Raw genomic sequence first — 55,039 nt, 5'->3', positions numbered from 1 at the left:
GACGGTGCTCGCGCGCGGTGAACGGGATCACTCTCCCGTCCCGCACGGGCTGCCGTCACGGGCCGCCGGGTGACACCTTCCGACCCGTCATCTTCGTGCCACAGCAACGGCCTTGAGCGGTCGGCCGACATCGCACCACAGTGAGCGCATGACCTCAACCGTTCTCGTTCTCGGCGGCCGGATCCAGACGGTGCGCAAGGCGGTCGACGCGGGGCTGCGCGTGGTGCTCGTGCAGCACCGTGAGCACTTCGTGCCGGAGTCGGCCCAGCTGGCCGAGGCCGTCGTGATCGCCGACTACACCGACTGGGACGTCCTCGCCCCCCTCGTCGACGGCCTGCACCGCGCCTACGCCTTCAGTCGTGTCGTCACGCTCACCGAACCCGGCCTGGTGCCGGCCGGCCGGATCGCGGAACGGCTGGGACTGCCCGGCAACCCGGCCCGCACCTGCGAGCTGCTGACCGACAAGCTCGGCATGCGCGAGCACCTGGCGGCCGGCCCCGCCGCGGACCTGTCGGTGGCGGCCGCCGAGGTGGACGGCGCCGACGACATCCGCGCCTTCGCCGCCGCCCACGGCTACCCCTTCGTGGTGAAGCCGGTGGACGCCACCGCCAGTCTCGGCGTGTGGAAGGTGACGGGGCCCGGCGACGTGCAGACGGCGGCGGACGGCCTGGCCGCCCTGCGCGCCCGCACCGACCTGCAGTGGGGGTCCTTCTTCCGGATCGGCAGGTTCCTGGCCGAACAGTTCATCCCGGGGACGGAGTTCAGCGTCGAGGCGTTCTCCTTCGACGGCCGGCACGTCGTCCTCGCGGTGACGGAGAAGTTCACCGAGGGCGTCCTGGAGATGGGCCACGCCCAGCCGGCGCGGCTCTCCGCGGCGGACGAGGAGGCGATCACCACCGCCACCGTCCGCTTCCTGGACGCGATGGGGCTGACGACGGGGCCCTCGCACACGGAGATCCGGCTCTCCCCGGACGGGGCGAAGGTCATCGAGGGGCACAACCGGATCGGCGGTGACCGCATCGTCGACCTGCTGGAGGCGGCCTACGGCGCCGACCTCGAACAGTGGACGATCGCCTGGCCGTTCGGGCTGATGGAGGCGCTGCCGGGCCGCCCCGAGCCGCTGTGCTCGGCCGCCACCCGCTTCCTCACCGCGGCCCCCGGGACGGTCACGGCCGTGGACGGCGCCGACAAGGCGGCCGCCGTCGAGGGCGCCCTCGACGTCGACCTGCTGGTATCCCCCGGCTCGACCGTCAACCCGCTGACCGGCAACTGGGACCGCGTCGGGCAGGTCATCGCGACCGGGCCCGACACCGACGCCGCCGTCGCCGCCTGCGACCGGATGGCCGAGGCGATCACCGTCACCACCCACCTCACCGCCAAGGAATCGTGATGAGCACCGAAAAGCCGTCCACAGCAGCCGAGTTCACCCCGCTGCAGCCGGTGATCCTGGTCATGCGGAACACCTACGGCTGGAACGCCGAGCACATCGAGGCCATGCAGCGGCTCGGCCTGGAGATCCACCTCGTCACGCAAGTGAAGGCGTCGCTGGACGACACCCGGTTCGCCTCCGTGGTGCTGCTGGAGCCCGGCCTGGACATGGACACCACCGAGAAGATCGTGCTGGACGCGGCCCGCGAACGTGGTACCACCCACGTCCTCACCTTCTACGAGGCCGACATCACCCTGGTGTCCCGGGTCAACACGATCCTCGGCCACAGCTGGGCCAACCACGAGGCCGACGTGATCTCCCGCGACAAGCGGCTGCAGCGCGAGTTCCTCACCGAGCACGGCATCCCCGGCGCGAAGTACGCGGCCGTGACGGGCGTCGATTCCGGGCTGCAGGCGGCCGGCGAATTCGCGTACCCGGTCATCGTCAAGCCGACGAACCTGTCCGCCTCCATCGGTGTGGCCCTCGCCAAGGACCAGGCGGAACTCACCGCCGCGCTGGCCGAGATCGAGGACCTCAGCGGCATCTGGGACGACTACTTCCTCTCCGGCCGGCCCGCGGAGATCGCCCTGCTGGAGGAGTTCCTGCCCGGCACCGAGGTCACCCTCGACGGCGTCGTCCTGCACGGGAAGTTCTACCTGTCCGGCGTCACCGACAAGATGCAGATGCCCGGACCGTACTTCGAGGAGGACTACTACACCCTCCCCTTCCGCACCCCGGAGGAGGAGCCGGAACTCGTCGCGCTGACGGAGCAGATCGTGGCCGGGCTCGGCGTCCGGCACTGCCTGTTCAACGCCGAGTACCGCAAGCACGCCGACGGCACCTACCGCGTCGTCGAGTTCAGCACCCGGTTGTCCGGCGGGCAGAACTACCGCAACCTGCGCGAGGTCTACGGGCTCGACCCGGTCCGGCTGTGGCTGAAGGCCGTCCTGCAGGACCAGACGCTCGAGACGGCCAGCGCGGAGGCGGAGCTGTGGCGCGGCGAGGTGCGCCGCACCGCCCCGCAGGCCGCCACCTGCATCAAGTTCGCCTACCGGGAGGGGCGCCTGCTGCGCAACAACCCGGGCGACGCGTACTTCTCCCCGCACTTCCGCTCCTACCTGCCGGGCAGCAAGGTGGGCAGCCTGCTGCGGCGGGCGCCCGAGGGCTGGTACGAGATCGCCGGCTCCCTCGCCGTCGCCTGCCCCTACGACGGGCCGGAGTCCATCGACCGCGTCGAGCGGATCGCGACGGAGCTCGACGAGCAGCTCGACGTCGTCGTGACCCCCAGGTGAGCGGGTCCACGCCGCGGTACGTGGTGCGGCACGCCCTGCCCGGTGACCTGCCCGTCCTGGAGCAGCTGGCCGCCGAGCACGCCGCCTACGAGAAGGCCGCCCCGCCCCCTCCCGACCTCGCCGGCCGCCTCGGTGCCCTGCTCTTCGGAGCGGGAGGCGGGGCGGTCGCCGGGCCGCGGGCCCTGCGGATCCTCGTGGCCGCGCCGGCCGGTGCGCCCGACGGCGGCCAACTGGCCGGATACGCCTCCTGCACACCGGAGTTCGCCACCTGGCAGGGCGCCGAGTACCTGCACATGGACTGCCTGTACCTGCGGCCCGAGCACCGTGGCGCCGGCGTGGGTCGGCTGCTCATGGCGGCCGTCGCCGAGGAGGCCCGCGCGCTCGGCCTCACCCAGCTCCAGTGGAACACCCCCGCCTGGAACGACGGCGCCATCCGCTTCTACGACCGGACGGGCGCCACCGCCTCTCCCAAGCTCCGCTACTCCCTTCCCGTTCCTTCCTGACCGGGCCCTCGACGCCCGACCCGCCTCCTTGGAGCGCCCCGTGAGCCTCACCGTCCCCGACGCTGTGCCCGGCGCCACCCCCGACGCCGTCATTCCGCAGCCGGCACAGCCGTCTCCTTCCGGTCCCGCGCCCAGCGTCTTCGAGACCCTGGAGTCCGAGGTCCGCGGGTACTGCCGCGGCTGGCCCACCGTCTTCGACCGCGCCCGCGGCAGCACCCTCACCGACGAGGACGGCCACACCTTCCTCGATTTCTTCGCCGGTGCCGGCTCCCTCAACTACGGCCACAACAACCCCGTCCTGAAGCGGGCGCTCCTGGACCACCTGGAGCGCGACGGCATCGTCCACGGTCTCGACATGTCGACCACCGCCAAGCGCCGCTTCCTGGAGACCTTCCGCGACCTGGTGCTGCGCCCCCGCGGCCTCCCCTACAAGGTGATGTTCCCGGGCCCGACCGGCACCAACGCCGTCGAGGCGGCGCTGAAGCTGGCCCGCAAGGTGAAGCAGCGCCCGCAGGTCGTCTCCTTCACCAACGGCTTCCACGGCATGACGCTGGGCTCGCTCGCCGTCACCGGCAACGCCCGCAAGCGGGCCGGTGCGGGCGTCCCCCTCGTCCACACCACGCCGATGCCCTTCGACGGCTACCGCGGCGCCGATGCGGACGAGCCGTTCGCGTACTTCGAGGAGCTGCTGGCGGACCCGGGCTCCGGCCTGGACCGTCCCGCCGCGGTGATCGTGGAGACGGTGCAGGGCGAGGGCGGCATCAACGTCGCCCGCCCCGAGTGGCTGCGCGCCCTCGCCGACCTGTGCAAGCGCCAGGACATGCTGCTGATCGTCGACGACATCCAGATGGGCTGCGGCCGCACCGGCGGCTTCTTCTCCTTCGAGGAAGCCGGCATCGTCCCCGACATCGTCACCGTCTCCAAGTCCATCTCCGGCTACGGACTGCCCATGTCCCTGTGCCTGTTCCGCGAGGAACTCGACATCTGGGAACCCGGCGAGCACAACGGCACCTTCCGCGGCAACAACCCCGCTTTCGTCACCGCCACCGCCACCCTCCATGCCTACTGGGCCGACGGCGACCTGGAGAAGCAGACGCACCTGCGGGGCGAGCAGGTCCGCGCCGGGCTGGCTTCGATCGCCGCCGAACATCCGGAGGACGTCGTCACGGTGCGCGGCCGCGGGCTGGCCTGGGGCATGGAGATGCGGGACAGGGAGGCCGCCGGCCGGATCGCCCGGCGGGCCTTCGACCACGGCCTGCTGATCGAGACCTCCGGCCCGTTCGGCGAGGTCGTGAAGCTGCTGCCGCCGCTCACCGTCTCCGCCGAGGAGCTCGACAAGGGCCTGCGCCTCCTCGCCCGCTCCGTCCGCGAGAGCCTGTAGTCCCGTGTCGTGCCGGCCCCCTCGGCGGAGAGGGGGCCGGCACGCGCCCCGGTTTCTCCTCAGCTCATGAGCATTCCGCCGTCGACGCCGATCGTCTGGCCGGTCGATACCGGGCGCCCTCGCCGGCGAGGAAGAGGAGCGGAACGAGAGGCCCTGGGGGTGGCTCGCCGCCGACCCGGCAGGACCGACGAGACGCCCCCTACCGCTTGGGGACGCCGTACGCCCGGTCGACGTGCAGCCGGACCACCAGACGTCTGTCACGAACCATGGACGCACGGTAGTCGTCCCAGTCGTCGTGCTCGCCCAGTACCTCGCGGTAGAGCCGCACCAGCTCCTCCACCGTCTCGTCGTACGGGTCGGCGGCGACCTGGCTCAGCTCGGCCGTGCCCTCGGCGACGGTGTACGCCCAGCGGTCGGCGCTGGTGACGTAGTACGAGGCGCGGGGGTCGCGGCGCAGGTTCCGGGTCTTGGCGCGGTCGTCGGTGACCGAGATCCGCACGATCCGCTGGTCCGGGTCGTAGGCGTGGACCACGTTGGACATCTGGGGCCGCCCGTCCCGCTTGAGCGTGACGAGCACCCCGCCGTGCTCCTCGGAGAGCAGTGCCAGCAGTGCGTGCTGCGTCGTGTCCTGAATCATGCCGGTGTCAACGGGTTGGGGCTCGGCCGGCATTCCCGGGCCGGCCGTGCCCCGCCTCCGCCGGGGGCGTCCGGGCTGTCCGGTGACGCACGCCCCCGGGCGCGGAGTCGCGTCGCTCACAAGACCGGTTGAGGACGGGATGCTCCACGGTGATCATGCGCCACGATGAGCGCTGGGGCCGGCCCGGCAGCGCAGGGGCCCGGCAGGAGCGGAGGAGAGCCATGGCACAGCTTCGACAGGAAGTCGCCCCGCAGGACGTGGGGCTCGACGCGAAGGCGCTGCACCGCCTCGACCAGTACGCGGCCGGACTCGTGGACGGGGGCCGGCTGCCCGGTTTCCTGGTGTCGGTGGCCCGTGGCGGCAAGGTCGCCCATCTGACCGCCCACGGCCACCGCGACGTCGCGGCCGGGCTCCCGGTGGAGACCGACACCCTGTGGCGGATCTACTCCATGACCAAGCCGGTGACGGCGGTGGCGGTGCTGATGCTGGCCGAGGAGGGCCTGCTCGCCCTGGACGACCCGATCGACCGGTACCTCCCGGAGTTCGCCGGCCCCCGTGTCCACGTGAGCGGATCGGGGGACGGTGTACGCACCCGCCCGGCCGCAGGGCCGATCCGCGTCCGGCATCTGCTCACCCACACGGCGGGCCTGACCTTCGCCTTCTACCACGACCACCCGGTGGACGCCCTGTACCGCGCGGCCGGGCTGGAGTCCTCCGTACCCTCCGGCGCGGACCTCGCCGAGACCATCGCGGTGTACGCCTCCCTGCCCCTCCAGTTCGAGCCGGGCACCCAGTGGAACTACTCGGTCGCCACCAATGTGCTGGGCCGCCTCATCGAGGTCGTCTCGGGACGCCCGCTGGACGCGTTCTTCGCCGAGCGCGTCCTCGGCCCGCTCGGCATGACCGACACCGGCTTCCACCTCACCCCCGGGCAGGAGCCCCGGCTGGCCGAGTTGTACGGCGAGACCGAGGACGGCGGCCTCACCCCGGTACCGGGTCTGCCGGTGCGTGGACGGCCGCGGTTCCTGTCGGCGAGCGGTGGACTGGTCTCCAGCGCGGGCGACTACCACCGTTTCATGGAGCTGCTGCGCCGCGGCGGCGAACTCGACGGCGTCCGGCTGCTCTCCCCGGCCTCGCTCGCCGCCATGACCCGCAACCAGCTCCCCGGCGACGCCGTCCTGCGGGAGTTCGGCGCCCCCGCCCACCAGGAGCGCGCCAACGACGGTCTCGGCTTCGGTTTCAACGTCTCCGTCGTCACCGACCCCGCCCGCACCCTGGCCCCCTCCGCGCCCGGCACCTTCGGCTGGACGGGCGTGGCGACCACCGCCTTCTGGGTGGCCCCGGCACTGGATCTGACCGTGCAGTTCATGACACAGGTACGCCCCCGCGCCCTGAAGATCTTCCCCGACCTGCGCCGTCTGGTGCACGAGGCGGTCACGGACTGAAACCCCACCGGAGAACGGGACGTCCGGCCGGGGATTCCGGCCGGACGTCTCGCGTGGGGGGAGGAGGAGGGGCTCAGGAGCCGTGGGCCACCGCGTCCAGGTGGGGAAGGTGGTGGTCCAGACGTTCGCGCTTGGTGCGCAGATACGTGATGTTGTTCTCGCTCGGCTCGATGAGCAGCGGCACCTGCTCGGCGACCTCGATGCCGTACTTGGTCAACGCCTCCCGCTTGCGCGGGTTGTTGGACATCAGCCGGACCGAGCGCACCTCGAGGTCGTGCAGCATCTCCGCCGCCACCCGGTAGTCACGGGCGTCCACCGGCAGACCGAGCGCGAGGTTGGCCTCGACCGTGTCCAGCCCCTCCGCCTGGAGCGCCATGGCGCGCAGCTTGGCCAGCAGGCCGATGCCCCGGCCCTCGTGGCCTCTCAGGTACAGGACGACACCGGCGCCCTCGGCGACCACCGCGCGCATCGCGGCCGCCAGCTGCTCGCCGCACTCGCAGTGCTGGGAGCCGAAGGCGTCACCGGTCAGGCACTCCGAGTGCAGCCGCACCAGCACGTTCTCGGTCCCGATGTCACCGTGCACCAGGGCGACCTGTTCGTCGCCCCTCTCGTGGTCCAGGTAGCCGACCGCCTGGAACTGCCCGTACGCGGTGGGCAGCGGGGTGTTCACGACGCGTTCCGTGCCCGAACGACGCGGGTTCTTCCCGCCGAAGGCGCCGATGTTTTCTGTCATGATCTGATTCCTAAACAGAGACGAGAGGCCGTGGGAAACATGAGTGGTTCGGGCGCGCGACCGGCGGCCTACGGGGTGATGCCAGCGGACACCACCGAGGACGTACGGGCGCGGGGGGCGGGTGTGTCACGTCAGGTCGCCGTCCTTCCCGTGGGGAGCTTCGAACAGCACGGCCCTCATCTCCCGTTGGCGACCGACACGCTGGTGGCCTGTGCCGTGGCGCGGGAGATCGCCGCCGCGTATCCGGTGCACCTCCTTCCCCCGGTGACCCTCGCGTGCTCGCACGAGCACGCGGCCTGGCCGGGGACGGTCAGTATCTCCTCCGTTACCCTGCATGCGGTCGTACGTGACATCGCGGACTCGTTGCGTCGCTCGGGCGTGGAGTCGCTCGTGGTGCTGAACGGGCACGGCGGGAACTACGTGCTGGGCAACGTCGTGCAGGAGGCGTCGGCGCGGGGCGAGCGGATGGCGCTGTACCCGGCGGCCGAGGACTGGGAGGAGGCGCGGCAGCGGGCGGGTGTGGAGACCTCGCTGCTCACCGACATGCACGCCGGGGAGATCGAGGCGTCCATCCTGCTGCACGCTCATCCCGAATTCCTCCGCCCTGGCCATGAGTCGGCCGATTTCACCGCCGACGACCGTCGTCATCTGCTCACCACGGGAATGTCCGCCTACACCGAATCGGGCGTCATCGGCCGCCCGTCCCTGGCCTCGGCGGAGAAGGGGAAGGGCCTGCTCGCCGGCCTGGTGGAGAACTTCGAGCCGTACTTCCGGCTGCTGACCTCACCGGAGGCGCCCACCGCGCCGCGCGGCTGACCGCGCAGGGCGCCGGCCCAGCGGGCCACGAGGACGACGGCACCGGGCAGCGCGGCGACGAAGCTGAGCACGCCGTACACCACGGCGACGGCGACGCCGCTGCTCGCGCCGAGGCCGGCGGCGGCGAACGCCCAGGCGGTGACGCCCTCGCGGGGGCCGAAGCCGCCCACGTTGAGCGGCAAACCCATGGCGGCCAGGGCGAGCACCGCGAGCGGCAGCAGCACCGCGACGGACGCCCCGCTGCCCGCGATCCGGGCCGCGACGACGAACATGCCGAGGTGTCCGGCGAGGACGGCCACCGAGGACAGGGCGACCCCGGGTCCGCTCTCCCGGGACAGCAGCCCCTGCCGCGCCTCCCGCAGCAGCCCGCTCCCGGGCCGTGAGCCGGTGCGCCGGCCGGGCGCCCGGTTCATGCGGACGGCGGCGACGACCGCGAGCGCGCCCGCCCCGGCGAGCGCCCCCGGCACCGCGACCGTTCGCAGGTCGTCGCGGACCGGGGAGGGCAGGGTGAGCAGCAGCGCGGCACCGCAGACGGCGAGCGCCAGTTGCCCGGCGACCCGCTCCAGCACGACCGCCTTGACGGCGCGCCGGATGTCACCGGCGCTCTGCCCGTGCCGTACCGCCCGGTGCACGTCGCCGAGGACTCCGCCGGGGAGCGCTGCGTTGAGGAACAGCGCCCGGTAGTAGTCGGCGACGGCGGGCCCGAACGGCAGGCGGACACCGAGGCCGTGCGCGGTCAACTGCCAGCGCCAGGCGCTGAGCACGGTGGTGAGGGCGCCGATCCCGAGGGCCGCGAGCACGGTGGCCGTGTCGATCCGGCGCAGCCCGCCGACCAGCGGCCCGGTGCCGAGCCGCCACAGCAGCACACCGAGGATGGCGACGCCGACGGCCGTGCCGGCTTTGGTGCGCAGTGCGCGCCGCGCGGTGGCGGTTGCCCCGGTGGTGCCGGGCGGCCGGGCGGGCTCCGACTCAGGAAGGCCGGTGTCGCGGGCCTCCGCGACCGCCTCGCCCGTCCGCCCGTTCATCACGCCTCCACCGGCCGGGGCAGGGCCAGCAGGTCGCTGTGGTGCACCACGACCTGCAGCTCGCCCGCCTCGCACGCGGCCAGCCGGTCGCGCAGGTACTGCTCGGCGCGCGTACGCAGGGCAGGCCGTTCCTCGACGGCCGCGCCGACCCAGCCCCGCAGCCACTGCGCGGTGAGGGCCGCGCGGTCCGCACCGAGCCGCCACGGGCTCGGGTGCACCCGTACCGACGCGCCGTGTCCGGCGAACGCCTCGCCGGCCGCCGTGACCGCGTCCGGGCCGAGCATGCCGTCCCGGCGCTGGTGGGCGTTGAACGCGTCGGCCAGGTCGGCGTCCAGCGGATCGGGGGACGCGAACTCGACGCGCCCGGCCACCGACAGGGTGAGCAGGGCAGGGCTGCCCGCACCCGCGCAGGCGGCGGCCAGCGTCTCGACCTCGGGCCGGGTGAGCACGTCCAGCAGCGCGGACGCCGTCACCAGCGAGGCCCCCGACAGCGCGTCCGGGGTGAGCCGGGCGACGTCGCCGCGCCGGGTCTCGACGGTGACCCGGCTGCCGTCGGCGGCGACGCGCGGGGACGCGACGGCCGCGAAGTGCAGCAGGTACGGGTCCCGGTCGTGCAGCACCCAGTGCTGGGCGCCCTCCAGCCGGGCGGCGAGCCAGCGCCCCATCGAACCGGTGCCGCAGCCCAGGTCGTGGATGGCCAGGCCGCTCTCCGGCGGCGGGAGTTCCGCGAGCCGCCTGCCGAGCGGCTCCAAAAGGCCCATGGCCCGCGCGTCCGCGTCGGCCGGTTCGCGGAGCTGGAGCCACTCGGGCGCGTACCGGGGCGCCTCGTCGGCCTCCCCCTCGCGCAGCCGTACGGTGGGCCGCTCGCCGGGGCGGCCGACGGGGCCGGCGCCGGCGATGACGCCGGAGGCGCCGGTGGGCTCGGTGCCGTCGTTCACCCGGTGCTCCTCCTGTGCGGTGGCGTCGGTCATGCGGCCCTCCTGGGGGCGCCGGGGAGCCTGCCGAGGACCCCGGCGAGGCTGCGGGCGGTGGCGGCCCAGCCGGCGAGCGCGCTGCGCCGGCCGCGCGCGGCGGCCTTGAGGCGGCGGCGCACGTCGGGCTCGCCGAACCAGCCGCGCAGTTCGGCGGCGATGGCGGCGGGGTCCTCCGGCGGGACGAGGATGCCGGGCACGCCGCCGTCGGGGGCGCGGCCGACCGCCTCGGGCAGACCGCCCACGTCGGTGGCGATGACCGGGATGCCGCGGGCGAGGGCCTCGGTGACCGCCATGCCGTAGGTCTCGGCGTAGGAGGCGAGCACCAGGAGGTCCGCGGCGGCGTAGCTGGCGTCGAGGTCGGCGCCGGTGCGGGGACCGGTCAGGTGCAGCCGGTCGGCGAGGCCGCACCGCTCGATCTGGGCGCGCAGGCCGGTCACGTACTCCGGGTCGGTGCCGAGGCCGCCGACCAGCGAGCAGGTCCAGGGCAGGTCGCGTACGGCCGCGAGGGCCTCGACCAGGCGGTGCTGGCCCTTGCGCGGAGTGACGGCGGCGACGCACACCAGGTGGGAGACTCCGTCGGTGCCGGGCGCGAGCGGCGCGATGTCGGCGCCGGGGGCGGCGAGGTGGACGCGGTCGGGGGCCAGGCCGTGGTGGGCGACGAGACGGCGTACGGCCCAGTCGCTGGTGGCGATGGTGGCGGGCACCGCGCGCAGCACGGCGCGTTCGCGGGCGTCGAGGTCGGCGGCGGCGGCCGGGTCCAGCCCGGTCTCGTCGCCCAGCGGCAGGTGGACGAGGACGGCGATCCGGAGCCGTTCGGCCTCGGGGACGACGATCTCGGGCACTCCGCAGGCGACCAGTCCGTCCAGCAGGACCACGGTGTCGTCGGGCAGGCCGGCGAGGGTGCGGGCGAGCGACTCGCGGGCGCCGGCGTCGGGGTCCGGCCAGGCGCCGGGGGCGGCGTGCCGGACGGTCTGCCAGCCGAAGCCGGGCAGGTCGAGGCAGACCCGGCGGTCGTAGGCGTTGCCGCCACTGGGCGCGGCCGGGTCGTCGACACCCCCCGGCATGACGAAGTGCACGGTGCGCAGCGACATGGGGATGATCCCGAAGTGTGCGGGGGCGAGGGGCTGTGCGGGCACGTGGGCGAGCCGGGCCCGGTCCACGGTCAGGTCGCTCACAGGCCACGCTCGTAACTCGCCCAGGCGATGTGGGACTCGTGCAGGGTCACCGAGAGCGCGGCCAGACCCTTCGCGCCCTCGCCGAGCGCGCCCTTGGCGATGCGCTCGGCGAGCCGGTCGGCGATGACCTTGGCCAGGAACTCGGTGGAGGTGTTGACCCCGGCGAACCCGGGGTCGTCGTCCAGGTTGCGGTAGTTCAACTCGGCTGTGATGGAGCCGAGTTCACGCGTGGCGAGGCCGATGTCGACCACGATGTTGTCCTCGTCCAACTGCTCACGGCGGAAGGTGGCGTCCACCAGGAACGTGGCGCCGTGCAGGCGCTGCGCGGGTCCGAACACGTCGCCGCGGAAGCTGTGGGCGATCATGATGTGATCGCGGACGGTGATGCTGAACAACGGACGACCCTCCAGGTGCGGCGCGTCTGGTCCCCCGGAGGTTCCCGTCCGGGGTTGCCGAGTAGTACGGCTCTCCGGTTCCCCGTGTTCAGCCTTCTCTCACTCTTTTCTCAGGTCAGGCCGGGTCGGGGTAGCGGATGCGGTGGCACAGGGCGGGGAGCTCACCGCTCGTCAGGCGGGGCATCAGCGAGGGGAGTTCGGCGAAGTCGCTCTCTCCGGTGATGAGCGCGTCCAGCGCCGGGTCGGCGAGCAGGTCCAGGGCCAGGGTCATCCGCTCGGCGTAGCCCCGGCCGGGCCGGGCGGCCGGGGAGACGGTGCCGACCTGGCTGGCGCGGAGGGTGAGCCGGCGGGAGTGGAAGGCTTCGCCGAGCGGCAGGGTGACACGCCGGTCGCCGTACCAGCTCAGCTCCACGACGGTGCCCTCGGACGCGAGGAGCTCCAGGGCGCGGGTGAGGCCCTCTTCGGTGGCGCTGGCGTGGATGACGAGGTCGCGCTCGCCGGTGGCCTCGCCGGGAGCGGCGAAGTCGACGCCGAGGGCCCTGGCGGTCTCGGCGCGGGCCGGGTCCGCGTCGACGAGCTGGAGCCGGATGCCGGGGAATCGGGCGAGCAGGGCGGCGACCGAGCAGCCGATCATGCCGCCGCCGACCACGCTAATCCGGTCCCCGATCCGCGGGGCGGCGTCCCACAGGGCGTTCACGGCGGTCTCCACGGTCCCGGCGAGCACGGCCCGCGCGGCGGGCACCCGGTCGGGTACGACGGTCACGGCGCTCACCGGAACGACGTAACGGCTCTGGTGCGGATGAAGGCAGAAGACCGTACGGCCGGTCAGCTCATCGGGCCCCTGCTCGACCACGCCGACGCTCAGGTATCCGTACTTCACCGGGGCGGGGAAGTCACCCTCCTGGAACGGGGCGCGCATCACGTCGTGTTGGCTCTCCGGCACACCGCCGCGGAACACCAGGGTCTCGGTTCCGCGGCTGACCCCGGAGTACAGGGCGCGCACCAGGACCTCGTCCGCGCCGGGCTCCGGGAGGGTGACGTCGCGCAGCTCGCCGTGGCCGGGTGAGCTGAGCCAGAACGCGCGGGCGGCGGGGTTCATCGGCATCCTCCTGAACGATCGGGAACTTGCTCACGTACCGAGAAGGGCACAGGCCGCGCACAGTACGCGGCCTTGATCGACTCTGTCACTCGGCCGGAGGATGCGCGGTGGCCCTGAACAACACGTACGACGCGAGGCTTCAGCAGGAGACGGCCGTGGGAGCGGGCGTCCAGATCCTGCTGCTCGCTCTGCTGGGCACGGCCATCGGCATGGGGGTGGCCGGCTGGCTGTCGGGGCTCGCCTTCGCGTTCGCCACCTGGGCGGTGCTCTCGCGTGCCCTGCACCGCTCAGCGCTGCGTTCCTTCGGCCCCGCGAACCGGGTCACCCTCGGCCGGGCCACCCTGGTCGGAGGGGTCACCGCGCTGGTCGCGGATTCCTTCCAGAGCGCTCCCTCGGTCACCCTCCTGGTCGGCCTCACGGCGGTCGCCCTCCTCCTGGACGGCGTCGACGGCAAGGTGGCCCGCCGCACCGGCACCTGCAGCGCGCTCGGCGCCCGCTTCGACATGGAGGTGGACGCGTTCCTCATCCTGGTCCTCAGCGTGTACGTGTCCACTCGGCTCGGCCCCTGGGTCCTCCTCATCGGCGCCATGCGCTACGCCTTCGCCGCCGCCGCCCGCCTCGCCCCCTGGCTCAACGCCCCGCTCCCCCCGTCCTTCGCCCGCAAGACGGTCGCCGCCTTCCAGGGCATGGCCCTCCTCACAGCCGGCTCGTCCCTGCTTCCCCACGCGGCGGAACTCACGGTGGTCCTGCTGGCGCTGGGATCGCTGGTGTGGTCGTTCGGACGGGATGTGGCCTGGCTGTGGAGGCACGGGCGGATCAGCGCTGTGGAGGTGGCGGTGGACCCGGGTCCGGCCCACGCGGAGACGGGTCGGACGAAGGTGCTGGAGCTGGCGGTCCGCTAGGGGGCTGAATGCCGAGGGCCTCCGTTCTCCGAGCGCCGACGAGCTCGGTCCTCGGCCTCACAGTCCAGCGGAACGCTGGATCCGGTCGATCCGCTCAGGGCAGCGGACGTACCAGCACAGCCGGGACGGTCAAGGCACCTGAAAGGCCGTCAGCCGAGTGCAACCGTCGCGACAGGCAGACATTCGGGGAGAGGTTCAGCCCATGTACTGCCCGGCGGTCCACGTCGGCAAGTACCAGGCTTTGGCCTACAGTCTCGTGCTGCCTGCCACGCGGCGGGGTGAGCCTTCGCGTAGGCGCATCCATGGGAAGCAGTTCATCGGCCGCCTCAAGCGGGCGAAAAGACGTCCGTAGCCGGATCGCCCACTTCGAAGAGAAGCCGCTCCCGAGGCAGATGATCTGAGGGGCTGACCGCCTTCGCCGCGCTCCTGCGGGCGTTCGCCTCCTGATCTCACGGCCCCCAGTAGACCATCCGACTCACGACGAGGGCCGTGATCTCCGCCCACACGGTCTTCGTGTGGGCGTCTCGCGTCCGGCAGCCCCACGTGTCGGCGTACGCGGTGACGAGGAGCAGGTCCCGACCCCCTCGGCCCCAGCGCATCGGGCCGGTGTGCGTGGCCGTCGTCTCGGGGTGTGTTCCGGGCGGCTGTCCGTGACCGGCAGCCTCCGCACCCTGAACGCCCGAAAACCCGGTCAGGCCGGTCGGACCAGTGCCGGGGCCGCTGTGGCGGTCGAGGGTTCACGGGCGATGGAAAACGTCGAGCGGGCCGTAGGCAGTCGGCTTGCTGTCGGCCAGCTCAGGGTGGTCGCCCACGCGGTCCCGGAGGATGCCGACGGTATCGGGCCACACGGTGAAATGCCCTCCGTCGCCGACGAGGATGCGGTTCCAGTCCTGGGAAGCCGAAATGCCGGCTCGGTCGATGACGAATCCGCGGCAGTCGGCCGCATCCTGGTCGAGCGTGCGCACCAGTGCCGCGACCGCCTCCTCGCGGTCGGACACGGGGACGTCGGTGAGGCGCAGCGTGATGCTCTGCGTCGTCTCGTCCGTGCGTCGCACGATGCCGGTCAGGGACTGGTCGTAGCCCTTCCAGCAGGTGAACTCGGCCTTCGAGTATCGATCGTCGGCCAAGGCGGCGGCCAGGGCTGCGCCATCACCCATCAGCGGCTCACGGTTTCCGGCCGGCGTCTCACGGAACCCGAAGAGAGCATGAGTCAGCGGGTGCACGGCGGAGAGCCCGGCGGTCTCCAGATGCGTGAGGAGCTGATTGGCACGCGCGCTGTTCAGTTTCGGCACGTACCAAGTGAAAAAGCCCGCAGCCTTGGACGGAGCCGCGGCGGGGGCGTGGTCCGGGAACTCCTCCTGGAAAATGTGCCTGGCCCGTTCGTCGGGCACGACAGGGACCTTGTAGTTGTTGGCCCGGATGTGGTCCAGGAATTCCTGCGGCAGGACAGCGTGGTGACGACGTACGTAGTGCGTGAGATCGACGGGCCAGAGCCAGGTGCCATCCGTCTTCAGGGATCCGGAGCCCACGATCCACTCTTCGCCAGTGAGGACGTCACGCTCGGCGCCCATCGTGGAGTAGATCTCCAGGGCCGATTCCAGGTAGGCAAGGATACGGTCCTCGTCCCAGGGCCCACTGTCCTGTGCGGCATCTCGCAGCGACGGCGCATCGTCTGCCGTGGTGGCCTGACCGCCGATCTCCCGGTAGAAGCCCGCTCGCTTGATCATTTCCACTCCTGTGAGCCTGCCCTAGTGGGCCATGGGCAGGTAGGTGCGCCAGTAGCCATTGTTGCCGATGGTGGGGGTCTGGTTGAGGCCGAGCTGGGGGGACGTTCCCACCTTGCTCGTGGGCGCCGTCACGGGCACACCGAGCTCGTTGGCGACGGCCTGCGCGAGGGGCAGCTCGGGCGGTCTCGCGTCGGCGCCGGAGTAGCAGGAGATGAGGCGCACCGGTTCACCGTGGTAGTTGGGATTGCTGCGGATCGCGTCCGCGATGTGGTTGGGGTGCACTTCGAAGTCTGTGAGGGTCTTCCCCGCGGCGTTGACACGGCCGGGGACGAAAACCCCTTCGTCCGTGCCGTGGACGACCACGTCGTGTACGCCGGGGACCCGGGCGACCCGTTGCAGGTTATTCAGGGTGCGCTCGTCGTAACCCACCGTGGTGGTGTTCTTCCCGAAGTACACCGGGTCGCCCGAAACCAACTCGTAGTCGCCGGCCCGCGCCGGAGGAGCGGGAATCTTCGAGTCGGGGGACTGGATCAGCTTCCACGTACGGGACTTGCCCATCTCGTCAAGGGCCGCGATGTTCAGCCGGAAGCCGTTGAACAGGCCCACCGTCCCACCGTTCTCGGCGACGATTCGGGCTGTGCTTCCACCTGCTCCGAACGCGCCGCCGAACTCCATGCCGTAGCGGGCGGAGTCGCTCACCTCGTCGAGGCTGAGGCCCTGGCTCTCACCGGTGGCGATAGCGACGGGCTGGGTGACGGCAAGGTCGACGGTGATCGACTCGAGTCCACCGATGGCGGCCGTGGCCAGGGTGGTGCCGGCGATGGTGGCGATCTCGGTGGACACGGTGACGCCGAGCGTGGCGGACAGTTCCAGGATCGAGGCGGTGGCTGCTGCCGCGGCGCCTTCGGAGATGCCGAGCGTGAAGACCGCGAGGGCGGTGCCGGCCACGATGGTAGCGCCGACGATCTCCAGTTCGTGTTCCAGATGCTTGACGGCCTTGTGGACGACGTCGGCGTACTGGTCGAGGGCATTGGCCATGTCGCGGGCGCCATCGATCATGTCCTGGAGCCAGCCGTGGCCGTCGTGGTAGTAGCGGCGCCAGAACGGGTCATCGAAGGCGGATATCGCCTCACCCTTGTTGTGCTCGATGATGCCGCGCGCCGACTTGTTCGCGGCGGCCGTCACGTCTTCCAGGTCGTCGGCGAAGTCCCGCCAGGCTTTGGCCGCGTCCCGCAGACGCCCTTCGTCTGCATCCGGCCACCACATGCCGGTCAGGTCCTGGACGATCTCTTTGGCCTTGCCGGCCCCGCTCACCGCGCGCTCGCGTCGCCGTCGTGCGGGGCGGCTTGGATCTTGCTGAACATCGAGCGGATCAGCAGTTCGTTGTCGATGTGACCGTCGGCCATGTCTGTCATGGCCGCTTCGATGCTGGCCAGGCCGAGCGCGAGAATCCCGGCGGCGGTCTCCACCTTCTCGACGTGCGGGCCGTAGTGCTCGTGGAACTTCTTCCCCTGCTCGTCGTCACCCCACGGCGAACCGGCCGCTGCCAAAGCGGCCTTGAGCTTGGTGAGCGCCTTGGCCAGGTCGGAGCTGTGCGTGTGGAAATGCGGGGCCGTCGCCTTCAGATCGGCCATCCTGATATCGAGTATCTTGCCGTCGCTGTGGTCGCCCATGACGTCTTCTGCTCCCCCTGAGTCGGCTGACCGGCCCGAAGACGGTAGTTCACCGAGCCGGTTTGCTTTCGCAGGCCTGACAAAGGGGCGGCAAAGTTCCGATCAAGGTGGGCAAAGGATGAGAGCGGTGATGCCTCGCCGAGCAAGGTGGACGAGAGCACGGCCGGTGCCGCAGCCGATCTCCAGCACGGAGCGTGGGTCACTAAGCAATTCTGGGCCGGGCCGGTGACCGGCGTACTGGGTCAAGCAGAAGCCCGGCTCCGCGTCGTCCTTGAACGCGGTGGCGGTGAAGGTGTCTGACGGCTGCGAACCCAGGCCCGCACCTCCGTCGAACACGGAAGGCGGGCCCCTTCGGCAGCCAGCAGGCCACTCGGGGGGTCAGGACCCGGGTTCCTCCAGCTTGACGGCAGCGGAGTCCGCGCCGTGCGGTTCAGCCTGTGCCGGGATGAAGGATTCGTGCTCAGCGACGACTTCACCGTCCACGACTTCCCCCTCCGTCACTCGGTGCGAGGGGTCCGCCAGTGGCAGGCCGGCGAGGTGCTTCTTGAGCCTCTTGGCCATCGGAAGGTAGGTCGCGAAGGTGAACCCCCCGGAGACGGCGGCCCCTACGAGAGGGATCGCCTTCGAGACGGCCTTCGCGAACGACTCCTTTGTCATCTTGACGCCGATGTAGGCCGCGACCTTCTTCACTATGGGATAGACGACGCCCTTGGTGAGCGCCTTCTGAGGCAGCTTCTTGGCCACCTGCTCCGACATCATCCCCGCCACCTTCCCCACAGCGGCGTTCGCCGACTGGGTGCCGAACATCACGCCGAAGAACAGCGTGAGCACCCCCATGGTGGCGTCATCGACGTCATCACCCTCGTCGGAGAACAGTTCGGGCCAGCTGTAGAGATAGGCGAGCTTCTGCGCGATACGCAGCATGTGGCCGACGTACTGTGCAACGTCGGCGGGCACTGTGGCGGGAAGGGCGAGGATGCCGGGTATCCCGGCCGCGGCGGAGAGGGCACTGACCTTGGCCGTCTCGTAGCGGATCGAGTCGTTCGCCGCTTTCTCCAGAACGGCGACGGTGATACCCGCCGCGGCGGGCGACTCTTCGATCGCTCTGCGGATCTCATCCTCGGTGCAGTGGCGCCGCAGCGCCGTCCGGAGGTAGGCCTCTCGGTGAATACGCACACCGGGGAGCTTGGCCGCCGCCAGGAGCACCGCGAAGAAGCGCGACTCGGGATTCTCGACCTCTTTACCCTGTTTCATGGCAGGAACTTACAGTCGCTCCGTACCTCAAGGGCCGCATGCATCAGCTTCGTTGAGACCTCGTTATGCAAGTGACGGTGTGGTGCGAGCCGGATTCGCCACCATGCCGATCGCGCTCCTGGGAAGGCGACCGCCGTCGCGAACCGAGCTCGCCCAGGGCGGACGTTGACGGCCGCGCCGGCCTACGCCGACGAGCAAGGCGCCTGCGTCGCTGAAGGTGTTGTGGGAGCGGACACGCGCAGGACTCTCAGCCGACGTCACCGTCCGCCGAGCGGCCGGGGCCGTGCGGCGCGGGGCAGGCGCGGTTGCGGTTGCGGCGTCAACGGCTCCGCGGCCCCGGGGCGGGCATCGCGGAGGGCGGGTGCCCCGCGGGCGGAGGCCATGGCCCACGCCGGGTCACGAGCGGGACGCCGGTCCTTCCACCCCGTACCGGAGGCCGTCGAGGAGGAGGTCGAGGAGGCGGCCGGCCCGTTCGCGCTGGTCGGGAGCGCTGGTGATCAGCGCGACTCCGGCCAGGCTGAAACCGACGTCGAGGGGGTCGATGTCCGAGCGCAGGAGACCGGCGTCCGCGCCGGCGTGCAGCAGGGTGCCGAGCGCGCTGCCGAGTCTGTCGAGGGTCTCGGCGAAGGGGTCCGCACCGGACGCGACCGCGGCACGCAGCGCGTCCGCCATGCCCTGCTTGGCAGCCACGTAGTCGATGAAGTCGTCCATCCAAAGGCGGATCGCCCGGTCCGGCGCATGGCCGGAGAGCAGCTTCGCGGCGCTGTCACAGACGCGGGCCAGTTCGTTGCGGTAAGCCGCCTCGACCAGCGCCTCGCGCGTGGGGAAGTGGCGGTAGAGCGTGGCCGAGCCGACGCCCGCGGCCTTGGCGATCGTGTCGATCGCCACGTCCGCGCCCCTCTCCGCGAAGGCGCGCACGGCCGCTTCCAGGATGCGCTCCCGGTTGCGGCGGGCATCGGCACGCAACACGCTCGGCTTGGTGGTCAAGGCTGCTCCCTTCGTCCGGGCCAGTCTAGCTGGACAACCGGGGAGTTCCCCGATTACGGTTTCCAGATAACCGGGGAACTCCCCGGTTACGGGTGCCGCACCCGTCGTGTTCCCCAGGCAAGGAAGACCCTCATGACCTCCCCGAAGACGGTTCTGATCACCGGTACGTCCTCCGGCATCGGGCTGGCCGCCGCCCTCGGCACCGCCCGGGCGGGCTGGACGACCATCGCCACCATGCGCGACACCGGCAGGGCCGGGGCACTGCTCGAGGCCGCCGCCGAGGCAGGTGTCGCGGACCGCGTCCAGGTCAAGCGCCTCGATGTGACCGACCCGGCCGGCATCACCACCTGCCTGGACGAGGTCGTCGCCGAACACGGCCGTCTGGACGCGCTGATCAACAACGCCGGCGCCGCCCAGGTCGGCACCATCGAGCAGAGCAGCGTCGACGACGTCCGCGCGGCCATGGAGGTCAACTTCTTCGGCGTGGTGGCGGTGACCCGGGCTGCACTGCCGCACCTGCGGGCGTCCAAGGGCCGGGTGATCACGGTCACCAGCGTCGGCGGCGTCGTCGGCCAGCCCTTCAACGAGGCCTACTGCGCGGCCAAGTTCGCCGTGGAGGGCTTCATGCAGTCCCTGGCGCCGGTCGCGTCCACCGTCGGCGTCGACGTCACCGTGGTCGAGCCGGGTGCGGTGGCGAGCGAGTTCGTCGCCAATCTCGGCCTGGACGTCCCGGCCCTGGTCGCCGCCGCCGGCCCCTACGGCCCGGCCCTCGAGGCCTACATCGCCCGCGCCCAGCAGTCGTTCGGCAGTGCCCAGACCCCGGCCGAGGCAGCCGCCCCGATCGTCGATGCCCTGACCTCCGCCCGCCCGCCCTTCCGCGTCCAGACCTCGCAGTGGGCCCGCGACTTCGTCGCCACCACCCTCGCCGACCTCGACGGCTCCGCCGTCCGGACCCTTACCGATGCCTGGGTGCGCTGACCGGCCCGGACCGCCGGAGCCGGGCACGGCAGGCCGCGGATTCCTGTCCGGTGCGATCTCCAGTCCGGACGACTTCGCCGCCGACGACTTCCGCCGCACCGACCCGCGCTTCCAGGGCGAGAACTTCGCCCGCAACCTGGCCGTCGTCGACGAGGTCCGGCGCATCGCCGCCGCCAAGCAGGTCTCGTCCTCCCAGCTGGCTCTCGCCTGGGTGCTGCGCCATGGCGCAGCACCCAGGGACCAAGCGCCGCCGCTACCTGGAGGAGAACGTCGCCGCCACCACCGTGACGATCACCGATGAGGACATGGCCGCCATCGAAGCCGTCGCCCCGCGCGGGGTCGCCTCCGGGGACCGCTACTCCCCCGAGCTGATGCGGAACCTCAACGGCTGACCCGCCCGGCGTGGAAGCCGGCCCTGGCGTGCCTGCCGTCTCGGAGGTGGCGGGGGCGGGCACGCGTGGGCCCCCCGGGTCGGCTCAGACCGCGCGGCGCCCGAGCCTGCGGTGGGTGTCGATGATCTCCGCGTAGCGGCGGCCACTGGCCTTGATCGTGCGGGCCTGGGTCGCGTAGTCCACGTGGAAGAGGCCGAAGCGCTTGTCGTAGCCGTACGCCCACTCGAAGTTGTCCATCAGGGACCAGGCGAAGTAGCCCGCGAGCGGGGCGCCCTTGGCCGCGGCGGAGGCGCAGGCGGCGAGGTGGCTCTCGAGATAGGCCCGGCGTCCGGGATCGTCGACGGTGCCGTCGGGGCCGACCCGGTCGGGGAAGGACGAGCCGTTCTCGGTGACGTAGATCCTGCGGGCGCCGTACTCCTCGGTGAGACGCAGCAGCAGCGTCTCGATGCCGCTCGCGTCGATCTCCCAGTCCATCCCGGTACGCGGCACGCCCTCGCGGCGCACGGAACGGGCGTACGGGGCGGGCCCGCCGGGGTCGTCGGCGACATGGTCCGGCATGTAGTAGTTGAGGCCCAGCCAGTCCAGCGGGGTCGCGATGACCTCCAGGTCGCCCGGCTTCTGCGGGAGTTCCACCCCGTACACCTCGACCATGTCGGCGGGGAAGCCGCGGCCGTGGACCGGGTCGAGCCACCAGCGGTTGATGTGCCCGTCCTGGCGGTGCGCGGCGGCCAGGTCCTCGGGGCTGTCGGTGGCGGCGTGCACGGTGGAGAGGTTGGTGACGATGCCGACCTCGGCGTCGGGCGCGGCGGCGCGGATCGCCTGCGTGGCGAGGCCGTGGCCGAGGAGCAGGTGGTAGGAGGCGCGGACGGCCGCGGTGAGGTCGGTCAAGCCGGGGGCCATCGTGCCTTCGAGGTGGCCGATCCAGGCCGAGCAGAGCGGCTCGTTGAGGGTGGCCCAGTGGGTGACGCGGTCGCCGAGGCGGTCGGCGACGGCCGAGGCGTACGCGGCGAAGTGCTCGGCGGTCTCCCGCTCCGGCCAGCCGCCCCGGTCCTGGAGCACCTGCGGCAGGTCCCAGTGGTAGAGGGTGACGGAGGGGGTGATGCCCGCCTCCAGCAGCGCGTCGGTCAACTCGTCGTAGAAGGACAGCCCCCTGGCGTTGACCGGGCCGTCGCCACCGGGCATCACGCGCGGCCAGGCGACCGACAACCGGTAGGTGTCCACGCCCAGTCGGCGCATCAGACCGAGGTCGTCGCGCCAGCGGTGGTAGTGGTCGCAGGCGGTGTCGCCGTTGTGGCCGCCGTCGATCTTGCCGGGGGTGTGGGAGAAGGTGTCCCAGATCGACGGCGATCGGCCGTCCTCGGCGACGGCGCCCTCGATCTGGTAGGCCGAAGTGGCGGTTCCCCAGCGGAAGTCGTCCGGGAAGGCGGCGAGGTCGATGGGCTCGGACATGGAAGTCCCTTCGAGGTACGGGGAGTCGGTCACTTGACGGCGCCCGCCGTCAGTCCCGTGACCAGATAGCGCTGGAGCAGCAGGAATCCGGCGACCACCGGCACGCTCACCACGAGCGAGGCGGCCATGATCTGGTTCCAGTAGACGTCGTAGAGGGTGGAGTAGCCCTGGAGTCCGACGGCGAGGGTGCGGGTGGTGTCGTTGGTCATCACGGACGCGAAGAGGACTTCCCCCCAGGCCGTCATGAAGGCGTAGACGGCGACGGCGACGATGCCGGGCACGGCGGCCGGCACGACCACCCGGAACAGCGCGCCGAGCGGACCGCATCCGTCCACCAGCGCCGCCTCGTCGAGGTCGCGCGGCACCGAGTCGAAGTACCCGATCAGCATCCATATGGAGAACGGCAGCGAGAACGTCAGGTACGTCAGGATCAGCCCGCCGCGCGAGCCGAACAGGGCGATCCCGGTGGCGTTGCCGATGTTGATGTAGATCAGGAACAGCGGCAGCAGGAAGAGGATGCCGGGGAACATCTGGGTGGACAGCACGGTGACCGTGAAGACGCGCTTGCCCCGGAAGTCGTACCGGCTGACCGCGTAGGCCGCGAAGACGGCGATGACGACCGAGCAGACGGTGGCCGATCCGGCGACGATCAGCGAGTTCACGAAGTACCGGGCGAGCGGCACGGTGGACCAGATGTCGACGTACGGCCGGACGGTCAGCCGGCTGGGCAGCCAGCGGAACTCGTCGGTGACGTCGGCGAGCGGCTTGAGCGAGCTGGAGACCATCACGTAGACGGGCAGCAGCACGAAGCCGGTGAGCAGGGTGAGGAAGATCCGGCGGGACCACAGGAACGAGCGGGGCGGCGCCATGGGCGACGAGTCAGCCATTCCCGGCCCTCCTTCCGCGTGCGGTGAACAGCAGGTATCCGCCGGTCACGGCCAGCAGGAAGAGCAGCAGCAGGACGGACATGGCGGATCCGGTGCCGAAGTCCCAGGTGAGGAAGGTGGTCTGGTAGATGTGCACGGAGATCAGGTCGGCGGCCTCGGGTGCCGCCCGGCCGAACAGGACGTAGGGCGTGTTGAAGTCGTTGAACGTCCAGAGGAACAGCACCAGCACCAGAACCTGGTTGACCGGGCGCAGGGAGGGCAGGGTGATGCGGCGGATCCGCTGCCACGTCCCGGCGCCGTCCAGGGCGGCGGCTTCGTGGAGTTCGCGCGGGATGTTCTGCAGGCCGGCCGTCACGATGAGGAAGGCGAACGGCCAGCCCTTCCACACCGAGACGGTGAGCAGGGCGTAGAAGCTGTTGTCGCCGATGAGCCAGAAGGACGGCTTGCCGGTGAGGTGGAGCTGGTCGTGCAGGACGTGGTTCACCAGGCCGTTGTCGTGCTGGAACATGAACACCCAGGTGATGACGGCCGCGTAGACGGGCAGCGCGTACGGCACCAGGAACAGGGCGCGCAGGACACCGCGGCCCCGGAAGGTGTCCTGCATGAAGATGGCGGCGGCGGTGCCGAGCGCCCAGCACAGGGCGACGGAGAGCAGGGTGAAGCCGACGGTGACGGCGAACGAGCGCAGCAGCGCCTCGCCGGCCGGGGCGTCGAAGTCCACGGCCACGCGGTAGTTGCGCAGGCCGGTCCAGGGGGCGTTGCTCCAGTCGCGCAGGGTGAAGCGGGTGATGGACCGGAAGCTCATCAGGGTGCCGATGACCATCGGGACCAGATGCACGAGGAGTTCGAAGACCAGGGCGGGCAGCAGGAGCAGGTACGGGAGCGCGGCGCGGCGGGACCGCCCGGTGCGGCGCGGCTCGCTCGCCGCACCGGGGGCGTCCTCGCGCACCGGTTCCTTCAGGGCGGTGGAGGTCATGGGCGTCAGGCCGCCGGCATCTGCTGCTGGGCCTTCTCCAGCTCGGCCTTGACGGAGGCGGTGGTGACCGCGCGCCCGGCGGCGGCGTCGGCGAACAGGGTCTTCACCGCGGTGCCGACGGCGGTCTCGAACTGCGATTCGGTGGCGACCTGCGGAAGCGCGGCGGCACTCCTGGCGAGGGTGTCCTTCAGCACGGCGGTGGACGGCCCGTCGAACGCCGGGTCTCCCTGCGCGGCCTTGACCGGCGGGATGGAGCTGTAGGCCTTGTTGAGGATCTTCTGCTCGGCGTCGCTGGTCATGAACTTCACGAACTCGGTGGCGCCGTCGAGGTTGCGGCTGTTCCTGAAGACGGCGATGTTGATGCCGGCGGCCATCGAGTTGACCTGGGCGCCGGGTCCGGGGGTGCCCTTCTGGACGGGTACGGGGGCGACACCGTAGGCGTCGTCCTTCATGCCCTGGGACTTGAGGTTGGCGGCGGCGGACTGCCAGAGCAGCATGGCCTGCTTGCCCTTGGCGAAGTCGCTGACGGACTGGTTCTGCGCGTACTCGGCGTTGCCCGCCGGAATGGCCTTGTCCTTGGCCATCAGGTCGACGTACTGCTTGACGGCGTCGACCACCCCGGGGCTGGTGAAGTCGGGCTTGCCGTCGGCGGAGAAGAAGTCGGCGTCGTGCTGCTTGGCGAAGACGAAGACGTGGTGGATGTTCTCGGAGAGGTTCGATCCCTCGGCACCGAGCACGGACTTGCCCCTGGCCCTGATCCTGGCGCCGTCGGCGACGAGTTCGTCCCAGGTGGCCGGGGGTCCGTCTATCCCGGCGTCGGCGAGGATCTGCTTGTTGTAGTAGAGGGCGTACGCCATCGAGTACAGCGGTACGGCGGCCGGGTCCTTGCCCTCGGCGCCGGTGGAGCCGAGGGCGGGGCCGACGAAGCGGTCCCGTCCGCCGATCCTGGCGAAGTTCTTAGCGTCCCAGGGCAGCAGCGCGCCGGTCGCCTGGAGGGAGGCGCTCCAGGTGTTGCCGATGTTCAGCACGTCCGGGCCCTGGCCGGAGGTGGTGGCGGTGAGGATGCGGTTGAGCAGGTCGGACCAGGGCACGACCTCGACCTTGACCTTGACGCCGGTCTGCTTCTCGAACTTGTCCAGCTCGGGCTGGAGCACCTGCTTGTCCACGGCGACGCCGGCGCCCTGGTTGGAGGCCCAGTAGGTCAGCGTCCCGGACGAGCCGCCGGCTCCTCCCCCACTGTCCGTACCTCCTCCGCACGCCGTTGCCGCGAGGGCGAGAGACATGACGACGGCGCCTGCGGCCGCGGCTCGGATGCTGCGCATGACTCCAGCGGTCCCTTCCCGGGAGAGAGAAACCCCGAAAACCGCATCGGCTCCTCAGGGCTTAATTTAGGACGTGAGTTAATCCTCCGGAGGGGGGTGCGTCAAGGGATGCGGCACGGGTGAGTGAGCGGGTGCCGCGTTCTGAGAAGATCACCCGTCAGCTGTTCGGCACGGGAGCGCACTTCCGGGGCCGGACGAAGCAGGGGGAGAGTGGATGAACACGTCCGGCGAGGCGTTCCGGCCGCTTCAGGCGGACGATCCGGTCGCGGTGGGGGGATACCGGCTGGCCGCGCGGCTCGGCGCGGGCGGGATGGGGCGGGTCTACCTGTCGCACACGCACGGCGGGCGGCCGGTCGCGATCAAGGTCGTACGGTCGGAGCTGGCCGACGACCCCGCCTTCCGGCGCCGGTTCCGCCGGGAGATCGCGGCGGCCCGCCGGGTCCGGGGCGCGTACACCGCGGAGTTGATCGACGCCGATCCGGAGGCCGAACCGCCGTGGCTCGCCACGCTGTATGTTCCGGGCCCCTCCCTGGCGGACGCCGTGGCCGGGCGCGGACCGCTTCAGGTCCCGGCGGTGCTGCGGCTGATGGCGGGCGTGGCCGAGGCGCTGAAGGCGATCCACGAGGCCGGCATCGTGCACCGGGACCTGAAGCCGTCGAACGTACTGCTGGCCGCCGACGGCCCCCGCGTCATCGACTTCGGCATCTCCCTGGCCGCCGACGCCACCTCTTTCACCGCCACGGGTGCCGCCATGGGCACACTCGTGTTCATGGCTCCCGAGCAGGCGTCCGGCGGCGAGATCACCCCGGCGACGGACGTCTTCGCGCTCGGCCAGACGGCGGCCTTCGCGGCCCTAGGTGAACCGCTGTACGGCGAGGGCTCGTTGCCCGCCGTGCTGTACCGGATCGTCCACTCCGCGCCCGACCTGTCGCTGCTGCCCGAGGAGTTGCGCCCGCTGTTCGCCCGCTGCCTGGCGGGCGATCCGGAGGAACGGCCCACACCGGCGGACATCGTCCAGTGGTGCGGTGAGCGCATGGGCCCTGTCCCCGAAGGCGGCGCGGGGACGTCCGTCTGGCGGGAGGCCAGCGGGCCGGAGCTGACGGTTCCGGCACCCCTCGCCCCGTCGACCCGGATGCTTCCACCCCCCTCCGCGCACTGGCCCTACGCGCCCCCGCCGGCCGAGCCGATGTCCCGCAGGGCGCGGGTGGCGCTGATCGCCGGGGCCTTCGTGGCCGTCACCGCCATGGCACTGGTGGGGGGGCTGGCGTGGGCGGCACTCGGCTCGGCGGGGTCGCACGATTCCAGGGTCACCGGTTCGCAGCGGCCGGGCACCGGTTCTCAACGGCCGGGCACCGGTCCGTCGGGCGTCGCGGGGTCCGGGAGCGGTTCCGGCTCCTTGGGCGATGCGGTCGAAGCCTCCTCCCGCCCCTCCCCCACCGCCCCCGCGACGCCACTGCCCGTCGCCGAGCCCCTCCAGACCCTGGACGCGACGAATTCGCTCAACCTGGGCGAGCCGGGCGTACGGAAGGACCGCGCGGGCGACATCCGCTTCACCTGCGGCGCGCAGGAATGCTCACTGGAGAGCCGCAGCAGTGCGCTCCTCCTGCGCTACGCCAAGCCGGGCGCCACCTACGACTCGTGCAAGTTCGAAGTCCAGGGCGCCACCAGCCACCACCTGCCGCTGGCGGCCGTGGCGGCGGGGAGCGAGATCTGCGCCAGGGACCGCGCGGGCAACATCGCCCTCCTGGTGGTGCAGGTCAAGTCGACAGCGCTCCCCGAACTGGGCTTCCTGATGATGGACGTGACGGTCTGGCCGCACACCTGATCAGGCCCGGCTCAGCCGAGGGGGTCCGCCAGGTGCCAGCCGCCGGACAGGAGGCGGTCCACCGCCGTGAGGGCGGCGGTGAGGCGGGTCGGCCGGTCGCCGTGGAGTTCCCGCCAGGGGACGCCCGAGGCGGTGAGGGTCTCGCGGAAGCGGTCGGTCATCCAGCCGCGCAGGTGCTCGCCGTCGCGCAGGCCGTCGTCGTCGAAGGGGACGTCCTTGTCGGAGGTGAGCAGGTACAGCGCGCGTGGCGGCATCGCCCGCGCGAGATCCCGGACCGGGGTGGTCGTGCGGCCGCGGTAACGCTCCTGCCAGACGGTGGTGGCCAGGGCGTCGGTGTCACACACCAGCACCGGTCCCCCGGTACGGGCGGCCTGCTGCTCGGTGTGGTTCTGGCGGCGGGCGACGAGCTCGAAGTCGGTGTCGTCCCAGTCGAGGTCCGCCACCGTGGGGCGGGGCAGGCCGGGGGCCGCCAGCGCGCGGGCGCGGGCCAGCTTGGCCACGGTCAGCTCGCGGCCGTACTCGGGGACCCAGCGGGTGAGCGCGTGCGGGCCGCCGCGGGCACGCAGCGCGGTGGCGAGGTCGCGGGCGAGGGTGGTGGTGCCCGTCGACTCGGCGCCGACCACGACGACCCTGCGGGCCAGCCAGGCCCGGACCGGCGGCTCGATCTCCGCCCAGTGGGCGACGGGGTCCGCGCGGACCTTCGTACCGGAGACGGCGAAGGTCCCCCGGTCGACGTCCAGCAGGACGGGTGCGGCGTCGAAACGGCGGGCGAGTTCGGTGCCGTAGGGCTCGGAGCTGAAGACCGCGTCGACGGCGGGCGCGTGCGGGCCCAGGGCGAGGGCGTGGCGCATCAGGGCGACATGTCCCTCCCAGGCCGCCTCGCTCCCGTAGTCGACCGGCAGGTCGTCCACGACACCCACGACCGCGACGTGCGGGTCGCCGGCCCAGTGCTCGCGTATCCACGCGACGCGCTCCTTGAGCGGGATCGACTCCTGGCCGGCCGCCATCACGACGACCGTGACGGCGTCGCAGGCGTCGGCGGCGGAGCGGATCAGGAAGTGGTGGCCGGAGTGCGGCGGGTAGAACTTGCCGATCACCAGCCCGTGGGTGAAGCGAGTGCTCACGCGGCCACCATCCGTTCGGTCTCCGCGACGGGGCCGGTCGCCGGATCACGGCGCCAGGAACGCCATCCGACCAGGCACATCGCCAGGAAGAGCACGTAGACGATGCCGGTCAGGTCCAGCCCCTTGGCGAAGTACAGCGGGATGTAGACGAGATCCGCGGCGATCCAGAAGTACCAGTTCTCGATCTGCTTCGCGTTGAGCAGCCACTGCGCGGCCAGCGACAGCGCCGTGGTCAGGGCGTCCCAGAAGGGCGCGGAGTCGTGCGCCCGGGTGAGCAGTACGGTCAGCCCCCAGGTGACCGGCACCAGCAGGGCCGGCAGGACCCACAGGGTGGACCGGGACGCCCGGCCCATGCGCCGACGGGAGCGCCGCTCCCCACCGCGCAGCCAGACCGACCAGCCGTAAGCGGCGAGAGCAAGGTAGACGACCTGCAGCGAGGCGTCCGCGTAGAGCCGGGCGCTCCAGAACAGGACCAGGAAGAACAGGTTGTTGGCGATCCCCACGGGGAAGTTCCACACACTGGCCCGCACACACAGCCATACGCACACCGCCCCGGTGGCGAACCCGAGCAGCTCGGCCCAGGTGACCGCGTCCTGCCCCAGCTGGAACAACTGATGGTTCAACGGCGCGACCAAGCCACCCAGCACATCCGCGACAGCCATCGCGACCCCCTCCGGTTTACGTCGAAGTGACGATAACAGGAGAGGGGTCCCGGAGTCGATGGCGGACGGCACTTGGACCGCGGTTGCGGGTCATCGGCGGCTCCTTCTCCTCGTCCGACGGTGAACCTGTTCCCCGGCGCCGGTGTTGTCCCAGCGGGTGTTCCTCGCGCCGAACCGCGGCTCGGCATGCGTTGTTGTCAGTGCTCCTCCATAAGGTGGAGCCATCGTCTGAACGGACCAGGGTCCTGCCGGGATTCATCTCTCGGCAGGGCATGTCCGCCTGCGAAAAAGGCGTTGGGGCTCGACCACGAAAAGGGGATGGACACGATGAGCGCTACGGTGAAGGACCGGCTCAAGAAGCACTTCGTGAACCACGTCGCTCTCGTCATCGACAAGTCCGGCTCGATGCGAGACCACTCGGAGCAACTCGTCCGCGTGGTCGATGAGTTCGTGAAGGGGCTGGCGGAGGAGTCCGACCGGCTCGGCCACGAGACCCGGATCAGCCTCTACGCCTTCGACCACCTGGTCGAGAACCTTGTGTGGGACATGGACGTCAAGCACCTGCCGTCCATGCGGGGCCTGTACACCGTCGAGAACGGCGCGACGGCACTGATCCAGGCGTCGGTGAAGGCGCTCGACGACCTCGGCCACATATGGGAGGAGTACGGCGAGCACAGCTTCCTCCAGGTCGTCGTCACCGACGGCGAGGAGAACGCCTCCGGCGCCGACACGACGGGCGCGCGCCACGACCAGCTTGCCGACGGCCGTGCCGTCCTGGACACGTGGCGGAGCCGGATCGCCGACAAGATGGACAACCTGCCGGACCACTGGACCTCGGCCATCATGGTGCCGAACTCCCTGGCCAAGCGCACCGCCCAGCAGTACGGCTTCCCGACGGGCAACATCTCGATCTGGGACGCGGACTCGGACCAGGGCGTCGAGGAGGCGATCGGCGTCGTCAAGACGGCCGCCACGAAGTTCCTGCGGGACCGCGAGCAGGGCGTGCGCGGCACCAGGGACCTCTTCGCGATGGGCCAGGACCTCAGCGCGGCGGACGTGAAGTCCAGCCTCCAGGCCCTGGACGCCGGCAAGTACGTCCTGATCCCGGTGGACGGACGGACGTCCATCCGCGACTTCGTCACCAGCGCCGGGCATACGTACCGGACCGGCTGCGCCTTCTACGAGCTGTCCAAGCGCGAGAAGATCCAGGCCAACAAGCAGATCGCCGTGGCGGAGAAGGACCCGGCCACCGGCCGGACGACCGGGAAGGTGTTCACGGGTCCCGCCGCCCGGCAGCTCCTGGGTCTGCCCTCGACGGAGGTCACGGTGACGCCCGGGAGCAACGAGGCCTACACCGTGTTCGTCCAGTCGACCTCGGTCAACCGGAAGCTGGTCCCGGGGACCAGGCTGCTCGTGCTGCTGTAACCGGTCCGACGACCCAGCCGCGTTCCGGCCCGGCGCCGACGTCCCGACCGGCGCGTCGGGACGACACCCCCGGTTGGCCGGGAGGGTGTACCGGCTCCGGGTTCCGGCCGCTGGGCGGACGGCCCCGGACCAAGCCCGATCATGTCAGTGGCGGCACGGCACGCGTTCCCCACGGGTACGGAGTTGGCGCGGGCATGCCCGCGGACGCCGTCGTGGATCAGCGGATCAAGACGGCGTCCCGGTGCGCCGCGCTCGAAGGCGGGCTCTCGGCCGGGGCCCACACGGCGACCGTCGCCGCCACCATCGGGAGCCCCGGGGATGCCTCACCCGCGGCCGTGGCCACCCTGATGGTCGACGTCGCGTTCATCACCCAGCTCCGACTTCGCCCGGCCTAAGACATCTGGGTCCCGTACCAGGTCCCGCTCGACGTGCACGACCCCGATGTTCCGTGGAAGCTGATCCGCGTCACGCTGACGATCAAGAGCGGGAACGGGGCCAACAAGATCGTGACCAACGGTCCCGCCCCCGGTGCGGCCGTTGGTCAAGCGCTTCCAACGGCCCGGTAAGCCGTGCGTCACGGTATGTCGAGTTCCGGCAGGGAGAAGAACGTGGCGATCGCCTGAGCTGTCCGTATGTCGTCGTCGCCCCTGTCGAGCTCCGCGTGCGGTCCGACGACTCCCGCCGTCGTGAGGGCGGACGCCAGCAGGTCGGGCTCTTCACCTGTCCGATGGGCGGGAGTCTCGAAGCTGAATCCACTGATCAAGCGACCATCCCGGTAGTACGTGAACTCGGGACCGTGCGCCTTGGCGACGCACGGCTCCGTGACGAAGACGACGAGCTCGGCACCGGCCGGGCACAACTGCCCGTAACGGGCGGGGTGGTGGTCATCGCTCTCCCAGCCGAGCATGTCGTGCATCACCAGCTGCCAGTCGGCGCCCTTGCCGTACGCGAGTGGCATGCGCTGCGTGGCGAGGAGTCCCCGCGTGACGGCGTCCAAGGACGTGCCCCGGAAGAAGACGACATTGGTCTCCGCGTGATGGCGGAGCGGACCACGTATCCAGTGCTGCATACGGGCACCGTAAGGGGGCCCTCTGACACCTCGTTCGGCCTGGCCGCCGGGAGGCCCGAGGGCGACGGCCCGGGGCAAGGTCTCCGTGCGGGCGGGATGTCAGTGGGATGTGGCAGCATCCGCCGCATGACGAGCACAGGTACGGGCCTCGGCCTCGACATGTTCCGGCACGGGGACTTTCCCTTCTACACCCTGACCTTCGCACGGAACCTGTCCCCCGCTGAACTGCTGACCCGCATGGGGGTGGATCCGGGAACCCTTGCCCTTCGCCATGTGGAGCACCTGTCGAACGACTTGGGTGACGACCTTCTCGACGAGGACGAACCGGTCGTCGTGACCGGCCTCGACGGCTCGTGGGCGTGGGCATGGGAGCAAGGGGGCGTGCACGGACTCGACGAGCGGATCCTGAGCGCCGTCTCCGCGGGCACCGAGGCGACCGTGGTTCACTACAACGACAAGCCCGTACACTGGTTCAAGTACGCGGTCGGAGGCGACCTCCTCGTCGAGTTCCACACCCTTCAGGCGATCGAGCCGACCGGTCAGGACCCGACGAGGCTTGACGACATCATGCGACCGCTTGGCCTCGCTCGTGGTCAAGTCGCACCTCTGTACGGCGTCTTGACGCTGATGGAGACCGCGTTCGGCATCCTCGTGACGGCACCGGGCGACGACGCGCGCTGGAGCGGCAGGCTGCGCCCCCTGCCGGAGTGAATCGCTCGAACGACGGATTCCGAAGGAAGAGGGCCGCCCGGCGTTCGACCACGCGATCGCCGCGGCCCGGGACGGATGGTGAGCTGCCGTGCCGAACGAGGCCAGAGGGAAGACCGCCCTGTGGGGGAAGATTCTGGCAGGGGTCGTCCTCTGCGTTTTCCTGCCCCTAGCCGTGTGGTTCCTGCTCTCTTTTCAGGGAGCGCGCCTTATCCCGTGGTGAGGGATCACTGTTTTCCTCGGCAACCGCTCTCCGTCCGGACGCCGTGCTCGTCAGGTGCCGGTGTCCTCGGCGCCCGTGCCCCCGAGGTCCGGGATTCGACCGGAGGGGTGCAGTTGTCCGAGGTGGGCGTTTTCGACCGGGGCAGATCGAGCCTCCACGCGAGTGACGCACCCCCGCAGCACTCCGCCCCCTCACCGAGCCGATCACGAGGCTCAAGGCCCCAGAAACGACGAAATACCGGTGAGTCACATGACTCGACCGGTAATTCGTGAACGCTTCGGGACGATCTCGTGAACGTCCCTCCTGGTGTCCGAGGGGGGACTTGAACCCCCACGCCCGATAAAGGGCACTAGCACCTCAAGCTAGCGCGTCTGCCATTCCGCCACCCGGACAAGGTGTCTGTCACCTGGCCGGGGGTGTTCCCCGTGGCGACATGGACAACAATACCAAGCTTTCGGAGTGCGTTTCACCTGCGTATCCGTGCCCTCGGCCACCCTTTTGGTCAGGGGCAGCGGATCACCTGGCCGGCGTAGGAGAGGTTGCCGCCGAAGCCGAAGAGGAGGGCCGGGTCGCCGGAGCGGACGCGGCCCTGTTCGATCAGCTTGGAGAGGGCGAGGGGGATGCTCGCGGCGGAGGTGTTGCCGGACTCGGTGACGTCGCGGGCGACGACCGCGTTCACCGCGCCGATCTTCTGCGCCAGCGGCTCGACGATCCGCAGGTTGGCCTGGTGCAGGACGACCGCCGCGAGGTCGGCCGGGGCCACGCCCGCCTTCTCGCAGGCCCGCCGGGCGATCGGCGGGAGCTGGGTGGTGGCCCAGCGGTACACGCTCTGCCCCTCCTGCGCGAACCTCGGCGGCGTGCCCTCGATCCGTACCGCGTTGCCCATCTCCGGCACCGAGCCCCACAGCACCGGCCCGATCCCGGCCTCCTCGCCCGGTGCGCACGCCTCCACCACGGCCGCGCCCGCCCCGTCGCCGACCAGGACGCAGGTGGTGCGGTCGGTCCAGTCGGTGACCTCGGACATCTTGTCCGCGCCGATGACCAGCGCACGCGTCGCGGCGCCCGCCCGTACCGTGTGGTCGGCGGTGGCCAGCGCGTGGGTGAAGCCGGCGCACACCACGTTGACGTCCATCGCGGCCGGATCGGGGATGCCCAGCCGGGCCGCGACCCGGGCGGCGGTGTTCGGGGAACGGTCGATCGCCGTGGAGGTGGCGACCAGCACCAGGTCGATGTCGCCGGGGGCCAGCCCGGCCGTGGCCAGGGCCTTGGCCGCGGCGTGCGCGGCCAGCTCGTCCACCGGCTCGTCGGGGCCCGCGATGTGCCGGGTGCGGATGCCGACCCGGCTGGTGATCCACTCGTCGCTGGTGTCGACCATGCCGGCCAGGTCGTCGTTGGTGAGCACCCTGGCGGGCTGGTAGTGGCCGATCGCGGCGATACGCGAGCCGTGCATGTCGGGAGTCCCCTCGTAGCTGCCGTGGTTGGCGGGACACTCCAGTCTGCGCAGTGACTCACGGGTACGGGGGTACGTGAAGCGACAGGAATCGGGCATCTCAGTTGTCGGCTTCACGCAGACCCCCGTACGCCCGAACTCGGCTCACGGGCTCGGCGCTTCGCTCGCACGTACGGGCGCCGGACACCTCACCCCGTGAACAGCTGCGTCGCCTTCCGCACCAGTTCGTACAGCCCGTAGGCGAGCGGTGCGCCCACCCAGAGCCAGGAGAGGGCGATCAGGGCGCGCCGGTCAGGCGGGCTGCTCTCGCTGGGCATCGGGGGCCTCCTTCGGGGCGGGAACGTGGTGACGGGTGTGGACGGGGCGGATGAGTTCGTTGGCGACGAACCCGACGAGCAGCAGGCCGATCATGATCGAGAACGAGAGGCCGTACAGCGCGGGCCCGTCCTTCCCGGCGGCCTCCTGACGGTCGGCGATCCAGTTGACGATCAGCGGTCCGAGCACACCCGCGGTGGACCAGGCGGTGAGCAGCCGGCCGTGGATGGCGCCGACCTGGTACGTGCCGAAGAGATCCTTCAGATAGGCGGGGACCGTGGCGAAGCCGCCGCCGTAGAAGGAGAGGACGACCAGCGCGCACAGCACGAACAGCGGCTTGGACGTGTCCCCGAACAGAGCCAGGACCAGGTACGTCAGCGCGCCGACGCCCAGGTAGAGCCGGTAGACGTTCTTGCGGCCGATGAGGTCGGAGGTGGACGACCAGCCGATCCGGCCCGCCATGTTTGCCGCCGACAGCAGGGCGACGAAGCCGGCCGCCGCCGAGACGGAGACCGGGGTGGAGCTGTCCGCGAAGAAGTCCGTGATCATCGGGGCGGCCTTCTCCAGGATGCCGATCCCGGCCGTGACGTTGGTGCACAGCACGACCCACAGCAACCAGAACTGCGGGGTGCGCAGCGCGCCGCGGGCCGAGACCTGGACGCCCTGGACCGCGCCCCGGCCGCTCTCCGCGCGCTCGGCCGGCCGCGGTACCCGGACCAGCAGCACCCCGAGTGTCATGAACACGGCGTACGCCAGGCCGTGCACCAGGAACGCCAGCGCGATGCCGGAGTGGTCGGTGCCGAAGGACTCCAGCATCCGCGCCGACCACGGCGAGGCGATCAGGGCGCCGCCGCCGAAGCCCATGATGGCGATGCCGGTGGCCGTGCCGGGCCGGTCCGGGAACCACTTCATCAGGGTGGAGACGGGCGAGATGTAGCCGATGCCGAGGCCGATGCCGCCGACGAACCCGTACCCGAGGACGATCAGCCAGTACTGCTGGGTCTGCGCGCCGAGGGCGGAGACCAGGAACCCGGAGGAGAAGCAGACCAGGGCCACGGTCATCGCCCAGCGCGGGCCGTTGCGCTCGACCAGGGTGCCGCCGAACGCGGCCGACAGCCCGAGCATCACGATCGCCAGCTGGAACGGCAGCGCGCTTTGGGTGCCGTCCAGGTGCAGCGCGGATTCCAGGGGTGGCTTGAACACGCTCCAGGCGTACGCCTGGCCGATGGAGAGGTGGACGGAGAGCGCGGCGGGCGGTACGAGCCAGCGGCTCCAGCCCGGGGGCGCGACAGGGGGGCTGCTCATGGGGCCGGACGGTAGGCCGGGGCGGGTGGGTTGGGAAGGTGGGGCGCGGGGCGTTTGCGGTGAACGGTCGGCTCCATGCGTCGGGCGGTCGGTGCGAGGGCCGCCGGGTGGCCGAAAAGCCCTCAGTCCCCTGCGGCCTCGAAGCCGAGCCGTCCGACCGTGGTGACCGTGCCCAGGCGGGGGAAGTCCGGCCGTACCGACGCGTCGTGCTCGGCGGCCGTGAACGCGGCCGTCGCGTCCTCCACGAAGACCAGCGCGTAGCCCAGGTCGGCGGCGGCGCGGGCGGTGGACTCGACGCCCAGGTTGGTGGCGATGCCGCCGAGTACCAGGGTGTCGATGCCACGGTCCCGCAGCAGTTCGTCCAGCCCCGTTCCCTGGAACGCGCCGATGGTCCGTTTGACCACCTCCAGGTCGCCGTCGTGCCGCAGCCCGGCGACGAGACCGCTGCCGGGCGGTTGTTCGGCGACGGTGGGCCGTTCGACCCGGACGAGTACGACGAGTGCGCCCCGCGCACGGCAGTGTCTCGCCAGTTCCTCGCAGGCGGCCTGCACTTCGGCGCCCTTGCGGGGCTCCAGCGGCAGCGCGACGAGGCGGTCCATGAGGTCGACGAGGACGAGGGCCGTGCGGCGGGGGTCGAGGAGGGGAGCTGCGGTCATGACGGAACGTTAACCCTCGCGAGCTGTCCGTGCCGGAAATCCGGGTCGACGGGTCTGTGAACGAGACGCGTTCGGGCGTCCGGAGCGCCCCGTGAGGATCGGGGGGACAGCCCCTACGGGGCGTCGCGGCCGTCCGGTCTCACGCGCGGTGCGGGGGCCCGGTCCTGCTGGGCCGAAGGCTGCTCGGGGTCGTGGGCGCGGCGTTTGGCGATGACCGCGCAGACCATGAGCTGCATCTGGTGGAAGAGCATCAGGGGCAGTACGGCGAGCGAGGCGTGGGCGCCGAACAGGACGCCTGCCATGGGCAGTCCGGAGGCGAGGGACTTCTTCGACCCGGCGAACTGGATGGCGACGCGGTCGCCCCGGCCGAAGCCGAGCGCCCGGGCGCCGTACCAGGTCAGCGCGAGCATCACGGCGAGCAGTGCGGCCTCCACGAGCAGCAGCGCGCCGAGCCGGGGGGCGCTCACCTGGTGCCAGATGCCCTGGGCCATGCCCTCGCTGAACGCGGTGTAGACGACCAGCAGGATCGAGCCCCGGTCCACCAGTCCGAGCACCTTCCTGTGCCGGGCGACGAAGCCGCCGATCCAGCGCCGCAGGAACTGCCCGGCGAGGAACGGCACCAGCAGTTGCAGCACGATCTTCAGCAGCGAGTCGGTGGAGAAGCCGCCGCCGGAGCCGCCCAGCAGGACGGAGGCGAGCAGCGGGGTGAGGACGATGCCGACGAGGGAGGAGAAGGAGCCGGCGCAGATGGCGGCGGGGATGTTGCCGCGCGCGATGGAGGTGAAGGCGATGGAGGACTGGATGGTCGACGGGACCAGGGTGAGGAACAGCAGGCCCTGGTAGAGCGGCTGGGTCAGCAGCGCGGGGACCAGTGCGCGCGCGGCCAGCCCGAGCAGCGGGAAGACGACGAAGGTGCAGGCCAGGACGGTGAGGTGGAGCCGCCAGTGACGCAGTCCGTCCATCGCCTCGCGGGTGGAGAGGCGGGCGCCGTAGAGGAAGAACAGGAACGCGATGGCGGCCGTGGAGGCACCGGAGGCCACGTCGGCGGCGACGCCCCGCGCGGGCAGCAGCGCGGCCAGGCCCACCGTGCCGAGGAGCAGCACGATGTAGGGGTCGATGGGCAGCCGGCGCTTCACGGGGCTCCGTAGCGTGTCGGTGGGGGCGGACGATCTCCATCGTGCCCGGTCCGCGCCGATCACGGAATCCGGCATACCGCTCTGACTGCGATCGCGATCCGTGATGACCGGGCTACCCTGGCTTCCGTGTACGACCCCACGCACCTGCGTACCTTCCTCGCGGTGTCGCAGACGCTCAGCTTCACGCAGGCCGCGCGGCGGCTGGGGCTGCGGCAGTCCACGGTGAGCCAGCACGTACGCCGGCTGGAGGAGGCGGCGGGCCGCCAGCTGTTCGCGCGGGACACCCACTCGGTGGAGCTGACCGGCGACGGCGAGGCGATGCTCGGGTTCGCGCGGCGGCTTCTGGAGGTGCAGGAGCAGGCCTCGGCGTATTTCTCCGGTCCGCGCGTACGAGGGCGGCTGCGGTTCGGCGCCTCGGAGGACTTCGTCCTGACCCGCCTCCCGGAGATCCTGGAGGGCTTCCGCTACGACCATCCCGAGGTCGACCTCGAACTCACGGTGGAGCTGTCCGGCACCCTCCACGAGCGCCTGGCCGAGGGCAGGCTCGACCTCGTCCTCGCCAAGCGCCGCCCCGAGGACCCGCGCGGCCGCCTGGTGTGGCGTGACGACCTGGTCTGGATCGGCACCGACCGCCTCCGCCTCGACCCCGACCGCCCCGTCCCCCTGATCGTCTACCCCCCGCCCGGCATCACCCGCGCCCGCGCCCTGGAGGTCCTCGAGTCCCAGTCCCGCCCCTACCGGATCATCTGCACCAGCACCAGCCTGAACGGCCTCGTCGCCGCCGCGCGAGCGGGCCTCGGCGTGATGGCCCACTCCCGCCACCTGATCCCCCCGGGACTGACGCGTGTCCCGGACCGGGCCGGACTGCCCGACCTGGGGACGGTCGACTTCACCCTGACCCACGCCCGGACGAGGGGCACGACGGAGGACGCGGCGAACGCCCTGGCGGCGGCGATCCTGGCGGGCGGGGAGCGGTTGCGGCGGCGGGGCGGCTGAGAGGACGGCAGGGGGCGATGGCGCATTTCCCCCCTGCCCCCTTGCCGCGGTGACCGGCGCCCTCCCCGGCCCCTGTCCGCCGCGCCCCACCCCGTGACCGGCCCGTACAGATTCGGTGGAGATTACGACCGGGGTACGTACCGGCCCGTCAGTATCGTGTCCGTCCCTTCCGCATGTGCGGGGATTTTCCGGGTGGCGGGCGTGAGGTACGCGAGGTTTGGCCGGTTTCCGAACCCCTCCCATCCGGCCATTCGGTGGGGTAGCTTTCACGGCGCTGTGCGGAGCGTCGCGGGTCCGTGACAAAGGAGCGAGCAAGGGGGAGCGAGGTTTGCGCGAGTTCACCAGCCCTGTGACGGAGACGGAGTCGGAGCCGCCGGTGGGCGGCCTGGCCGACACCGTCTTCGACAACGCGCGCACCGACCCGCTGCACATCGCCCTCGGCCGCAAGGACCCCCGCGGGCAGTGGCGGGACGTGACCGCCGCCGAGTTCCGTGACGAGGTCGTCGCGCTCGCCAAGGGCCTGCTCGCCCAGGGTGTCCGCTTCGGCGACCGGGTCGCCATCATGTCCCGCACCCGCTACGAGTGGACCCTCTTCGACTTCGCGCTGTGGGCGATCGGTGCCCAGGTGGTGCCCGTCTACCCGACCTCCTCCGCCGAGCAGTGCTTCTGGATGCTGCACGACGCCGAGGTGACCTCCGCCGTGGTGGAGCACGAGGACCACGCGATGACGATCGCCACGGTCATCGACCGCCTTCCCCGCCTGCGCCGGCTCTGGCAGCTCGACGCGAACTGCGTACGGGAGCTGTACGACGCCGGGGCGCACCTGGACGACGAGGTGGTGCACCGGCACCGTGAGGCGGTCACCCCGGACTCGACCGCCACCATCATCTACACCTCGGGCACCACCGGCCGCCCCAAGGGCTGCGTCCTCTCGCACGGCAACTTCATGTTCGAGGCGGACACGGTGATCCGTCGCTGGGAGTCGGTGTTCCACTCCAAGAAGGGCGACGAGGCGTCCACCCTGCTGTTCCTGCCGCTGGCGCACGTCTTCGGCCGCATGGTGGAGGTCGCCGCGCTCAGGGGCCGGGTCCGCTTCGGCCACCAGCCGCAGCTGCACGCGGCCGCCCTGCTGCCGGACCTCGCCGCGTTCCGGCCGACGTTCATCCTGGCGGTGCCGTACATCTTCGAGAAGGTGTTCAACTCGGCCCGTCGCAAGGCGGAGAAGGACGGCAAGGGGACGCCCTTCGAGAAGGCGGTCGACGTGGCCGTGAAGTACGCCGACGCCCTGGAGGCCAAGGCGTGGGGGCTGGGCCCCGGGCCCTCGGCGGGCCTGAGGATGCAGCACCAGCTCTTCGACAAGCTGGTGTACTCCAAGGTCCGCGCGGCGATGGGCGGCCGCATCCGCAACGCCATGTCGGGCGGCTCGGCGATGGACCGCCGCCTGGGCCTGTTCTTCGCGGGAGCCGGCGTCCAGATCTACGAGGGCTACGGCCTGACCGAGTCCACCGCCGCCGCCACCGCCAACCCGCCCGAGCGCACCCGCTACGGCACCGTCGGGCAGGCAGTCCCCGGTGTGACGGTGCACGTCGCCGAGGACGGCGAGGTCTGGCTGCACGGCGGGAACATCTTCCAGGGCTACCTCAACAACCCCAAGGCGACCGACGAGACCCTGCACGACGGCTGGCTCGCCACCGGCGACCTGGGGTCGCTGGACGAGGACGGCTATCTGACCATCACCGGCCGCAAGAAGGAGATCCTGGTGACCTCCGGCGGCAAGAGCGTCTCCCCCGGTGTGCTGGAGGAGCGGGTGCGGGACCATCCGCTGGTGAGCCAGTGCATCGTCGTCGGCAACGACCGCCCCTACATCGCCGCGCTGGTCACCCTGGACCAGGACGCCGTCGACCACTGGCTCCAGATGCGCGGCAAGGCCCGCCCCGCCCCGGCCGAGCTGGTGCGCGACGCCGACCTCGAGACGGAGGTGCGCCGGGCGGTGGTCGCGGCGAACACGCTGGTGTCGCAGGCCGAGTCGATCCGTACGTTCCGCATCCTGGCCCAGCCGTTCACCGAGGAGCACGGGCTGCTGACGCCGTCGCTGAAGCTGAAGCGGAAGGCGATCGAGAAGGCGTACGAGCACGAGGTGGAGGCTCTCTACCGGTCCTGATCGCGCCCTCAGGAATGCGGAGCGTTCCGTGATCGTTCACGATGGACGTAGCACCTGTCCACAACCGAAGGATCACAGCCTCGTGAGCAGCAAGGTCCCCCCGATCATCCTCAACAACGGTGTCGAGATGCCCCAGCTCGGCTTCGGCGTCTGGCAGGTCCCGGACGACGAGGCGGAGCGCGCGGTCGCCACGGCGCTGGAGACCGGGTACCGCAGCATCGACACCGCGGCGATCTACGGCAACGAAGAGGGCACCGGCAAGGCCATCGCCGCGTCCGGCGTGTCCCGCGAGGACCTCTTCGTCACCACCAAGCTCTGGAACAGCGACCAGGGGTACGACTCCACCCTGCGGGCCTTCGACGCGTCGATGGGGAAGCTCGGTCTCGACTACCTCGACCTCTACCTGATCCACTGGCCGCTGCCCGCGCGGGACAACTACCTCGACACCTACCGGGCGTTCGAGAAGCTGTACTCCGACGGCCGCATCCGCGCGATCGGTGTGTCCAACTTCCTGCCCGAGCACCTGGAGCGGCTGATCGCGGAGACGTCCGTCGTCCCGGCGGTCAACCAGATCGAGCTGCACCCGCAGCTCCAGCAGGGCGCGGCGCGGGAGTTCAACGCCGCGCAGGGCATCGCCACCGAGGCGTGGTCCCCGCTCGGCCAGGGCAAGGGCCTGCTGGAGGTCCCGGCGATCGTCGCCATCGCCCGGAAGCACGAGCGTACGCCGGCGCAGATCGTGCTCCGCTGGCACGTCCAGCTCGGCAACATCGTCATCCCGAAGTCCGTGACGCCGTCGCGGATCAAGGAGAACATCGAGGTGTTCGACTTCAGCCTGGACGACGAGGATCTCGCCGCCATCAGCGCGCTGAACGAGGACAAGAGGCTGGGTTCCGACCCGGCCACGTTCGACGTGGTCTGATAGCCGTACGCCCACAGGGCCGTCCGCCTCCGCGACGGGGCAGGGCGGCCCTGTGCGCTACGCCGAGCTTTCGCCGACCGAAGGGCCACCGCGCCGTGCGTCTTCGTCCTCTGGGTCTCGCCACCGCCGCCGGGACCGTCCTGCTCTGCGCCACGGCCCTGGCCGCCGCCCGCGGTGACTCCCCCGGGCGGGCGCGGGAGGGCTCGGTCCCCGCGGCCGACCTGCTGGCGAAGGTACGGACGTGCGACCGGATCTCCGACGGCCTGTACCGCACCGACGCCGAGAGCGCCCCGTCCGTACCGGTGTGCGGACTGAAGGGCGCGGTGTCCTGGCAGGCGGACCTGGACGTGGACTGCGACGGGCAGCGCACAACCCACTGCAACGAGGACCGCGACCCCTGGTACCAGGACGACACCGCCTTCCACCAGTCCGACGGCAAGCCCCTGCGCGCCGACACGCTGCCGTACGTGGTCGTACCCGGCGGGAGCGCCCTGTGGGACGCCGCGGCGGCCGGGATCACGGGCGGCGCGGTGGTGGCCGTCATCCACGGCGACCGGGTCGAGTACGCCGTCGTCGGGGACACCGGCCCGAAGGAGATCATCGGCGAGGCGTCGTACGCCACCGCCGAGGCTCTGGGCATCGACCCGGACCCGGCGACCGGGGGCGCCGAGTCGGGGGTGACGTACATCGTGTTCGGGGACTCGCGGGTCTCCCCGATCGAGAGCCACGGCGCGGCGGTCGAACTGGGCGACCGGCTGGCGCGGCAGTTCCTCGCGGAGAACTGATTCAGCGGGGGCGTACGGCCGTGTGGACGGTGTACGCGTCCAGCACGAACAGGTCGGGCCGGTGGTACAGGCTCTGCGGGTCGGCACGGTCGAGGAGGCGGTCCACGGTGGCGCGGTCGTCGGCGTCCAGGACGTCGCCGAGGCCGTCGCGCAGCCGGGTGAGGTGGGCGGCGGCGTGGTCGCGGGCGGCCTCGTCGGCGGGGGCGGGGAGGTCCAGCAGGAAGGTGCGGGTCCGGGTGGGCTTCAGGCCGGCCGCGGTGAGCAGGGCGGGCCAGTCCTCGGTCTCGGCGACCGCGCCGGGCAGCTCGGCCCGCATCCGGCTGAACCACTCCTCCTCGGCCGCGCTGAGCCGGGACTGGAGGCCGGGGCGGCCGATGCCGATGTCGCGGGGCAGGTAGCGGGCGGGGAGCCCGCCCTCCAGGAGGGCGAGCGTGCCGCCGGGGGCGAGCCGCTTGGCGAACGCGGCGAGTCCGGCCCGCTGGTCCCCGAGATGGTGCAGGCTGCGGCTGGCCCACAGCAGATCGGCCGGGAAATCCAGCTCGTCCAGTGCGTCCGGCAGTTCGCCGGTGACGGTGGAGAAGCGGGCGTCCACGCCGAGACGGGCGGCGCGAGCGCGGGCGCGCTGCAGCAGAGGTCCGCTGCCGTCGACGGCGGTGACCCGGGCGCCGGGGAACTCCTCGGCGAACAGGCAGGCGACGACGCCGGGGCCGCTGCCCGCGTCCACGACGAGGCCGGGCGCGGGAGTCGCCTCGGCGAGCCAGGCCATCGCCTCCCGGTACAGCGGGGCGAGCAGCTCCGCCTGGGACTCCAGCACCGGGCCCATCTCGGCCCAGTCGATGTCGGTCTGATGCCCGTGCCCGTGTGCGTGGCCGTGCCCGGCGGGTGCGTGGTGATGGTCGTGCGCCATGCTGGTCAGCCTCTCTTCCCCGGCTCTGCTCCGGCTGCGCCCAGCGTGCGACGGGGCGGGAGCCGACGGCAAGCACTGTTGCCGTTACGGCAAGCCCGTGGGTGAGGCGGAACGGTTCAGCGCCGGTCCGCGTACCACGGCCGGGTCCTGCACGCACTGGGCGTACGCCGGTCCCGTTTCCTCGCCGACGTACGGGCGTCGTCCCGCCCCATGGTGGCGGCGATGCCGAACCGGCGCCCCAAGGTGTGGCCGGACACCACCCCTACTCGGATCTCCGGTAGGCGTGCAGGGTGAAGACGGGGTCCGCGCGGGGCCGGTCCTGGTCGGGCAGCCGGGCCAGCCGCTCGGCGTACTCCTCGGTACGCGCCTCACCGGGCGGCAGCAGGGTGAACCAGCCCCGCCGCAGGTCCGTGATGGTCCGGCGCGGACTGCGCCCCTGCCCGATCCCGGTGAACCGCGCCTGACCGATCCTCACCATCCCGGCCCCGGCTGCGTACGCGTCCACCTTGGCCGGGTCGTCGGAGGCTTCCCGCCGGGGACGCGGCCCCAGCACGCCGTCGATGTCGCTGCCGACATCGTGCGCCCTCGCCTTGTCGACAGTGGTCACATAGGTCCCGCCCGGCCGCAACACCCGCGCGCACTCCCCGAGCACGGCCCGCAGGTCGGCGGGATCGTCCATCAGATGCAGCAGCCAGACACTGGTGACGGCGTCGAACACGCCCTCGGGAAAGGGCAGTCGCCGGCTGTCGGCACACACCACGGTCCCGGGCGTCCGAGTGGCGGCCTTCTCCACCATGGCGGGTGTGAGATCCACCCCGGCCACCCGCAGCCCGGGCCGGCCCTCGGCCAGCCGGCGGGTGACGATGCCGGTGCCGCAGCCGTTGTCCAGCAGACGCCCTTCGCGGTCCGGTATCAGACCGAGGACGGCGTCGGCTGCGGCACGGGCACGGGGCTCGCCGCCACGGAGGTGGTCGTAGGACTCGGCTTCCTTGTCGTAGTCGAGCACGGACTTTAGGATGCCCGCACTCGTGCAGGCCATGTCCGTTTCGTATAAGGAGAGTTCATGGTTTCCGACGCAGATTCCCCCGGTCCGGATCAGTCGGTGTCCAGCCCGTCGATCAGGCGGTTGAGGAAGCGGCTGAAGGTGGCGCCGGCGTCGGTGGGGCGACGGGGAGCGGAGAGGGCTTCGGCGAGTTCGGGGTGCCGGCCGTCCTTGGCGATCGCGGCGAGGTAACGGGCTTCGGAGGCGGCCCGTTCGGAGGACCGGGTGGCCTCGTTCTGGGCGAGTTCATGACGGACGTGTCCGGCAACAAAGGCCGTGAGCTGGGCGAAGACCTCCATCCGGGCGGCGGCGTCGAGGCCGGAGGGACGCAGGGCGACCAGGGCGTGCTCGAGGAAGGCCAGGACGTGCGGGCCGGGGGTGCGGCGCGTGGACAGGGCGGCGGGGAGCCAGGGGTGGCGCAGCATGTGGTCGCGCTGAAGGTGGGCGATGGTCCTGAGGTCGGTCCGCCAGTCGCCGGTGAGCGGGCCGGACGTGGGCAGCTCGGCACTGACGTGGTCGACCATCAGCTCCAGCAGCGTCTCCTTGTCGGGGGCGTAGCTGTAGAGCGACATGACCCCGGCCCCCACCGCGGCCGCGACCCGCCGCATGCTGACCGCGTCGAGTCCCTCCGTGTCCGCCAGCGCGACGGCCGCCCCGGTGATCGCGTCCCGGCTGAAGGAGGGCTTGCGGCCCCTGCGGGGCTCGGCGGGTCGCAGCCACAGCCGCTCGGGATCGACACCCGCCACTCCCCCGGCCTCCTCTTCCCGAGCCACGCTCCAGCACCCCCTTCTCCGATCCACCGGTGGTCGGCCCTTGCCAGGACCATCCAAGCATCCCTTATTCTCGTACACCGTACGGGATACAGGAGGGGAACCATGTCGTCCCGAAAGCCACCGCTGTCCGCCCGCCTGATGCGCGCCGCTTGGCGGGGCCTGCCCGAGAAGCAGTACGACGTCGGCCGGGAGCCGGGACTGGCGGTGCCCGGCGGCGACGGCAGCACGCTGCTCACCGACCACTACTTCCCGCGCGCCGAGGGCGACTTCCCCACCCTTCTGGTCCGCTCCCCCTACGGCCGGGGTCTGCCCTGGTCCGCGATGTACGGCCTGCTCTTCGCCGAGCAGGGTTTCCATGTGGTCCTCCAGAGCTGCCGGGGCACGGGCGGCTCCGGCGGCGCGTTCCATCTGTGGCGCAACGAGGCCGCCGACGGCCTGGCCACCGTGGCGTGGCTGCGCGAACAGCTCTGGTTCGACGGAAGACTGGGCACACTCGGCCCCAGCTACCTGGGCTATGTGCAGTGGGCCCTCGCCCAGGACCCGCCACCGGAGCTGAAGGCGATGGTCGTCCAAGTGGGCCTGCACGACCCGTATGCCCTCTTCCACACGGGCGGCGGCGCGATGCGCCTGGAGAACGCCCTGGTGGTCGGCCTCGGCATGAGCCACCAGCACCGGGGCGTGGCCGCCTTCACGCTGGCCGGTTGGCGCCTGCGGCGCCAACTGCGAGCCGTCACGATGGCCGCGCCGCTGCGGGGTGCGTACACCTCTGCGCTCGGCAGACAAGTGCCCTGGCTGGACGAGGCTTTGGCCCACTCGGACGCCGAGGACCCGTACTGGGACGGCGCGTTCGTGGCTCCGCCGGAGAACCACCGCGTCCCCACCTGCCTGATCACCGGATGGCACGACGCGCTGGCCGACCAGACCTTCGAGCAGTACGCACGGCTGCGCCGGGCCGGGTGCGAGACCTCTCTGCTCGTCGGCCCCTGGACCCATTTCTCCGCGCTCCAGCAGGGCTGGCCCGAGGTGTTCACGGAGAGCCTCGCCTGGCTGCGCGCCCACATGTGTGCCGATCCCACCGGGCTGCGCCCGACAACGGTGCGCGTACACATGGGCGGTGAGCACACGGGCGGTGAGCACGTGGACGGGAACCGTATGTGGCGGGACCTCACCGATTGGCCGCCCGCCACGGAGCCCACCTCCTGCTATCCCACCGCAGACGGCCGCCTCACCTTGCAGCCGTCCACCGGCTCGGCCGCGCCGGCCACTTTCCGCCACGACCCCGCCGACCCCACCCCGGCCGTGGGCGGCCCGCTCCTCTCCCCCGGCGCCGGCCCCCGCGACAACCGCGCGCTGGAGGCCCGTAGCGACGTGGTGACGTTCACCGGGCCCGTGCTCTGCGAGCCTCTCGATGTTCTCGGCCCGGTCACCGCCCGGCTGACCGTCTCCACGGACACCGGTCACGCCGACGTCTTCACGCGCCTGTGCGACGTGGACCCCGAAGGCCGTTCGGTCAACGTGTGCGACGGTCTGGGCACCGTCGACGCCTCCCCCGGCGCCGCCACCCGCCTCACCGTCCCGATGGGCACCACCGCTCACCGCTTCGCCCCCGGCCACCGCTTCCGCTGGCAGATCAGCGCCGGCGCCCACCCCCGGTACGCCCGCAACCCCGGCACCGGCGAGCATCCGACGGACGCGGCCACCTTCGTCCCCGTACGTCTCACCCTTCACGCCGACTCCGCCCTGACCCTCCCCCGCTCGCCCGGCTCCCCTCCTCCGGTGGCTGATTGATCCCCCGTGTGCGAAGAACCCTCGCGTGGCAAACTGCCCGTGTGGAGCCGTGGGGAGGGGGCCGGGGTGAGTGAGCGGCGGGCCGCGCCCACGGTGGGGCAGGTGGTGCTCGGGCGGCGGTTGCAGGAGCTGCGGGAGACGGCCGGGCTGAGCCGGGACGAGGCGGCGCGGGTGCTCCGGGTGGCCTCGGCGACCGTACGGCGGATGGAGACGGCCGAGGTCGCGCTGAAGATCCCGTACGTGCAGGCGCTGCTGGCCGCCTACGGGGTGGACGAGGAGGAGGCCGGCGCGTTCGTGCGGCTGTCCGAGGAGGCCAACCAGCCGGACTGGTGGCATCGCTTCCACGACGTGCTGCCGGACTGGTTCAGCCTGTACGTGAGCCTGGAGGGCGCCGCCCGCCTGATCCGCTCCTACGAGCCCCACTTCGTCCCCGGCCTGCTCCAGACCGAGGCGTACGCGCGGGCGGTGCTGGAGGCCGGGACCATAGGGCAGCACGGCGCGGAGACGGTGGAGCGGCACGTGGCGCTGCGCCTGGAGCGGCAGCGGCTGCTGGATGGGGAGGACGCCCCGCACCTGTGGTTCGTGATGGACGAGACGGTGCTGCGGCGGCCGGTGAGCACGCGGTCCGAGGTGATGCGCGACCAGCTGGACCGGCTGCTGGAGTACGCCGACCGGGACCGGATCACCCTGCAGCTCGCGGAGTTCGCGGCCGGCCCGCATCCGGGGACGTACGCCCCCTTCACGCTGTTCCGGTTCGCCGAACGGGAGCTGCCGGACATGGTGTTCACCGAGTATCTGACCGGCGCGCTCTACCTCGACTCGCGCGAGGAGGTGGCCACGCACCTCGAGGTGCTGGACCACATGACGGCGCGGGCGGCCTCCGCGCGGCGCACCCAGAAGCTGCTGCGGGAGTTCCGCGAGAGCATGTGACCGGTGCCGCGCCCGTGACGCGGCACCGGAGGCCCGCGGAAGCGGGCGACAGGCTTCAGGCCAGCTCGGCCGTGAGGCTGATGTCGGTGCCGGTCAGCGCCTGGCTGACCGGGCAGTTCTTCTTGGCGTCCTCGGCGGCCGCGCGGAAGCCCTCCGCGTCCAGACCGGGGACCTCCCCGCGCACGGTGAGGTGGATGCCGGTGATGCCCTCGCCGGGCTGGAAGGTGACGTCGGCCTTGGTCTCCAGCCGGGTGGGCGGGGTGCCGGCGCCGGTCAGGCCGTGCGAGAGGGCCATGGAGAAGCAGCTGGAGTGGGCGGCGGCGATCAGCTCCTCGGGGCTGGTACGGCCGTTCGCCTGCTCGGCGCGCGACGGCCACGACACCGGCTGGGAGCCGATGCCGGAGGACTCGAACGTGACGGTGCCGCTGCCCGACAGCAGTTCGCCTTCCCAGACCGTGTGTGCGGTGCGCGTGGTAGCCACGGTGGTTCCTTTCGCGGGTGTGTGCGTGTTCGGGGTCCTGGTGCCCCGTACCCCGTACCCCGTACCCCCATCCGATCACATCCGGGGCCACGGCACCGTGAGGACCGGTCCGCGGGCCTCAGGCCACCCGGCGCGCGGAATCGGCGTCGGCGTCGGCGTCGAGCGGCACCTGGGGGCCGTTCAACTCCCCGAGCCAGCGGCGCAGTACGCCGTGCACCCGCTCGGCGCCGGTCAGTGCCTCGCCGTCCTCACCGGGCGCGGAGAGGGTGAGCGGGGAGAGCAGGAACGGGCGGGACTGGGCGCCGCCGAGGCCCCCGTGGGAGCCGATCTGCTCCTCGAAGGCGTGGATCTGCCCGGTGGCCGGGTCGTGCCAGGAGTTGACCATGATGTCGGCGGTGTGCGGGAAGGCGTGCGTCCGGCGTACGGCGTCGACGGCGCCCGGGCCGAAGCGGGCCAGCGGCCCCGGCCGCTCGTCCAGCTCGGCCAGCGGGATCTCGGTGCCGCCGGGGCCGAGGACCACGCCGTCGTGCTCGGCGCTGCGGACCAGCAGGAAGCCGATGCCGGGGTGGTCGGCGAGGGTGGGGAGCAGCGCCGGGTGGCGGGCGTCGATCTCCTCCTTGGTCATCCGGTGCGGTACGTCCGGGAAGGAGACCAGGCCGAGGTTGCCGGAGGCGAGCACGACGGGCTCGGAGCGCGGCGCGGGCAGGCTCTCCAGGTCGCCCCGGCCCAGTGCGGCGCGTACGGCCGCGCGGGCCTCGGCGCCGCTCGGGGTATGTCCGGCGCCGCGCGGCACGGGCAGTCCGCTGCCGGCGCGGACGAGGTCGGTGAGGGTGAGGCCGTAGCGGGAGCGGAAGGTTTCGCCGGGGCTCTGGCCGTGGTCGGAGAGGACGACCAGGCGGTAGGGGCGCGGGGCGTGCTCGGCGGCCTTCTCGATGAGGGCGAGGGAGCGGTCGAGGCGCTTGAGGACCTGGCGGGCGTCGCGGCTGTCGGGGCCGGAGTGGTGGGCGACCTCGTCGTAGGCGACCAGGTCGGCGTAGACGGCGGTGCGCCCGGCGAGCAGGTCGCCCATCACGGCGGCGACCACCACGTCCCGTTCGACGACGGTGGCGAAGGCGCGGACGAACGGGTAGAGGCCGCCCCGGCCGACCCGCGGGTGCGCCCCGGCGAACCGGGCCCGGGTGGACTGGCCGATCTCCCGGCCGATCTCGGCGAAGAAGGACAGCGCGGTGCGCACCGCGTTGGCCGGGTCGGAGAAGTAGGCGAAGTACCCGGCGCGGGAACGGTTCTCCCGGCCTCGCCGGCGGGTGGCGATGGACAGCACCAGGGCCTGCTCCCCCGCGCCGCCGCTGAACAGGTTGCCCCGGCTGGCGCCGTCGACGGCGAGGAGCCCTGCCTCGCCGGTACGGGCCGTGGCACGGCGCTGCAGCTCGGCGGCGCAGGCGGGCCGGTTGCAGACCATGACCTCCCCGCGGTCCTTCTCGTACCAGCGGAAGGCGGGCACGTCGTAGGTGCTGCCGTGCAGGATGCCGAGCTGGCTGGCGCCGGTCTGGCTGGACCAGTCGGTGCGCCAGGCGGTGAGCCGGTGGGTGGGCGGGATGATGCCGTCGGTGGCCAGCCAGCGGGCGACCGTGGGCATCAGGCCGTCGCGGACGGCGGCGGTGAGCACGTCGTGGCCGACGCCGTCGAGCTGGACGCAGACCAGGCCGGGGGTGCTCGCGCAGGGCAGGGCGGCTCTGCGGCGCCGGTCGGCCAGCCGCAGCAGCCGGCGCCGGTAGGCGTCGTCGTCGCGTACCGCGAGCGCGCCCCCGGTCGCGGAGGCGACGGCGGACATCACGGCGGCGACGATGACGGCGGTCTCGGGCGCCACCTCGCCCCGCCCGGAAGGGTTGACGCGCAGGGCGAGCAGCAGCAGGGAGCCGTTGAGGAAGAAGACCAGCAGGCCGAGGAAGAGCGCGGGCACCAGCAGCAGCATCCGCACCAGCACCGGCCAGACGAGCGCCGACAGCAGACCGAACGCCCCCGCGCCGCAGGCGGCGGTGACGGCGATCCGGGTGGCGCTGTCGCCGTCGGGCGACTGGAGCCGGAAGTCGGGGAGGAGACCGGCGAGGAGGAGCATGGTGAGAGTGGAGACCGCCCACACCGTGACGCTCCGGCCGATCTGACCGGCGACCCGTCGCCACCCCACGCCCCGCACACCTCACGTTCCGGCCCGCCCCGCGGGGCCTGCCCCCACCTTGTCATACCGGGTGGAGGCGCCGGGACGGGCTATTTGCCGTCGTACCCGGCCGTGGGCATGGACAGCCGCCGGTGCACGCGCGCCTTCATCCGGGCGTCGTACGCGGGTTCGGCGCTGCCGACGGTCTCCACGCGGACCCCGCGCCGGGCGCACTCGGCGGTGAACTCCTCCACCGAGGACAGCGCGCGCTCCAGCACGCGTCTGCTGGGGGCGACGAAGACGTCCTCGCCGGCACGTACGCCGTCCCACAGGGCGCCGTGGTCGAAGCGCAGGCCGCCGACGAGGAGTTCGCGGGTGACCACGAGGCCCTGCTCGGCGGCCCAGCGGGCGCACATGGCGTGCTGGCTGCGGGAGTCGACCAGGAAGGGGTCGGCCTCCAGTTCCTCCAGCGGGGTCAGGCTGGCGATGGCGGTGATCCGTACCGTCGCAAGCGCGGCCGGGGCACCCCGTGACGGTCCCATGGCGTCCCCTCACCTCCGGGTTTCGCCGCCGACCCTACCGCTGCCCGTAGGCTTCGGGGGAGTCGCGCGCGGAGGTGAGGTTGGTGCCGGTGGAGGTCACCTGGTGGGGTCACGCAACCTGCACGATCGAGGACTCGGACACCCGGGTGCTCACCGATCCCCTGTTCGCCTCCCGGCTGGCGCATCTGCGCCGCCGCCGGGGCGCCCCGCCGCCCGCCGGGGCACGCCGCGCCGACGCCGTGCTCGTCTCGCATCTGCACGCCGACCATCTGCACCTGCCCTCGCTCGCGCAGTTGGCGCCGGGCACACGGGTGCTGGTGCCGCGGGGCGCGCCGCGCGCGGTGCCCGGACTGCGCCGGCTGCGGGGTCTGGATCTGACCGAGGTGGTGCCCGGCGACGAGGTGCGGCTCGGGGAACTGCGCGTCAGGGTGGTGCCCGCGCTGCACGACGGACGGCGGCTGCCGTTCGGCCCGCACCGTGTTCCCGCGCTGGGTTACGTCGTGGAGGGCGAGGCGCGCACCTACTTCGCCGGGGACACCGCGCTGTTCGACGCGATGGCCGACGAGGTCGGCCCGGTGGACGTGGCGCTGCTGCCGGTGGGCGGCTGGGGGCCGTACCTCGGCGAGGGGCATCTGGACGCGGGCCGGGCGGCGCGGGCGCTGGCCCGGCTGGCACCGGGCTGGGCGGTGCCGGTGCACTACGGCACGTACTGGCCGATCGGGATGGACGCGGTGCGCCCGCACGAGTTCCACGCGCCGGGCGAGGAGTTCGTGCGCCAGGCGGCCGAGGCGGCACCGAAGGTGACCGTGCACCGGCTGGGACACGGCGAGGGAGTACGGCTGGAGGTCGGACGGTGAGATGCGTGGGGGGCGCGGCGGTGCTGGCCGCCGCGGCGACGACGGGTGCGCCGCTGGAGGCGGCGGGCCAGGCGTACGGCTATCCGTCGCTGTTCCTGCTGGTGCTGGTGGGGGCGCTGATACCCGTGGTGCCCACGGGGGCGCTGGTCAGTTCGGCGGCGGTGGTGGCGCTGCACCGGACGGCGCCGTTCTCGCTGGCGCTGGTGTTCGTGACGGCGTCACTGGCGGCCTTCCTGGGGGACGCGGCGCTGTACTGGCTGGGGCGGCGGGGTCTGGGCTCGCAGAGCGGCTCCCGCTGGCTGGAGGCGCTGCGGTCGCGGGCGCCGGAGGAGCGGCTGAACCAGGCGCGGGAGAAGCTGGCCGAGCACGGTGTGTCGGTACTGGTGCTGTCCCGCCTGATACCCGCCGGCCGGATTCCGGTGATGCTGGCGTGCCTGCTGGCCGAGTGGCCGCCGCGCCGCTTCGCGCGGGGCAACCTCCCGGCGTGCCTGGCGTGGGCGCTGACGTACCAGGTGATCGGCGTGCTCGGGGGCTCGCTGTTCGCCCGGCCGTGGGAGGGGGTGCTGGCGGTGGTGGTGCTGACCGTGCTGGTCAGCGCGGCTCCGGGGCTGATGCGCCGGGTGCGGGGCGAGGAGCGGTAGGGGAGGTCTTCAGGACGCGGGAGGCGCCCACGGGGAGGTCCCACAGGTCGGTCCGGGCGAGGCCCGCCCGCTCCCAGGCCGCGCGGACGCGGGTGAGGGGCTCCATGACGGGTTCCGCCGAGAGCACGAACGTCCCCCAGTGCATGGGCGCCATCCGGCGGGCGCCGAGATCGGCAGTGGCCCGCACGGCCTCCTCCGGGTCGCAGTGGACGTCGCTGAGCCACCAGCGCGGGTCGTAGGCGCCGATGGGCATCAGGGCCAGGTCGATGCCGGGGTAGCGGCGTCCTATCCGCCCGAACCAGTGGCCGTAGCCGGTGTCGCCCGCGAAGTAGAGGCGCTGCCCGTCCTGCGAGGTCATCACCCAGCCGCCCCACAGGCTGCGGCAGGTGTCGGTCAGGGTGCGCTTGGACCAGTGGTGGGCGGGCACGAAGTCGAAGCGCACGCCGGAGAGCCGGACGCCCTCCCACCAGTCCAGCTCGGTGACGCGGGTGAACCGCCTGCGCCGGAACCAGCGTCCGAGCCCGGCGGGGACGAACACCGGTGTGTCGCGCGGGAGCCGGCTCAGGGTGGGGGCGTCCAGATGGTCGTAGTGGTTGTGGCTGATCACGACGGCGTCGACGGTCGGCAGGCTGTCCCACGGGACGCCGACCGGGGTGACGCGGGCCGGGGTGCCGAGGATGCGGCGCGACCACACCGGATCGGTGAGCACGGTCAGCCCGCCGATCCGCACCACCCAACTCGCGTGCCCCGCCCAGGTGACGGCGAGGGTGTCGGTGTCGACGCGGGGCAACGGGCCGGGCTCGTAGGGGAGCCGGGGGATGTCGGCGAGTCCCTCGGGGTCGGGGCGTACGGCGCCCTCGCGGGCGAAGCGGGCCATGGCACGCCAGCCGGGCAGCGGCGCGGTGAGCCGGTCGTGGAAGGAGCGTGGCCACACCCGGTGTTCGCCCAGCGGGCGGGCCTCGGCCAGCGGCGGCGACGCGGGCGCGAGCGGGGCGCGGACGGCCACCTCGGGTGCCGGGGGCGCGGCGTCCACGGGTCCGGGGGCGTCCGGCGGCGGTGTGGTGGCCGTCGTGACGGTGGACCCGGACTCATGCGTCTGCTGCGTCATCGAGGAGGCTCCCATCGCACGGAGTCGTCACGGATTTCGTCGAGGACCGACCGCAGGGCGAGCAACGCGTCCCGCGTGTACGGCAGTTCCGTCGGGTCGGGCGAGACGAGCGCGGCCTGGCGCTCCTCGTCGCCGCCGCCCAGCAGCGCGGCGGTGGACAGCCGTACGCTCAAGGCGCCGAGGTCGTCGCCGAAGCGGTGGCCGCCGGGCGCGGGCACGCCGAGCCGGGCGGTGAGGAAGTCCTCCAGGTCCTGGGCGTCCCGAACGCCCCGCGTGGCCAGCGGCTCGCGCAGGGGGCCGAGGTCGGCGTAGAGGTGGCGGCCCGCCTGAGGGGGCGGGGCGAGCGCGCCGCCCGCGAGGACCGTGCGGTGCGCGGCGGCGGCCAGCCGGGCGTGCAGGGCCGTGCCCGCCTCGCGGCGGGCGGTGACCGGCCCGGGTTCGTCCAGCGCGTACCGGGCGGCGGCCGCGACCGGGGCGGCGAGGCGGGCGCCGAGCGCGGTGAGCACGTCGAGCACGCGGGCGTGGGCGTCCCTCCCGGCCTCGGTGCGGGGGAATCGGGCCACGGCGGCGGGCCAGCCGGCCGGGAGCAGCGATCCGGCGAGGTCGGCGACGACGGTGACGTGGTCGGGCAGTATCCCGGCCGGGCTGACCAGGACGGTGCCGTGCGGGTCGTGCAGGGTGTCCCGCCACGTCTCGTCGCTGATCAGGTGCAGCCCCTCGGCGGCCGCCGCCTCCACGGTCTCGTGCAGCAACTCCGGCAGGGGGACTGCGGCGGTCGGGTCGTCCGCGACGGAGAGCACCAGCAGCTTGGGGTCGCCGCCCTCGGCGCGGACCCGGCGGACGGTCTCCAGCAGCGCGTAGGGATCGGGTATGCCGCCGCTGTCGGCCGGGGTCGGCACCGGGAAGAGGCGTCTGCCGAGCAGCCGTGCGGCGGGCGTCCACCAGGCGGCGCGCGGGCGGGGGGCCAGGAGGTCGCCGTGGTCCCCGGCGAGCGCGGCGGTCAGCGCGAGCAGCAGCGGGGGCGCGCCCGGGGCGAGAGTGACGTGGTCGGGGGTGCAGGGCAGTGAGCGCCGGGTCCAGTAGCCGCAGGCTGCCTCCAGCAGCGCCGGGTCGCCGCCGGCCGGCTGGGCCTCGCCGTGGTGTTCGGCGGCGGCGAGGCGGACGGCGAGTTCCGGGAGGACGGGCAGGCCGTCGGCGGGGAACGGGGGGCCGTAGCGGACCGGGCCGTGGCCCTCGGGTTCCCTCCGCCGCATCTCCGCCTCCGCGCGATCCCTGTGCCTGATCCCCTGCGCCCCGGGTGTCCCGTGCCGTGCGACGGGTGCGCAGGGTGCCTGCTGGTGGTGCCCTCGGGAAGGTGTGTACCCGCCGAACCGCCCGGCATGGCTCGGGTCCGCCGCCGTCCCGGTCACGGCGGCCTCGGGTGCCGGTGTCAGCGGCCGGCCGGTCGCCTGCGGCCGTACAGCCGGTACCCGGCTCCCGCGGCCGCCGCGGCGATCAGCGCGCTGCCCGCGGCGAGGGCCGGCACGGAGTCGGAGAACGTGCCGCCCACCCCGGCCTGCACGCCGTGCTCCACGGTGGGCGGGGCGTTCTCGGCCGTGCCGGGGT

Annotated in this window: 54 protein-coding genes, 1 tRNA gene and 2 pseudogenes (1 of these 57 running past the window's edge); 22 read left to right on the top strand and 35 right to left on the bottom strand. The window is 72.1% G+C overall.

The annotated features are described in order from the left end of the window. The first annotated feature begins 148 nt into the window (after window positions 1-148). The 4 genes from ACWCV3_RS18510 to ectB all read left to right on the top strand — a co-directional run bounded on the left by ACWCV3_RS18510 (window position 149) and on the right by ectB (window position 4,605). Window positions 149-1,390, top strand: a complete 1,242-nt coding sequence (locus ACWCV3_RS18510) for an ATP-grasp domain-containing protein (RefSeq protein WP_451224829.1) — start codon at window positions 149-151, stop codon at window positions 1,388-1,390. Continuing rightward, on the top strand, window positions 1,390-2,721 hold the full coding sequence (locus ACWCV3_RS18505; RefSeq protein ID WP_451224826.1) for an ATP-grasp domain-containing protein: 1,332 nt from the start codon (window positions 1,390-1,392) through the stop codon (window positions 2,719-2,721). The genes ACWCV3_RS18510 and ACWCV3_RS18505 overlap by 1 nt, the downstream gene beginning before the upstream one ends. After that, on the top strand, window positions 2,718-3,224 hold the full coding sequence (locus tag ACWCV3_RS18500; protein WP_451224823.1) for an N-acetyltransferase family protein: 507 nt from the start codon (window positions 2,718-2,720) through the stop codon (window positions 3,222-3,224). Before ACWCV3_RS18505 ends, ACWCV3_RS18500 begins: the two co-directional genes overlap by 4 nt. A gap of 91 nt (window positions 3,225-3,315) precedes the next feature. Continuing rightward, window positions 3,316-4,605, top strand: coding sequence for a diaminobutyrate--2-oxoglutarate transaminase (ectB, locus tag ACWCV3_RS18495; RefSeq protein ID WP_451224903.1), 1,290 nt, complete (start codon window positions 3,316-3,318; stop codon window positions 4,603-4,605). Between the two features lie 199 nt (window positions 4,606-4,804). Here ectB and ACWCV3_RS18490 read toward each other — a convergent pair whose 3' ends face one another. Next, window positions 4,805-5,242, bottom strand: coding sequence for a PPOX class F420-dependent oxidoreductase (locus tag ACWCV3_RS18490; protein WP_451224820.1), 438 nt, complete (start codon window positions 5,240-5,242; stop codon window positions 4,805-4,807). 221 nt (window positions 5,243-5,463) lie between these two features. Between ACWCV3_RS18490 and ACWCV3_RS18485 the strand changes: the two genes are divergently transcribed. Further along, window positions 5,464-6,687 carry a serine hydrolase domain-containing protein gene (locus ACWCV3_RS18485; RefSeq protein ID WP_451224817.1) on the top strand — a complete coding sequence of 408 codons (1,224 nt, stop codon included), beginning with the start codon at window positions 5,464-5,466 and terminating at the stop codon, window positions 6,685-6,687. A gap of 73 nt (window positions 6,688-6,760) precedes the next feature. Here ACWCV3_RS18485 and ribA read toward each other — a convergent pair whose 3' ends face one another. Continuing rightward, window positions 6,761-7,420: a GTP cyclohydrolase II gene (gene ribA / locus ACWCV3_RS18480; protein WP_451224814.1), complete on the bottom strand. Its 660-nt coding sequence runs from the start codon at window positions 7,418-7,420 to the stop codon at window positions 6,761-6,763. Window positions 7,421-7,459: 39 nt separating this feature from the next. Here ribA and ACWCV3_RS18475 point away from each other — a divergent pair, with 39 nt between their 5' ends. Then, window positions 7,460-8,236: a creatininase family protein gene (locus ACWCV3_RS18475; RefSeq protein WP_451224811.1), complete on the top strand. Its 777-nt coding sequence runs from the start codon at window positions 7,460-7,462 to the stop codon at window positions 8,234-8,236. Window positions 8,237-8,337: 101 nt separating this feature from the next. Here ACWCV3_RS18475 and ACWCV3_RS18470 read toward each other — a convergent pair. From ACWCV3_RS18470 to ACWCV3_RS18450, 5 genes and pseudogenes are all read right to left on the bottom strand, one after another. Beyond that, a pseudogene (locus ACWCV3_RS18470) lies at window positions 8,338-9,261 on the bottom strand (lysylphosphatidylglycerol synthase transmembrane domain-containing protein); the annotation flags it as partial. Next, entirely contained in the window at window positions 9,261-10,232 is a 972-nt protein-coding gene (locus ACWCV3_RS18465; RefSeq protein ID WP_451224808.1) for a class I SAM-dependent methyltransferase, read from the bottom strand. The gene ACWCV3_RS18465 and the pseudogene ACWCV3_RS18470, both read right to left, overlap by 1 nt. After that, window positions 10,229-11,410: a glycosyltransferase family 4 protein gene (locus ACWCV3_RS18460; protein WP_451224805.1), complete on the bottom strand. Its 1,182-nt coding sequence runs from the start codon at window positions 11,408-11,410 to the stop codon at window positions 10,229-10,231. Before ACWCV3_RS18460 ends, ACWCV3_RS18465 begins: the two co-directional genes overlap by 4 nt. After that, window positions 11,407-11,805 (bottom strand): 6-pyruvoyl trahydropterin synthase family protein, encoded by a 399-nt coding sequence (locus ACWCV3_RS18455; protein WP_451224802.1) that lies wholly within the window; start codon window positions 11,803-11,805, stop codon window positions 11,407-11,409. Before ACWCV3_RS18455 ends, ACWCV3_RS18460 begins: the two co-directional genes overlap by 4 nt. 115 nt (window positions 11,806-11,920) lie before the next feature. Beyond that, on the bottom strand, window positions 11,921-12,904 hold the full coding sequence (locus ACWCV3_RS18450; protein ID WP_451224799.1) for a dehydrogenase: 984 nt from the start codon (window positions 12,902-12,904) through the stop codon (window positions 11,921-11,923). 107 nt (window positions 12,905-13,011) lie between these two features. On the opposite strand from ACWCV3_RS18450, the gene ACWCV3_RS18445 reads away from it, so the two are divergent. After that, window positions 13,012-13,806, top strand: coding sequence for a CDP-alcohol phosphatidyltransferase family protein (locus ACWCV3_RS18445; RefSeq protein ID WP_451224796.1), 795 nt, complete (start codon window positions 13,012-13,014; stop codon window positions 13,804-13,806). Between the two features lie 737 nt (window positions 13,807-14,543). On the opposite strand, the gene ACWCV3_RS18440 is transcribed toward ACWCV3_RS18445, so the two are convergent. The 6 genes and pseudogenes from ACWCV3_RS18440 to ACWCV3_RS18415 form a co-directional block, all read right to left on the bottom strand. Continuing rightward, window positions 14,544-15,533: a hypothetical protein gene (locus ACWCV3_RS18440; RefSeq protein WP_451224793.1), complete on the bottom strand. Its 990-nt coding sequence runs from the start codon at window positions 15,531-15,533 to the stop codon at window positions 14,544-14,546. A gap of 21 nt (window positions 15,534-15,554) precedes the next feature. Then, complete coding sequence (locus ACWCV3_RS18435; protein ID WP_451224790.1) at window positions 15,555-16,847, bottom strand: WXG100 family type VII secretion target; 1,293 nt, start codon at window positions 16,845-16,847, stop codon at window positions 15,555-15,557. Beyond that, window positions 16,844-17,206, bottom strand: a complete 363-nt coding sequence (locus tag ACWCV3_RS18430) for a hypothetical protein (RefSeq protein ID WP_451224787.1) — start codon at window positions 17,204-17,206, stop codon at window positions 16,844-16,846. The genes ACWCV3_RS18435 and ACWCV3_RS18430 overlap by 4 nt, the downstream gene beginning before the upstream one ends. A gap of 123 nt (window positions 17,207-17,329) precedes the next feature. After that, window positions 17,330-17,542, bottom strand: a pseudogene (locus tag ACWCV3_RS18425) (hypothetical protein); the annotation flags it as partial. Between the two features lie 42 nt (window positions 17,543-17,584). Further along, the gene (locus tag ACWCV3_RS18420) at window positions 17,585-18,460 is read right to left on the bottom strand and encodes a hypothetical protein (RefSeq protein ID WP_451224784.1); all 876 of its coding nucleotides are present in this window, start codon (window positions 18,458-18,460) and stop codon (window positions 17,585-17,587) included. Window positions 18,461-18,856: 396 nt separating this feature from the next. Beyond that, entirely contained in the window at window positions 18,857-19,447 is a 591-nt protein-coding gene (locus ACWCV3_RS18415; RefSeq protein WP_451224781.1) for a TetR/AcrR family transcriptional regulator, read from the bottom strand. A 132-nt stretch (window positions 19,448-19,579) separates the two neighbouring features. On the opposite strand from ACWCV3_RS18415, the gene ACWCV3_RS18410 reads away from it, so the two are divergent. Genes ACWCV3_RS18410 through ACWCV3_RS18400 form a run of 3 tightly spaced genes read left to right on the top strand, consistent with a single transcriptional unit; the run spans window position 19,580 to window position 20,817 of the window. Continuing rightward, entirely contained in the window at window positions 19,580-20,425 is an 846-nt protein-coding gene (locus ACWCV3_RS18410) for an SDR family oxidoreductase (protein WP_451224778.1), read from the top strand. After that, complete coding sequence (locus tag ACWCV3_RS18405) at window positions 20,409-20,726, top strand: aldo/keto reductase (protein ID WP_451224775.1); 318 nt, start codon at window positions 20,409-20,411, stop codon at window positions 20,724-20,726. The genes ACWCV3_RS18410 and ACWCV3_RS18405 overlap by 17 nt, the downstream gene beginning before the upstream one ends. Beyond that, a complete protein-coding gene (locus ACWCV3_RS18400; protein ID WP_451224906.1) occupies window positions 20,647-20,817 on the top strand; it encodes a hypothetical protein in 171 nt (56 codons plus the stop codon). The genes ACWCV3_RS18405 and ACWCV3_RS18400 overlap by 80 nt, the downstream gene beginning before the upstream one ends. 84 nt (window positions 20,818-20,901) lie before the next feature. Here ACWCV3_RS18400 and ACWCV3_RS18395 read toward each other — a convergent pair whose 3' ends face one another. From ACWCV3_RS18395 to ACWCV3_RS18380, 4 genes are read right to left on the bottom strand one after another with little or no spacing between them, the layout of a single operon-like run. Beyond that, a complete protein-coding gene (locus tag ACWCV3_RS18395; RefSeq protein WP_451224772.1) occupies window positions 20,902-22,266 on the bottom strand; it encodes a GH1 family beta-glucosidase in 1,365 nt (454 codons plus the stop codon). Window positions 22,267-22,295: 29 nt separating this feature from the next. Continuing rightward, window positions 22,296-23,135: a carbohydrate ABC transporter permease gene (locus ACWCV3_RS18390; protein WP_451224900.1), complete on the bottom strand. Its 840-nt coding sequence runs from the start codon at window positions 23,133-23,135 to the stop codon at window positions 22,296-22,298. A 10-nt stretch (window positions 23,136-23,145) separates the two neighbouring features. Beyond that, window positions 23,146-24,129 carry a carbohydrate ABC transporter permease gene (locus tag ACWCV3_RS18385; RefSeq protein ID WP_451224769.1) on the bottom strand — a complete coding sequence of 328 codons (984 nt, stop codon included), beginning with the start codon at window positions 24,127-24,129 and terminating at the stop codon, window positions 23,146-23,148. A 5-nt stretch (window positions 24,130-24,134) separates the two neighbouring features. Beyond that, on the bottom strand, window positions 24,135-25,451 hold the full coding sequence (locus ACWCV3_RS18380; protein ID WP_451224766.1) for an ABC transporter substrate-binding protein: 1,317 nt from the start codon (window positions 25,449-25,451) through the stop codon (window positions 24,135-24,137). Between the two features lie 214 nt (window positions 25,452-25,665). Between ACWCV3_RS18380 and ACWCV3_RS18375 the strand changes: the two genes are divergently transcribed. Then, a complete protein-coding gene (locus tag ACWCV3_RS18375; protein WP_451224763.1) occupies window positions 25,666-27,276 on the top strand; it encodes a protein kinase domain-containing protein in 1,611 nt (536 codons plus the stop codon). A gap of 11 nt (window positions 27,277-27,287) precedes the next feature. Here the strand turns inward: ACWCV3_RS18375 and ACWCV3_RS18370 are convergent, their stop codons facing one another. Together ACWCV3_RS18370 and pnuC are read right to left on the bottom strand one after the other, a co-directional pair. Continuing rightward, a complete protein-coding gene (locus tag ACWCV3_RS18370; protein WP_451224760.1) occupies window positions 27,288-28,400 on the bottom strand; it encodes an AAA family ATPase in 1,113 nt (370 codons plus the stop codon). Then, a complete protein-coding gene (pnuC, locus tag ACWCV3_RS18365; protein WP_451224757.1) occupies window positions 28,397-29,062 on the bottom strand; it encodes a nicotinamide riboside transporter PnuC in 666 nt (221 codons plus the stop codon). The genes ACWCV3_RS18370 and pnuC overlap by 4 nt, the downstream gene beginning before the upstream one ends. Window positions 29,063-29,380: 318 nt before the next feature. On the opposite strand from pnuC, the gene ACWCV3_RS18360 reads away from it, so the two are divergent. Next, a complete protein-coding gene (locus ACWCV3_RS18360) occupies window positions 29,381-30,487 on the top strand; it encodes a VWA domain-containing protein (protein WP_451224754.1) in 1,107 nt (368 codons plus the stop codon). Window positions 30,488-30,681: 194 nt separating this feature from the next. Beyond that, a complete protein-coding gene (locus ACWCV3_RS18355; protein WP_451224751.1) occupies window positions 30,682-30,882 on the top strand; it encodes a hypothetical protein in 201 nt (66 codons plus the stop codon). 179 nt (window positions 30,883-31,061) lie between these two features. On the opposite strand, the gene ACWCV3_RS18350 is transcribed toward ACWCV3_RS18355, so the two are convergent. Then, window positions 31,062-31,556 (bottom strand): DUF6461 domain-containing protein, encoded by a 495-nt coding sequence (locus tag ACWCV3_RS18350; protein ID WP_451224748.1) that lies wholly within the window; start codon window positions 31,554-31,556, stop codon window positions 31,062-31,064. A gap of 126 nt (window positions 31,557-31,682) precedes the next feature. Here ACWCV3_RS18350 and ACWCV3_RS18345 point away from each other — a divergent pair, with 126 nt between their 5' ends. Continuing rightward, window positions 31,683-32,267, top strand: coding sequence for a DUF6461 domain-containing protein (locus tag ACWCV3_RS18345; RefSeq protein ID WP_451224745.1), 585 nt, complete (start codon window positions 31,683-31,685; stop codon window positions 32,265-32,267). Window positions 32,268-32,791: 524 nt separating this feature from the next. Here the strand turns inward: ACWCV3_RS18345 and ACWCV3_RS18340 are convergent. From ACWCV3_RS18340 to ACWCV3_RS18315, 6 genes are all read right to left on the bottom strand, one after another. Continuing rightward, window positions 32,792-32,879, bottom strand: a tRNA-Leu gene (locus ACWCV3_RS18340). Window positions 32,880-32,989: 110 nt separating this feature from the next. Next, window positions 32,990-33,937 (bottom strand): beta-ketoacyl-ACP synthase III, encoded by a 948-nt coding sequence (locus ACWCV3_RS18335; RefSeq protein WP_451224742.1) that lies wholly within the window; start codon window positions 33,935-33,937, stop codon window positions 32,990-32,992. Between the two features lie 188 nt (window positions 33,938-34,125). After that, window positions 34,126-34,254: an MFS transporter small subunit gene (locus ACWCV3_RS18330; RefSeq protein ID WP_267881266.1), complete on the bottom strand. Its 129-nt coding sequence runs from the start codon at window positions 34,252-34,254 to the stop codon at window positions 34,126-34,128. Further along, window positions 34,229-35,557 carry an OFA family MFS transporter gene (locus ACWCV3_RS18325; RefSeq protein ID WP_451224738.1) on the bottom strand — a complete coding sequence of 443 codons (1,329 nt, stop codon included), beginning with the start codon at window positions 35,555-35,557 and terminating at the stop codon, window positions 34,229-34,231. The genes ACWCV3_RS18330 and ACWCV3_RS18325 overlap by 26 nt, the downstream gene beginning before the upstream one ends. A 122-nt stretch (window positions 35,558-35,679) precedes the next feature. Further along, window positions 35,680-36,213 (bottom strand): isochorismatase family protein, encoded by a 534-nt coding sequence (locus ACWCV3_RS18320; protein ID WP_451224735.1) that lies wholly within the window; start codon window positions 36,211-36,213, stop codon window positions 35,680-35,682. A gap of 113 nt (window positions 36,214-36,326) precedes the next feature. Beyond that, complete coding sequence (locus ACWCV3_RS18315; RefSeq protein ID WP_451224897.1) at window positions 36,327-37,337, bottom strand: bile acid:sodium symporter family protein; 1,011 nt, start codon at window positions 37,335-37,337, stop codon at window positions 36,327-36,329. Between the two features lie 138 nt (window positions 37,338-37,475). Between ACWCV3_RS18315 and ACWCV3_RS18310 the strand changes: the two genes are divergently transcribed. From ACWCV3_RS18310 to ACWCV3_RS18295, 4 genes are all read left to right on the top strand, one after another. Next, window positions 37,476-38,345 carry a LysR family transcriptional regulator gene (locus ACWCV3_RS18310; RefSeq protein WP_451224732.1) on the top strand — a complete coding sequence of 290 codons (870 nt, stop codon included), beginning with the start codon at window positions 37,476-37,478 and terminating at the stop codon, window positions 38,343-38,345. A 328-nt stretch (window positions 38,346-38,673) separates the two neighbouring features. Next, on the top strand, window positions 38,674-40,506 hold the full coding sequence (locus ACWCV3_RS18305) for an AMP-dependent synthetase/ligase (RefSeq protein WP_451224729.1): 1,833 nt from the start codon (window positions 38,674-38,676) through the stop codon (window positions 40,504-40,506). Window positions 40,507-40,588: 82 nt separating this feature from the next. Then, window positions 40,589-41,425, top strand: coding sequence for an aldo/keto reductase (locus ACWCV3_RS18300; protein ID WP_451224726.1), 837 nt, complete (start codon window positions 40,589-40,591; stop codon window positions 41,423-41,425). A gap of 95 nt (window positions 41,426-41,520) precedes the next feature. Next, window positions 41,521-42,210, top strand: coding sequence for a glycoside hydrolase family 75 protein (locus ACWCV3_RS18295; RefSeq protein WP_451224723.1), 690 nt, complete (start codon window positions 41,521-41,523; stop codon window positions 42,208-42,210). 1 nt (window position 42,211) lies between these two features. On the opposite strand, the gene ACWCV3_RS18290 is transcribed toward ACWCV3_RS18295, so the two are convergent. The 3 genes from ACWCV3_RS18290 to ACWCV3_RS18280 all read right to left on the bottom strand — a co-directional run bounded on the left by ACWCV3_RS18290 (window position 42,212) and on the right by ACWCV3_RS18280 (window position 44,932). Continuing rightward, window positions 42,212-43,117, bottom strand: coding sequence for a class I SAM-dependent methyltransferase (locus tag ACWCV3_RS18290; protein ID WP_451224720.1), 906 nt, complete (start codon window positions 43,115-43,117; stop codon window positions 42,212-42,214). Between the two features lie 262 nt (window positions 43,118-43,379). Then, entirely contained in the window at window positions 43,380-44,123 is a 744-nt protein-coding gene (locus ACWCV3_RS18285; RefSeq protein ID WP_451224894.1) for a class I SAM-dependent methyltransferase, read from the bottom strand. A gap of 89 nt (window positions 44,124-44,212) precedes the next feature. Next, window positions 44,213-44,932, bottom strand: a complete 720-nt coding sequence (locus ACWCV3_RS18280; RefSeq protein WP_451224717.1) for a TetR/AcrR family transcriptional regulator — start codon at window positions 44,930-44,932, stop codon at window positions 44,213-44,215. 102 nt (window positions 44,933-45,034) lie between these two features. On the opposite strand from ACWCV3_RS18280, the gene ACWCV3_RS18275 reads away from it, so the two are divergent. Continuing rightward, on the top strand, window positions 45,035-46,720 hold the full coding sequence (locus ACWCV3_RS18275; RefSeq protein ID WP_451224714.1) for a CocE/NonD family hydrolase: 1,686 nt from the start codon (window positions 45,035-45,037) through the stop codon (window positions 46,718-46,720). A gap of 66 nt (window positions 46,721-46,786) precedes the next feature. Beyond that, the gene (locus tag ACWCV3_RS18270) at window positions 46,787-47,650 is read left to right on the top strand and encodes a helix-turn-helix domain-containing protein (RefSeq protein ID WP_451224711.1); all 864 of its coding nucleotides are present in this window, start codon (window positions 46,787-46,789) and stop codon (window positions 47,648-47,650) included. Window positions 47,651-47,705: 55 nt separating this feature from the next. Here ACWCV3_RS18270 and ACWCV3_RS18265 read toward each other — a convergent pair whose 3' ends face one another. The 3 genes from ACWCV3_RS18265 to ACWCV3_RS18255 form a co-directional block, all read right to left on the bottom strand. After that, entirely contained in the window at window positions 47,706-48,131 is a 426-nt protein-coding gene (locus tag ACWCV3_RS18265; protein WP_451224708.1) for an OsmC family protein, read from the bottom strand. 118 nt (window positions 48,132-48,249) lie between these two features. After that, window positions 48,250-50,325: a phage holin family protein gene (locus tag ACWCV3_RS18260; RefSeq protein WP_451224705.1), complete on the bottom strand. Its 2,076-nt coding sequence runs from the start codon at window positions 50,323-50,325 to the stop codon at window positions 48,250-48,252. A gap of 71 nt (window positions 50,326-50,396) precedes the next feature. Further along, the gene (locus ACWCV3_RS18255; RefSeq protein WP_451224702.1) at window positions 50,397-50,828 is read right to left on the bottom strand and encodes a hypothetical protein; all 432 of its coding nucleotides are present in this window, start codon (window positions 50,826-50,828) and stop codon (window positions 50,397-50,399) included. Window positions 50,829-50,911: 83 nt separating this feature from the next. On the opposite strand from ACWCV3_RS18255, the gene ACWCV3_RS18250 reads away from it, so the two are divergent. Both ACWCV3_RS18250 and ACWCV3_RS18245 read left to right on the top strand, forming a co-directional pair. After that, complete coding sequence (locus tag ACWCV3_RS18250) at window positions 50,912-51,685, top strand: MBL fold metallo-hydrolase (protein WP_451224699.1); 774 nt, start codon at window positions 50,912-50,914, stop codon at window positions 51,683-51,685. Between the two features lie 5 nt (window positions 51,686-51,690). Continuing rightward, window positions 51,691-52,326 carry a DedA family protein gene (locus ACWCV3_RS18245; protein ID WP_451224696.1) on the top strand — a complete coding sequence of 212 codons (636 nt, stop codon included), beginning with the start codon at window positions 51,691-51,693 and terminating at the stop codon, window positions 52,324-52,326. Here the strand turns inward: ACWCV3_RS18245 and ACWCV3_RS18240 are convergent. From ACWCV3_RS18240 to ACWCV3_RS18230, 3 genes are all read right to left on the bottom strand, one after another. Then, on the bottom strand, window positions 52,277-53,434 hold the full coding sequence (locus ACWCV3_RS18240) for an MBL fold metallo-hydrolase (protein WP_451224693.1): 1,158 nt from the start codon (window positions 53,432-53,434) through the stop codon (window positions 52,277-52,279). The two genes, ACWCV3_RS18245 and ACWCV3_RS18240, sit on opposite strands and share 50 nt — an antisense overlap. Beyond that, window positions 53,431-54,687 (bottom strand): aminotransferase class I/II-fold pyridoxal phosphate-dependent enzyme, encoded by a 1,257-nt coding sequence (locus ACWCV3_RS18235; protein WP_451224691.1) that lies wholly within the window; start codon window positions 54,685-54,687, stop codon window positions 53,431-53,433. Before ACWCV3_RS18235 ends, ACWCV3_RS18240 begins: the two co-directional genes overlap by 4 nt. Before the next feature lie 176 nt (window positions 54,688-54,863). Continuing rightward, window positions 54,864-55,039, bottom strand: the final stretch of a protein-coding gene (locus ACWCV3_RS18230; protein WP_451224688.1) for a hypothetical protein. It continues 304 nt past the right edge of the window; only the last 176 of its 480 coding nucleotides appear in the window; its start codon lies beyond the right edge, outside the window — the gene reads right to left on this strand; its stop codon occupies window positions 54,864-54,866.

It is taken from the genome of Streptomyces sp. NPDC001781 (assembly GCF_053596035.1).
The sequence above is the reverse complement of the archived record's forward strand: the minus strand, read 5'-3'. Positions and strand labels throughout refer to the sequence as shown.

Bases quoted from the DNA above. Each gene is read 5' to 3' on its own strand.
- ACWCV3_RS18510 (WP_451224829.1), top strand. From the start codon at position 149: ATGACCTCAACCGTTCTCGTTCTCGGCGGCCGGATCCAGACGGTGCGC.
- ACWCV3_RS18505 (WP_451224826.1), top strand. From the start codon at position 1,390: ATGAGCACCGAAAAGCCGTCCACAGCAGCCGAGTTCACCCCGCTGCAG.
- ACWCV3_RS18490 (WP_451224820.1), bottom strand. From the start codon at position 5,242: ATGATTCAGGACACGACGCAGCACGCACTGCTGGCACTGCTCTCCGAG.
- ACWCV3_RS18485 (WP_451224817.1), top strand. From the start codon at position 5,464: ATGGCACAGCTTCGACAGGAAGTCGCCCCGCAGGACGTGGGGCTCGAC.
- ribA (WP_451224814.1), bottom strand. From the start codon at position 7,420: ATGACAGAAAACATCGGCGCCTTCGGCGGGAAGAACCCGCGTCGTTCG.
- ACWCV3_RS18475 (WP_451224811.1), top strand. From the start codon at position 7,460: ATGAGTGGTTCGGGCGCGCGACCGGCGGCCTACGGGGTGATGCCAGCG.
- ACWCV3_RS18465 (WP_451224808.1), bottom strand. From the start codon at position 10,232: ATGACCGACGCCACCGCACAGGAGGAGCACCGGGTGAACGACGGCACC.
- ACWCV3_RS18450 (WP_451224799.1), bottom strand. From the start codon at position 12,904: ATGAACCCCGCCGCCCGCGCGTTCTGGCTCAGCTCACCCGGCCACGGC.
- ACWCV3_RS18440 (WP_451224793.1), bottom strand. From the start codon at position 15,533: ATGATCAAGCGAGCGGGCTTCTACCGGGAGATCGGCGGTCAGGCCACC.
- ACWCV3_RS18430 (WP_451224787.1), bottom strand. From the start codon at position 17,206: ATGGGCGACCACAGCGACGGCAAGATACTCGATATCAGGATGGCCGAT.
- ACWCV3_RS18420 (WP_451224784.1), bottom strand. From the start codon at position 18,460: ATGAAACAGGGTAAAGAGGTCGAGAATCCCGAGTCGCGCTTCTTCGCG.
- ACWCV3_RS18410 (WP_451224778.1), top strand. From the start codon at position 19,580: ATGACCTCCCCGAAGACGGTTCTGATCACCGGTACGTCCTCCGGCATC.
- ACWCV3_RS18405 (WP_451224775.1), top strand. From the start codon at position 20,409: ATGCCTGGGTGCGCTGACCGGCCCGGACCGCCGGAGCCGGGCACGGCA.
- ACWCV3_RS18400 (WP_451224906.1), top strand. From the start codon at position 20,647: ATGGCGCAGCACCCAGGGACCAAGCGCCGCCGCTACCTGGAGGAGAAC.
- ACWCV3_RS18395 (WP_451224772.1), bottom strand. From the start codon at position 22,266: ATGTCCGAGCCCATCGACCTCGCCGCCTTCCCGGACGACTTCCGCTGG.
- ACWCV3_RS18390 (WP_451224900.1), bottom strand. From the start codon at position 23,135: ATGGCGCCGCCCCGCTCGTTCCTGTGGTCCCGCCGGATCTTCCTCACC.
- ACWCV3_RS18385 (WP_451224769.1), bottom strand. From the start codon at position 24,129: ATGACCTCCACCGCCCTGAAGGAACCGGTGCGCGAGGACGCCCCCGGT.
- ACWCV3_RS18380 (WP_451224766.1), bottom strand. From the start codon at position 25,451: ATGCGCAGCATCCGAGCCGCGGCCGCAGGCGCCGTCGTCATGTCTCTC.
- ACWCV3_RS18375 (WP_451224763.1), top strand. From the start codon at position 25,666: ATGAACACGTCCGGCGAGGCGTTCCGGCCGCTTCAGGCGGACGATCCG.
- pnuC (WP_451224757.1), bottom strand. From the start codon at position 29,062: ATGGCTGTCGCGGATGTGCTGGGTGGCTTGGTCGCGCCGTTGAACCAT.
- ACWCV3_RS18360 (WP_451224754.1), top strand. From the start codon at position 29,381: ATGGACACGATGAGCGCTACGGTGAAGGACCGGCTCAAGAAGCACTTC.
- ACWCV3_RS18355 (WP_451224751.1), top strand. From the start codon at position 30,682: ATGCCCGCGGACGCCGTCGTGGATCAGCGGATCAAGACGGCGTCCCGG.
- ACWCV3_RS18350 (WP_451224748.1), bottom strand. From the start codon at position 31,556: ATGCAGCACTGGATACGTGGTCCGCTCCGCCATCACGCGGAGACCAAT.
- ACWCV3_RS18345 (WP_451224745.1), top strand. From the start codon at position 31,683: ATGACGAGCACAGGTACGGGCCTCGGCCTCGACATGTTCCGGCACGGG.
- ACWCV3_RS18335 (WP_451224742.1), bottom strand. From the start codon at position 33,937: ATGCACGGCTCGCGTATCGCCGCGATCGGCCACTACCAGCCCGCCAGG.
- ACWCV3_RS18330 (WP_267881266.1), bottom strand. From the start codon at position 34,254: ATGCCCAGCGAGAGCAGCCCGCCTGACCGGCGCGCCCTGATCGCCCTC.
- ACWCV3_RS18325 (WP_451224738.1), bottom strand. From the start codon at position 35,557: ATGAGCAGCCCCCCTGTCGCGCCCCCGGGCTGGAGCCGCTGGCTCGTA.
- ACWCV3_RS18320 (WP_451224735.1), bottom strand. From the start codon at position 36,213: ATGACCGCAGCTCCCCTCCTCGACCCCCGCCGCACGGCCCTCGTCCTC.
- ACWCV3_RS18290 (WP_451224720.1), bottom strand. From the start codon at position 43,117: ATGGCGCACGACCATCACCACGCACCCGCCGGGCACGGCCACGCACAC.
- ACWCV3_RS18275 (WP_451224714.1), top strand. From the start codon at position 45,035: ATGTCGTCCCGAAAGCCACCGCTGTCCGCCCGCCTGATGCGCGCCGCT.
- ACWCV3_RS18255 (WP_451224702.1), bottom strand. From the start codon at position 50,828: ATGGGACCGTCACGGGGTGCCCCGGCCGCGCTTGCGACGGTACGGATC.
- ACWCV3_RS18240 (WP_451224693.1), bottom strand. From the start codon at position 53,434: ATGACGCAGCAGACGCATGAGTCCGGGTCCACCGTCACGACGGCCACC.
- ACWCV3_RS18235 (WP_451224691.1), bottom strand. From the start codon at position 54,687: ATGCGGCGGAGGGAACCCGAGGGCCACGGCCCGGTCCGCTACGGCCCC.